This window comes from Acinetobacter sp. YH12251 (assembly GCF_013417465.1).
GTDB lineage: Bacteria > Pseudomonadota > Gammaproteobacteria > Pseudomonadales > Moraxellaceae > Acinetobacter > Acinetobacter amyesii.
In genome coordinates, this window is record NZ_VPDZ01000003.1 from 170,436 (window position 1) to 228,106 (window position 57,671).

General features: G+C 42.4%; 53 protein-coding genes and 6 tRNA genes (2 of these 59 cut by a window edge). 26 read left to right on the forward strand and 33 right to left on the reverse strand.

Annotated elements, in window-relative coordinates; all coding sequences use genetic code 11:
- The 7 genes from murF to FTV27_RS04080 form a co-directional block, all read right to left on the reverse strand.
- Nucleotides 1–193: the beginning of a UDP-N-acetylmuramoyl-tripeptide--D-alanyl-D-alanine ligase gene (gene murF, locus FTV27_RS04050; protein WP_180077117.1), read on the reverse strand. The gene continues 1,217 nt to the left of window position 1, outside the view; 193 of the gene's 1,410 nt are visible here — the first part of the coding sequence; its start codon is at nucleotides 191–193; the stop codon falls past the left edge of the window.
- Between the two features lie 9 nt (nucleotides 194–202).
- Nucleotides 203–1,699, reverse strand: a complete 1,497-nt coding sequence (locus tag FTV27_RS04055) for a UDP-N-acetylmuramoyl-L-alanyl-D-glutamate--2,6-diaminopimelate ligase (RefSeq protein ID WP_180077119.1) — start codon at nucleotides 1,697–1,699, stop codon at nucleotides 203–205.
- Nucleotides 1,700–1,709: 10 nt separating this feature from the next.
- Complete coding sequence (gene ftsI / locus FTV27_RS04060) at nucleotides 1,710–3,536, reverse strand: penicillin-binding protein PBP3 (RefSeq protein ID WP_078189389.1); 1,827 nt, start codon at nucleotides 3,534–3,536, stop codon at nucleotides 1,710–1,712.
- A gap of 12 nt (nucleotides 3,537–3,548) precedes the next feature.
- Nucleotides 3,549–3,881: a cell division protein FtsL gene (gene ftsL / locus FTV27_RS04065; RefSeq protein WP_078189390.1), complete on the reverse strand. Its 333-nt coding sequence runs from the start codon at nucleotides 3,879–3,881 to the stop codon at nucleotides 3,549–3,551.
- A 10-nt stretch (nucleotides 3,882–3,891) separates the two neighbouring features.
- A complete protein-coding gene (gene rsmH, locus FTV27_RS04070; protein ID WP_180008673.1) occupies nucleotides 3,892–4,803 on the reverse strand; it encodes a 16S rRNA (cytosine(1402)-N(4))-methyltransferase RsmH in 912 nt (303 codons plus the stop codon).
- A gap of 185 nt (nucleotides 4,804–4,988) precedes the next feature.
- Complete coding sequence (locus FTV27_RS04075; protein WP_180077121.1) at nucleotides 4,989–6,005, reverse strand: sulfate ABC transporter substrate-binding protein; 1,017 nt, start codon at nucleotides 6,003–6,005, stop codon at nucleotides 4,989–4,991.
- A 248-nt stretch (nucleotides 6,006–6,253) separates the two neighbouring features.
- Nucleotides 6,254–7,261, reverse strand: coding sequence for a sulfate ABC transporter substrate-binding protein (locus FTV27_RS04080; RefSeq protein ID WP_180077123.1), 1,008 nt, complete (start codon nucleotides 7,259–7,261; stop codon nucleotides 6,254–6,256).
- Nucleotides 7,262–7,642: 381 nt separating this feature from the next.
- On the opposite strand from FTV27_RS04080, the gene FTV27_RS04085 reads away from it, so the two are divergent.
- The 4 genes from FTV27_RS04085 to FTV27_RS04100 all read left to right on the forward strand — a co-directional run bounded on the left by FTV27_RS04085 (nucleotide 7,643) and on the right by FTV27_RS04100 (nucleotide 10,276).
- Nucleotides 7,643–7,936, forward strand: a complete 294-nt coding sequence (locus FTV27_RS04085; protein ID WP_180077125.1) for a hypothetical protein — start codon at nucleotides 7,643–7,645, stop codon at nucleotides 7,934–7,936.
- 168 nt (nucleotides 7,937–8,104) lie between these two features.
- Entirely contained in the window at nucleotides 8,105–9,613 is a 1,509-nt protein-coding gene (gene gltX / locus FTV27_RS04090) for a glutamate--tRNA ligase (protein ID WP_180077127.1), read from the forward strand.
- 91 nt (nucleotides 9,614–9,704) lie between these two features.
- Nucleotides 9,705–9,780: transfer RNA gene (locus FTV27_RS04095), tRNA-Glu, on the forward strand.
- A gap of 154 nt (nucleotides 9,781–9,934) precedes the next feature.
- Nucleotides 9,935–10,276: a hypothetical protein gene (locus FTV27_RS04100; protein ID WP_180077129.1), complete on the forward strand. Its 342-nt coding sequence runs from the start codon at nucleotides 9,935–9,937 to the stop codon at nucleotides 10,274–10,276.
- 25 nt (nucleotides 10,277–10,301) lie between these two features.
- Here the strand turns inward: FTV27_RS04100 and FTV27_RS04105 are convergent, their stop codons facing one another.
- On the reverse strand, nucleotides 10,302–11,273 hold the full coding sequence (locus FTV27_RS04105; protein ID WP_180077131.1) for a cation diffusion facilitator family transporter: 972 nt from the start codon (nucleotides 11,271–11,273) through the stop codon (nucleotides 10,302–10,304).
- Nucleotides 11,274–11,627: 354 nt separating this feature from the next.
- On the opposite strand from FTV27_RS04105, the gene FTV27_RS04110 reads away from it, so the two are divergent.
- Nucleotides 11,628–12,038 carry an SEL1-like repeat protein gene (locus FTV27_RS04110; protein ID WP_180077134.1) on the forward strand — a complete coding sequence of 137 codons (411 nt, stop codon included), beginning with the start codon at nucleotides 11,628–11,630 and terminating at the stop codon, nucleotides 12,036–12,038.
- Nucleotides 12,039–12,101: 63 nt separating this feature from the next.
- Here FTV27_RS04110 and ettA read toward each other — a convergent pair whose 3' ends face one another.
- Nucleotides 12,102–13,763, reverse strand: coding sequence for an energy-dependent translational throttle protein EttA (gene ettA, locus FTV27_RS04115; RefSeq protein WP_180042172.1), 1,662 nt, complete (start codon nucleotides 13,761–13,763; stop codon nucleotides 12,102–12,104).
- A gap of 319 nt (nucleotides 13,764–14,082) precedes the next feature.
- On the opposite strand from ettA, the gene FTV27_RS04120 reads away from it, so the two are divergent.
- The 12 genes from FTV27_RS04120 to FTV27_RS04175 all read left to right on the forward strand — a co-directional run bounded on the left by FTV27_RS04120 (nucleotide 14,083) and on the right by FTV27_RS04175 (nucleotide 28,462).
- Nucleotides 14,083–15,360, forward strand: a complete 1,278-nt coding sequence (locus FTV27_RS04120) for an O-acetylhomoserine aminocarboxypropyltransferase/cysteine synthase family protein (protein ID WP_180062802.1) — start codon at nucleotides 14,083–14,085, stop codon at nucleotides 15,358–15,360.
- 401 nt (nucleotides 15,361–15,761) lie between these two features.
- The gene (locus FTV27_RS04125; RefSeq protein WP_180077136.1) at nucleotides 15,762–16,649 is read left to right on the forward strand and encodes an SDR family NAD(P)-dependent oxidoreductase; all 888 of its coding nucleotides are present in this window, start codon (nucleotides 15,762–15,764) and stop codon (nucleotides 16,647–16,649) included.
- Between the two features lie 103 nt (nucleotides 16,650–16,752).
- A complete protein-coding gene (locus FTV27_RS04130; RefSeq protein ID WP_180077138.1) occupies nucleotides 16,753–18,054 on the forward strand; it encodes an NAD(P)/FAD-dependent oxidoreductase in 1,302 nt (433 codons plus the stop codon).
- A gap of 96 nt (nucleotides 18,055–18,150) precedes the next feature.
- Nucleotides 18,151–18,933 carry a bifunctional phosphoribosyl-AMP cyclohydrolase/phosphoribosyl-ATP diphosphatase HisIE gene (gene hisIE / locus FTV27_RS04135; RefSeq protein ID WP_180026546.1) on the forward strand — a complete coding sequence of 261 codons (783 nt, stop codon included), beginning with the start codon at nucleotides 18,151–18,153 and terminating at the stop codon, nucleotides 18,931–18,933.
- Between the two features lie 9 nt (nucleotides 18,934–18,942).
- Nucleotides 18,943–20,445, forward strand: coding sequence for a UvrD-helicase domain-containing protein (locus tag FTV27_RS04140; protein ID WP_111884125.1), 1,503 nt, complete (start codon nucleotides 18,943–18,945; stop codon nucleotides 20,443–20,445).
- A gap of 46 nt (nucleotides 20,446–20,491) precedes the next feature.
- A complete protein-coding gene (locus tag FTV27_RS04145; protein WP_180077140.1) occupies nucleotides 20,492–21,895 on the forward strand; it encodes an AAA family ATPase in 1,404 nt (467 codons plus the stop codon).
- A gap of 342 nt (nucleotides 21,896–22,237) precedes the next feature.
- Nucleotides 22,238–25,078: a monovalent cation/H+ antiporter subunit A gene (locus FTV27_RS04150; RefSeq protein ID WP_180077227.1), complete on the forward strand. Its 2,841-nt coding sequence runs from the start codon at nucleotides 22,238–22,240 to the stop codon at nucleotides 25,076–25,078.
- A 1-nt stretch (nucleotide 25,079) separates the two neighbouring features.
- Complete coding sequence (locus FTV27_RS04155) at nucleotides 25,080–25,445, forward strand: Na+/H+ antiporter subunit C (protein WP_078189407.1); 366 nt, start codon at nucleotides 25,080–25,082, stop codon at nucleotides 25,443–25,445.
- Entirely contained in the window at nucleotides 25,445–27,253 is a 1,809-nt protein-coding gene (locus FTV27_RS04160) for a monovalent cation/H+ antiporter subunit D (RefSeq protein ID WP_180066124.1), read from the forward strand. The genes FTV27_RS04155 and FTV27_RS04160 overlap by 1 nt, the downstream gene beginning before the upstream one ends.
- Nucleotide 27,254: 1 nt before the next feature.
- Nucleotides 27,255–27,776, forward strand: coding sequence for a Na+/H+ antiporter subunit E (locus FTV27_RS04165; RefSeq protein WP_180077142.1), 522 nt, complete (start codon nucleotides 27,255–27,257; stop codon nucleotides 27,774–27,776).
- A complete protein-coding gene (locus FTV27_RS04170) occupies nucleotides 27,773–28,048 on the forward strand; it encodes a monovalent cation/H+ antiporter subunit F (protein WP_078189410.1) in 276 nt (91 codons plus the stop codon). Before FTV27_RS04165 ends, FTV27_RS04170 begins: the two co-directional genes overlap by 4 nt.
- A 12-nt stretch (nucleotides 28,049–28,060) precedes the next feature.
- Complete coding sequence (locus FTV27_RS04175) at nucleotides 28,061–28,462, forward strand: Na+/H+ antiporter subunit G (protein ID WP_168378199.1); 402 nt, start codon at nucleotides 28,061–28,063, stop codon at nucleotides 28,460–28,462.
- An 18-nt stretch (nucleotides 28,463–28,480) separates the two neighbouring features.
- Here the strand turns inward: FTV27_RS04175 and FTV27_RS04180 are convergent, their stop codons facing one another.
- The 14 genes from FTV27_RS04180 to tpiA form a co-directional block, all read right to left on the reverse strand.
- Complete coding sequence (locus FTV27_RS04180; protein WP_180005485.1) at nucleotides 28,481–28,675, reverse strand: hypothetical protein; 195 nt, start codon at nucleotides 28,673–28,675, stop codon at nucleotides 28,481–28,483.
- Nucleotides 28,676–28,710: 35 nt separating this feature from the next.
- Nucleotides 28,711–29,772: an RNA-guided endonuclease TnpB family protein gene (locus FTV27_RS04185; protein ID WP_180077144.1), complete on the reverse strand. Its 1,062-nt coding sequence runs from the start codon at nucleotides 29,770–29,772 to the stop codon at nucleotides 28,711–28,713.
- A gap of 74 nt (nucleotides 29,773–29,846) precedes the next feature.
- Nucleotides 29,847–30,467 (reverse strand): M48 family metallopeptidase, encoded by a 621-nt coding sequence (locus FTV27_RS04190; RefSeq protein WP_180077146.1) that lies wholly within the window; start codon nucleotides 30,465–30,467, stop codon nucleotides 29,847–29,849.
- 213 nt (nucleotides 30,468–30,680) lie between these two features.
- The gene (locus FTV27_RS04195) at nucleotides 30,681–31,088 is read right to left on the reverse strand and encodes a ribosome-binding factor A (RefSeq protein ID WP_078189413.1); all 408 of its coding nucleotides are present in this window, start codon (nucleotides 31,086–31,088) and stop codon (nucleotides 30,681–30,683) included.
- A complete protein-coding gene (infB, locus tag FTV27_RS04200; protein ID WP_111884116.1) occupies nucleotides 31,088–33,781 on the reverse strand; it encodes a translation initiation factor IF-2 in 2,694 nt (897 codons plus the stop codon). The genes FTV27_RS04195 and infB overlap by 1 nt, the downstream gene beginning before the upstream one ends.
- Nucleotides 33,782–33,791: 10 nt before the next feature.
- Nucleotides 33,792–35,276 carry a transcription termination factor NusA gene (gene nusA, locus FTV27_RS04205; protein ID WP_078192558.1) on the reverse strand — a complete coding sequence of 495 codons (1,485 nt, stop codon included), beginning with the start codon at nucleotides 35,274–35,276 and terminating at the stop codon, nucleotides 33,792–33,794.
- 35 nt (nucleotides 35,277–35,311) lie between these two features.
- Nucleotides 35,312–35,836 (reverse strand): ribosome maturation factor RimP, encoded by a 525-nt coding sequence (gene rimP / locus FTV27_RS04210; protein WP_078189416.1) that lies wholly within the window; start codon nucleotides 35,834–35,836, stop codon nucleotides 35,312–35,314.
- Nucleotides 35,837–36,052: 216 nt separating this feature from the next.
- Nucleotides 36,053–36,129 (reverse strand) — tRNA-Met (locus FTV27_RS04215).
- Between the two features lie 90 nt (nucleotides 36,130–36,219).
- Nucleotides 36,220–36,296, reverse strand: a tRNA-Met gene (locus FTV27_RS04220).
- A gap of 58 nt (nucleotides 36,297–36,354) precedes the next feature.
- Nucleotides 36,355–36,431, reverse strand: a tRNA-Met gene (locus tag FTV27_RS04225).
- A gap of 73 nt (nucleotides 36,432–36,504) precedes the next feature.
- A tRNA-Met gene (locus FTV27_RS04230) sits at nucleotides 36,505–36,581 on the reverse strand.
- A 48-nt stretch (nucleotides 36,582–36,629) separates the two neighbouring features.
- A tRNA-Leu gene (locus FTV27_RS04235) sits at nucleotides 36,630–36,714 on the reverse strand.
- A gap of 52 nt (nucleotides 36,715–36,766) precedes the next feature.
- Nucleotides 36,767–37,096, reverse strand: coding sequence for a preprotein translocase subunit SecG (gene secG, locus FTV27_RS04240; RefSeq protein ID WP_078192560.1), 330 nt, complete (start codon nucleotides 37,094–37,096; stop codon nucleotides 36,767–36,769).
- A 13-nt stretch (nucleotides 37,097–37,109) separates the two neighbouring features.
- A complete protein-coding gene (gene tpiA, locus FTV27_RS04245; protein ID WP_180077148.1) occupies nucleotides 37,110–37,901 on the reverse strand; it encodes a triose-phosphate isomerase in 792 nt (263 codons plus the stop codon).
- A gap of 275 nt (nucleotides 37,902–38,176) precedes the next feature.
- On the opposite strand from tpiA, the gene pilB reads away from it, so the two are divergent.
- From pilB to coaE, 4 genes are read left to right on the forward strand one after another with little or no spacing between them, the layout of a single operon-like run.
- Nucleotides 38,177–39,886: a type IV-A pilus assembly ATPase PilB gene (gene pilB, locus FTV27_RS04250; RefSeq protein ID WP_180077150.1), complete on the forward strand. Its 1,710-nt coding sequence runs from the start codon at nucleotides 38,177–38,179 to the stop codon at nucleotides 39,884–39,886.
- A gap of 32 nt (nucleotides 39,887–39,918) precedes the next feature.
- Nucleotides 39,919–41,145 (forward strand): type II secretion system F family protein, encoded by a 1,227-nt coding sequence (locus FTV27_RS04255; RefSeq protein WP_180077152.1) that lies wholly within the window; start codon nucleotides 39,919–39,921, stop codon nucleotides 41,143–41,145.
- Nucleotides 41,145–42,005 carry an A24 family peptidase gene (locus FTV27_RS04260; RefSeq protein WP_180077154.1) on the forward strand — a complete coding sequence of 287 codons (861 nt, stop codon included), beginning with the start codon at nucleotides 41,145–41,147 and terminating at the stop codon, nucleotides 42,003–42,005. The genes FTV27_RS04255 and FTV27_RS04260 overlap by 1 nt, the downstream gene beginning before the upstream one ends.
- A 9-nt stretch (nucleotides 42,006–42,014) precedes the next feature.
- Nucleotides 42,015–42,617, forward strand: coding sequence for a dephospho-CoA kinase (gene coaE, locus FTV27_RS04265; RefSeq protein WP_180077156.1), 603 nt, complete (start codon nucleotides 42,015–42,017; stop codon nucleotides 42,615–42,617).
- A 14-nt stretch (nucleotides 42,618–42,631) separates the two neighbouring features.
- Here coaE and FTV27_RS04270 read toward each other — a convergent pair whose 3' ends face one another.
- The 3 genes from FTV27_RS04270 to FTV27_RS04280 form a co-directional block, all read right to left on the reverse strand.
- Nucleotides 42,632–43,552, reverse strand: a complete 921-nt coding sequence (locus FTV27_RS04270) for a DMT family transporter (protein WP_372491165.1) — start codon at nucleotides 43,550–43,552, stop codon at nucleotides 42,632–42,634.
- An 8-nt stretch (nucleotides 43,553–43,560) separates the two neighbouring features.
- Nucleotides 43,561–44,319, reverse strand: coding sequence for a 23S rRNA (guanosine(2251)-2'-O)-methyltransferase RlmB (rlmB, locus tag FTV27_RS04275; RefSeq protein WP_180024258.1), 759 nt, complete (start codon nucleotides 44,317–44,319; stop codon nucleotides 43,561–43,563).
- Between the two features lie 176 nt (nucleotides 44,320–44,495).
- Nucleotides 44,496–44,819: a pyrimidine/purine nucleoside phosphorylase gene (locus FTV27_RS04280; protein ID WP_067763086.1), complete on the reverse strand. Its 324-nt coding sequence runs from the start codon at nucleotides 44,817–44,819 to the stop codon at nucleotides 44,496–44,498.
- A 599-nt stretch (nucleotides 44,820–45,418) separates the two neighbouring features.
- Between FTV27_RS04280 and recN the strand changes: the two genes are divergently transcribed.
- Complete coding sequence (gene recN, locus FTV27_RS04285; RefSeq protein ID WP_180077158.1) at nucleotides 45,419–47,080, forward strand: DNA repair protein RecN; 1,662 nt, start codon at nucleotides 45,419–45,421, stop codon at nucleotides 47,078–47,080.
- A gap of 94 nt (nucleotides 47,081–47,174) precedes the next feature.
- Here recN and FTV27_RS04290 read toward each other — a convergent pair whose 3' ends face one another.
- Entirely contained in the window at nucleotides 47,175–47,900 is a 726-nt protein-coding gene (locus FTV27_RS04290) for a hypothetical protein (protein ID WP_180077159.1), read from the reverse strand.
- 307 nt (nucleotides 47,901–48,207) lie between these two features.
- Between FTV27_RS04290 and FTV27_RS04295 the strand changes: the two genes are divergently transcribed.
- Both FTV27_RS04295 and ruvX read left to right on the forward strand, forming a co-directional pair.
- Complete coding sequence (locus tag FTV27_RS04295) at nucleotides 48,208–48,762, forward strand: YqgE/AlgH family protein (RefSeq protein ID WP_180022050.1); 555 nt, start codon at nucleotides 48,208–48,210, stop codon at nucleotides 48,760–48,762.
- Nucleotides 48,755–49,198 carry a Holliday junction resolvase RuvX gene (gene ruvX / locus FTV27_RS04300; RefSeq protein WP_111884874.1) on the forward strand — a complete coding sequence of 148 codons (444 nt, stop codon included), beginning with the start codon at nucleotides 48,755–48,757 and terminating at the stop codon, nucleotides 49,196–49,198. The genes FTV27_RS04295 and ruvX overlap by 8 nt, the downstream gene beginning before the upstream one ends.
- Nucleotides 49,199–49,303: 105 nt before the next feature.
- Here the strand turns inward: ruvX and FTV27_RS04305 are convergent, their stop codons facing one another.
- Genes FTV27_RS04305 through FTV27_RS04315 form a run of 3 tightly spaced genes read right to left on the reverse strand, consistent with a single transcriptional unit; the run spans nucleotide 49,304 to nucleotide 52,640 of the window.
- Nucleotides 49,304–50,308: an HlyD family secretion protein gene (locus tag FTV27_RS04305; protein ID WP_180055458.1), complete on the reverse strand. Its 1,005-nt coding sequence runs from the start codon at nucleotides 50,306–50,308 to the stop codon at nucleotides 49,304–49,306.
- 33 nt (nucleotides 50,309–50,341) lie between these two features.
- Nucleotides 50,342–50,548 (reverse strand): DUF1656 domain-containing protein, encoded by a 207-nt coding sequence (locus FTV27_RS04310; RefSeq protein WP_180077160.1) that lies wholly within the window; start codon nucleotides 50,546–50,548, stop codon nucleotides 50,342–50,344.
- Nucleotides 50,541–52,640 carry an FUSC family protein gene (locus tag FTV27_RS04315; RefSeq protein ID WP_180077161.1) on the reverse strand — a complete coding sequence of 700 codons (2,100 nt, stop codon included), beginning with the start codon at nucleotides 52,638–52,640 and terminating at the stop codon, nucleotides 50,541–50,543. Before FTV27_RS04315 ends, FTV27_RS04310 begins: the two co-directional genes overlap by 8 nt.
- A gap of 464 nt (nucleotides 52,641–53,104) precedes the next feature.
- Between FTV27_RS04315 and FTV27_RS04320 the strand changes: the two genes are divergently transcribed.
- Nucleotides 53,105–53,881, forward strand: coding sequence for an IclR family transcriptional regulator (locus FTV27_RS04320; RefSeq protein ID WP_180077162.1), 777 nt, complete (start codon nucleotides 53,105–53,107; stop codon nucleotides 53,879–53,881).
- Between the two features lie 230 nt (nucleotides 53,882–54,111).
- Here the strand turns inward: FTV27_RS04320 and FTV27_RS04325 are convergent, their stop codons facing one another.
- Nucleotides 54,112–54,738 carry an alpha-ketoglutarate-dependent dioxygenase AlkB gene (locus FTV27_RS04325; RefSeq protein WP_180077163.1) on the reverse strand — a complete coding sequence of 209 codons (627 nt, stop codon included), beginning with the start codon at nucleotides 54,736–54,738 and terminating at the stop codon, nucleotides 54,112–54,114.
- Between the two features lie 172 nt (nucleotides 54,739–54,910).
- On the opposite strand from FTV27_RS04325, the gene FTV27_RS04330 reads away from it, so the two are divergent.
- A complete protein-coding gene (locus tag FTV27_RS04330; RefSeq protein ID WP_180077164.1) occupies nucleotides 54,911–56,707 on the forward strand; it encodes an ABC transporter ATP-binding protein in 1,797 nt (598 codons plus the stop codon).
- A gap of 58 nt (nucleotides 56,708–56,765) precedes the next feature.
- On the opposite strand, the gene phoU is transcribed toward FTV27_RS04330, so the two are convergent.
- Together phoU and FTV27_RS04340 are read right to left on the reverse strand one after the other, a co-directional pair.
- The gene (gene phoU / locus FTV27_RS04335) at nucleotides 56,766–57,482 is read right to left on the reverse strand and encodes a phosphate signaling complex protein PhoU (RefSeq protein ID WP_078189433.1); all 717 of its coding nucleotides are present in this window, start codon (nucleotides 57,480–57,482) and stop codon (nucleotides 56,766–56,768) included.
- An 83-nt stretch (nucleotides 57,483–57,565) separates the two neighbouring features.
- Nucleotides 57,566–57,671, reverse strand: the end of a protein-coding gene (locus tag FTV27_RS04340) for a TolC family outer membrane protein (protein WP_078189434.1). The gene runs 1,250 nt beyond the window's last position; 106 of the gene's 1,356 nt are visible here — the last part of the coding sequence; its start codon lies off the right edge, out of view — the gene reads right to left on this strand; it ends in the stop codon at nucleotides 57,566–57,568.

The following is a 57,671-nucleotide window of genomic DNA, read 5'->3' on the forward strand; positions in this document are numbered from 1 at the left end:
CATGCGCATCAAAGCGTTCACCTTTCAGGGCAAGAAAAGCATCTCCTTGCTCTGCATGACGTGAATCGGTCAAAATTCGTTTCACAGGACCTGTCGGCGCTTGATTATTATGCCAGTGCCCTTGTGTCGCTTGAACCAACTGTTCGGCAGTCCAAGGTTCTAACGGAACCGTACTGGTCGTTGAAGTATGCATATCTGTTTCCTATTGCGCTGGATAAGCCGAGTCAGTGTTGTGATGCTGTGAATCAATCGCTGATTTCACTTCCACCACATCATCAAACCAATGTCGAACACCATCAATTTCTTGATAGTTTTCATGGCCTTTACCAGCAATCACCACAATATCACCCGCTTGCGCATGGTTGACTGCGAATTTAATCGCTTCACGGCGGTCATGGATTTCATGGACAGTTTTTCCAGTGAAATCAATACCAGCCTTCATATCTGCAAAAATTTGTTCTGGGTTTTCAGTACGTGGATTATCTGAGGTAATCAACGCAACATCTGCATGGTTTAATGCCGCTTGAGTCATCAATGGACGTTTACCACGGTCACGATCACCACCACAGCCAAACACTGCCCATAACTGTTGCGATACATGACGTTTTAAGGTCTGTAACACTTGAATCAAGGCATCTGGTGTATGTGCATAATCCACTACAAACAAGCGTTCATCATCACGGATCACTTGCATACGGCCCGGTGCACCTTTTAATTCGGGCGCAGTTGCGATCAAGGCAGATAAATCAAAACCTGCTTGCTCCGCTGAAATTAAGCTGGCCACAATATTTTCAATATTGAAGTGCCCCAATAATGGACTTTGCACCACAAATTCAGCTTGAGCAGTACGCAATTTAAATTGTGCGCCCGTTAAGCTGTATTGAATATCGGTCACTTGATAATCCGCAGCCTGACGCGTTGAATAAGTCAAAATTTTAGGCTGAGCCGGATTTTGACGTGCAGCATTCATCATCACTTCGGCATGTTCATCATCGAGATTGATGACTGCAACTTTGAGCGATGGAAACTGAAATAAACGTGATTTCGCTTCAGCATAGGCTTGAAGGGTTTTATGATAATCCAAATGGTCACGACTTAAATTGCTATAAGCGGCAATTTCAATTGCACAGCCATTTAATCGACCTTGTTCTAATCCATGCGAACTTGCCTCAATGGCAGCAAACTCTGCTTCTTCAAGTGCATAGGTATGCAACGCATTTTGCATATGCAACGCATCTAAAGTGGTGTGAGAAGAGGCTTCTAAATTCGGTAAAATTCCGTTTCCGGTAGTTCCCATCACTGCACATTTTTTGCCTTGCAGCATGATTAATTCAGCGATTAAGCGTGAGATCGTGGTTTTACCATTGGTACCCGTCACTGCCAAAATTCGTGCAGCTTGAACCGGTTGAGTCGCCTGTAAATATTGCTTTTGCCACTGCCCCATCAATTGACGCACATCAGCGATCACGACACTTTGATCCAAGCCCAAATCAGTTTCGGAAATAACTGCCAACGCACCATTTTCTAACGCTGTACGTGCAAATTGTGCTGTTTTTTCAGGTTGCGAAAACGAAGTCAGGGCAATAAATATTTGCCCTGCTGTAACTTTGCGACTATCCAGATTGAAGCCCTGAAAGGATTGCGACATCCATTCAGCGGGCTGTTCAACGGTGTATAGATCTTGAAACGTAATTTTCATTCATCACCTATTACTGGATCTTAGGAGTGTCTAAAGGTTTATCTAAAGGTACGTTCATTAAACGTAAAGATTCTTGCATTACACGAGCAAAAACGGGTGCCGCCACCAGACCACCGTAATACTGACCTGTTGGGTTTTCCACCACAACAATCATGGCCAAACGTGGATCACTCACTGGTGCGACACCAGCAAAGAGTGCACGATATTCTGAAGTCGAATAACCTTTACGGTCTGCACGTAATTTATGTGCTGTACCAGTTTTACCCGCCACGCGATAACCCGGAATATTGGCTTGACGTGCCGTACCACCCGGCAAGGTCACCGCTTCCATCATTAAAAGCACTTGATCAGCAATTTTAGGGTCAACCATCTGCTCACCCTTCGGCTTTTCCTCAAGCTTGTACAAGCTCAGTGGCATTTTGACGCCTTTGTTGGCAATCATGGCATAAGCATCAGCCAGTTGGAGCACTGTAGCGTTCAAACCATAACCATACGCCATGGTTGCTACTTCAGACACATTCCATTTGCTCTTCGGCAAAATCAGACCAGCACTTTCACCGGGGAATTTCACTGCTGAACGTTGACCAAAGCCAAGACGTTGATAGAACGTTGGTAAAGTTTCATAAGGGAGAGATAAAGCGATTTTTGCCACACCAACGTTAGACGATTTTTGAATAATGCCACCCAAAGTCAGAGGGCCATAGTTATGCGTATCTCGAATAGTATGATTCCCAACGCGCATTGAACCCGGTGTGGTATTTACAACTGTATTTGCCGTGTATTTGCCGCTTTCCAACGCCATTGCCACGGTCATTGGCTTCATGGTTGAACCTGGCTCAAAAGAGTCAATCGCACCACGGTTACGCATGGCATCTTTATTTAAAACGCCTTTTTTATCGTTCGGGTTGTACGACGGCCAAGAGGTCATCGCCAAAATTTCACCTGTTTTGACATCCACGGCAATCGCGGTTGCAGAACGTGCATTATTGGCCACCCCTGCAGCGGTCAACTCACGGTACATGATGTATTGCAAACGTGAATCGATACTGAGCGTGATATTTTCGCCCGACTCTACTTCTTTCACAATCTCAGGGTCTTTAACGCGGTTGCCCTTTTTATCACGGACAATTTGCTGCGCACCATCGACACCTGAAAGACGTTCATTCAGCTGCATTTCCAAGCCTTCAATACCCATACCCTCACTATTGGTTAAGCCAATAATTTGTGAGTTTGGCTGAGGCTGTGGATAGTAGCGCTTATAGTTTTTTTCAGTATATACGCCCTGAAAGTCACGTTTCATGATCAATTCAGCTTGTTGCGGCGGTACTTCTTTCTTTAAAACCAAATAACGTGAACGTGGACGCTCATTCATTTTGCGTTTCAGTTCAGCACGATCCATCCCTACAGCATCGGCAAGTTCATCTAAGCTTAGATTTTTATCGGGTAATTGACGTTTTAACTTACGGTTGTTTGGATCTTTAGCCAATTCAGCCGTAGTTTCTTCAAAGAGTTTTTTATTGTCAAAATAATCACGTGGATCGATCACGATTTTCATGATCGGGGTACTAATCGCTAAAGGCACACCGTGACGGTCATAGATGACACCGCGCATGGCTTTTAAGGTTTCAGTTCTTAAAATTTTGGCATTGGCTTTATTTTGTAAAAAGTCTTTATTGATGATTTGTACATAAAAAGCCCGCCCGACCAATGCAATAAAGCACAGTAAAACCACCGCCCACATCAAGTGATAGCGCCACATCTCCACCGAAATTGCTGTACGACCAGTAACAGACTGCTGTTTTTTACGCGGAGTTTGTTTGTTTCTCTTTTCAACCATGTGACCGGCAGCCTATTTTTTCTGTTCTGGAGTTTGTGGCAATGAAATAACAACGGTTTGTGCAATAGGAGGCGAATACATCCGTAATTGGGTAACTGCACGTGTCCCAATTTGGGCTGTTGCACCAAAAGTTTGTTGTTCGATCAGCAAACGTCCCCATTCTGCGTTGAGGTCATCCCTTTCACGCATATAGGTACTCAATTGACGATAATCTTGTCGATATTCAAAGACTTGAAACACCACCATAATCGCACTCACAAAAACCAAGAGCAATAAAATGCCGTATGTAATGATTTTCTTTGACTGCGATTGATCAGAGTTTTTTTCGATTGCTTCGGTTTTCATTCTTTGCCTTTTAAGCTAAACGCTCTGCCACACGAAGCCAAGCACTACGAGATCGTGGATTGGCTTTAACTTCTTCTTCACTTGCTTTAATTCGTGACACTTTTTTTAAGCGGCGGGTATCTTCGCGTTTTTGTGGTAAACCCCAGCCTGTGTCTTCTGCAAGTGTAGATTCTTTTTGAATAAATTGTTTAATTAAACGATCCTCTAAAGAGTGGAAACTGATCACTGCAAGAGTGCCTTCAGGTTTCAGCATATCCACCGCTTGAGGTAAGAAGATATCAATATCGTCGAGTTCTTTGTTAATAGCAATACGAATTGCTTGGAAAGTTCGTGTCGCTGCATGTTTATTTTTTTCCCATTTCGGGTGGGCAACTTTCACGATTTCTGCCAATTGAGCTGTAGTTTCAATATACCCTGCCGCTTTAATCGCTTTGGCAATACGGCGGCTATAACGCTCTTCACCATATTTAAAAATAATATTGGCCAAATCTTCTTCTTCAATATCAACCAACCACTCTGCGGCTGTTGGACCTTGTGAATTGTCCATACGCATATCAAGTGGGCCATCTTTCATAAAACTAAAGCCACGCTCTGCTTGGTCTAACTGTGGAGATGATACCCCTAAATCCGCCATAATACCGTCGACCAAATCGATACCTCGACTACGCAGTTCTTCTTTTAAGTCTGCAAAACTGGCGTGAATAATTTTAAAACGCGCATCTTCTTGTTCTAATTCTGCTGCAACAGCCAACGCTTGCGGGTCTTTATCAAAGGCATAAACACGTGCGTTTTCATCTAATTTAGACAGTAATAAACGCGTATGACCACCACGCCCAAATGTGCCATCTACGAAAATTCCTGTATTGCGATCTGCCAGTAAAGCATCAACAGTTTCATGAAGTAATACAGAAATATGCGACATAAGGGTTCGTTCAACACAGCTAAAAATGTAACTGCACATTATTACCTTGTTTTAGCAAAGCTCCAAACGTCTTTTTGTACAGAAATATTACTTTCCATAGAGAAAACCGTTTTTATTTTTTGCCATCCATTAAAAAACCTCCCGAAGGAGGTCTTTGTACATCTCAAATCATAGATTTCGATGTATTAGCGCTTGTTATTGTAGATCTGATCGAAGATCGCACCATTCACAAAATGTGTTTGTTGTGCTTTTGCCCAGCCACCAAAGACTTCATCAATAGTAAAAGTTTTTAAAGGTGGGAACTGAGTTTTATATTTTGCTAAAACTGCTGCATTACGTGGACGATAGAAATGACGAGCAGCCATCTCTTGACCTAATGGAGAATAAAGATAATTGATATAGCCTTGAGCTAACCATTTATTACCATTTTTTTCGACAGTTTTATCCACGATCGCCACTGAAGGCTCAGTCAAAATCGACATCGATGGATATACGATATCAAATTTATTTTTACCCAAAGTTTTTTGAGTAACTAAAGCTTCGTTTTCCCAAGTCAATAACACATCACCAATACCACGTTCTGCAAATGTAGTCATCGATGCACGTGCCGCAGAGTCCATCACTTTTACGTTATGGTACATTTTACCCACGAAATCTTTGGCTTTCGCTTCATTACCACCTGGCTGTTTCAAAGCATAACCCCAAGCTGACAAGTAAACCCAACGTGGTAGACCGCCAGTTTTCGGGTTCGGGGTAATAATTTGTACGCCCGGTTTGGTTAAATCAGACCAATCTTTAATATGTTTCGGGTTGCCCTTACGCACCATGAAGACAATCGTTGAAGTATATGGCGCTGAGTTATGTGGAAACTCTTTTTGCCAACCCGGCTGAATCTGACCAGACTTCACAATTTCCTCGATGTCATTGGCCAATGCCAAAGTCACGACATCACCTTTTAAACCGTCAACCACAGAACGGGCTTGTTTACCTGAGCCACCGTGTGATTGTTTAAATGCGACCGTTTTACCCGTACGCTCTTTCCAATATGCACCAAATGACTTATTAAATTCGTCATAAAATTCACGCGTTGCATCATAAGATACATTTAAAAACTCACGATCAGCGGCCTGAGCAGACGCTGAGAAAGCAACACCAGTGGCAAGCAACGCAGCACTGAGCCACGCCTTAAATTGAGTTTTCATAACAGCCTGCATAAAGTTATATTCAATACTGCTAAATATATGAAATAAAGTCATAAATCGCAATTGCAGCGTGTTTAGACGCTTTGTTGAATACAGCTAAGGCTACGAATTTAATTGTTTGTTTTTCATATTAAAATACACAAAAACAATCTACTTATTCCCTATATATAGATTTTTATGCATTACATATGCAAAAAACGGATAATCTAGATTATCCGTTTTTACAGCGCACATTATAGTGGGTCGTTTTACTCTTTATTCTTTTCACTATAGATTTGATCAAAAATCGCACCATTCACAAAATGTGTTTTTTGCGCTTTAGCCCAACTGCCAAACACTTTATCAATGGTAAAGGTTTGAACTTTCGGGAATTGAACAGCGTATTTTGCTGTGGCTTTTGCATCGCGAGGGCGGAAGAAATATTTACCTGCCAGCTCTTGGCCCTTAGGTGAATATAGATAGTTCAAATAACCCTTCGCCAAATTTCGATTACCATTTTTGTCGACGGTTTTATCTACTACAGCCACCGAAGGTTCAGCTAAAATCGAAATAGACGGATAAACAATGTCATATTTATCTTTGCCTAAGCCCTGAGTCGCCAACAATGCCTCATTTTCCCAAGACAGCAACACATCTCCAATGCCACGCTCAGCAAAGGTCGTGAGTGAACCACGTGCACCAGAATCCAATACTTTGACATTGCTATAGAGTTTTTTCACCAATTCTTTGGCTTTGGCATCATTTCCACCCGGTTGTTTTAAAGCATATCCCCAAGCTGATAAATAGATCCAACGCGGTGCCCCACCTGTTTTTGGATTTGGCGTAATAATTTCAACACCCAGTTTGGTCAGGTCATTCCAATCTTTAATTTTTTTCGGGTTGCCCTTACGCACCAAAAATACGATAGTTGAGGTATACGGTGCAGAATTATGTGGAAATTGTTTTTGCCAATTTTTATTGATTTGTCCAGTCGCCACAATTTCATCAATATCATTGGCCAATGCCAAAGTGACAACGTCTGCTTGTAAACCTGTTGCCACTGCACGAGCTTGTTTGCCAGAACCACCATGTGATTGTTTAAAATTAATCTCTTGTCCTGTACGTTTTTTCCAATATTGTCCAAATTCTTGGTTATATTCCTGATAAAACTCACGTGTTGGGTCATAAGAAACATTTAAGAAATCTTTTGCGGCATACACCTGTACCGCCACCCCACCCAATAAAGCGAAAATACCCGATGCTATTATTTTTTTCATCTGCTCAAACTCAAATTGATCTTGAGAGCACTATATAAATCAAAAATAACTTTAACAATCAGATATCTATAATATAAATTCAAATCTATTTCTGTTTTAAAGATATCTAAAAATAACGTATTTAAAGCTTTAATTCTGCTAATACAGCAACAATCAGAAGCGATCTCCATGCTATCTTCATAGTTGTTTGCTAAAACATCCGAAAATTTGGAGAAAACAGTCTATTTAGGTAATCCTAGTACAGACTTTTTTAGTTTTTTTGTAAAAATTGTGACGTAGTTCTACTTTTTAATTACGATAGATGGTTAAATCGTAGTCTAAATATTAAAACTATTTTGCAAATAAAAAGTTCCATCACCAAAACTAGGGGGAGATTTGGACATGAAATTTTCATACGCACTATGCCTAGGCTTAAGTTTAAGCGTGACTGCACAGACTGCTTTTTGTGCTGCAACCAGCACCGCATCGAATAACAAACTTACGATGCCTGCTGAACGTACCTCATTGATCGAAAAAGCGATTAATCAGCAAAAATCTGAAGGCAAAGGCCGTACAGACGATAATTTAAAAGTACTTACGTCTATTAAAGCTGCACCGACTCAAAGTTTCTTTGCATCACAAAACCAAAGTTTTTCTCGTTTTGTTCAAGCCATTTTCTCTGGTAGTAGCTCATAACGACATCAGCATACTCATGTCATCCAAGCTATTGTTTTAGACGAGTTCCCCTACTGTCGTCTAAAAAACACTAAAAACGCCTGATCATTCAATGTTGAATTAAGCATTAAGTGATCAGGCTTTTTCGTTATAATAGATCCCAATTTACATTCTGATTAAAAGCTGATTATGACTGTTCGTACTCGTATCGCACCTTCTCCTACTGGTTTCCCGCACGTTGGGACTGCTTATATTGCATTGTTTAACTTATGTTTTGCGAAGCAACATGGCGGTGAATTTATTCTTCGTATTGAAGATACAGACCAACTACGCTCTACCCCAGAATCTGAGAAAATGATTTTAGATTCATTGCGTTGGTTAGGTTTGAACTGGTCAGAAGGTCCAGATGTGGGTGGCCCTCATGCGCCATACCGTCAATCTGAACGTATGGACATTTATAAACAATATGCTTTGGAACTGGTTGAAAAAGGTCATGCGTTCTACTGCTTCGCAACAGCAGAAGAACTCGATCAAATGCGTGCGGAACAACAAGCGCGTGGTGAATCACCGCGTTATGACGGACGTGGCTTAAAACACACTGCAGAAGAAGTTGCACAGCGTTTGGCTGCTGGTGAACCGCATGTCATTCGTATGAAAGTGCCTGAAGAAGGGATTTGTAAATTTAACGACTTACTACGTGGTGAAGTCGAAATTCCTTGGGCGCAAGTCGACATGCAGATTCTACTGAAAACCGATGGTTTACCGACGTATCACTTGGCAAACGTGGTTGATGACCATTTAATGGAAATCACTCACGTGATTCGTGGTGAAGAATGGATTCCATCTGCGCCTAAACACCAATTATTGTACAAATATTTTGGTTGGGACATGCCTGTGCTTTGCCACATGCCACTGTTACGTAACCCAGATAAATCAAAACTGTCTAAACGTAAAAACCCAACCTCAATTAACTACTACAAAGACATCGGCGTTTTACCTGAAGCATTATTGAACTACTTAGGCCGTATGGGCTGGTCAATGCCGGATGAAAGTGAAAAATTCACTTTGGCTGAAATGATTGAACACTTTGACATTCAACGTGTATCACTAGGCGGTCCGATCTTTGATGTTGAAAAGCTGAACTGGTTAAATGGTCAATGGATTAAAGGTTTAACACCAGGTCAATTGCTCGACACCCTGCTGGCTTGGAAATCAGATCGTAATACCTTGGAAGAAATTGCTGCTGCGATTCAACCGCGTATTAATTTATTATCTGAAGCAGTGAATTGGGCAGGTTTTTATTTCAACCAATTTCCAACACTCAGCAAAGAACAGTTTGAAAGCAAAAAGTTGACTGAAGAACAAGTGCGTCAAAGCCTTCAATTTGCCATCTGGCGTCTAGAAAGCATGTTCACTTGGAACAATGACACCGTCAGCCAAACGCTTATGGATTTGGCGAACCAAATGAACATTAAACTTCGTGACTTCATGCCAACCTTCTTTATTGCTATTGCAGGTTCAACATCTTCGACACCGGTTATGCAATCAATGGTAACCATTGGTCCTGATTTAACCTTTGCTCGCTTACGTCATGCACTTGAAATTGTGGGCAGCCCGAGTAAAAAAGAAACAAAAGCATGGGAAAAACTCAATGAAAGCTTAAAACTGCCGAAAAATGATGCAGTTGATGAAGCTTAATTGATTTTTTAGTTGACGGATGGGCGTTATCCCCCTAATATAGCGCCCATACCGAGAGATGGTGTCAACCAACTCTAAGTTGCCTCAAATTGTCCCTATCGTCTAGAGGCCTAGGACATCGCCCTTTCACGGCGGTAACCGGGGTTCGAATCCCCGTAGGGACGCCATATTCAAGGTGATGCAAATCATCTTATAAAAAACCCAAGCATTATGACTTGGGTTTTTTATTGCCTAAATTTTATCTGATTTAAATTTACGGTATTTTTGCTTTCTGCGTCATTCTGATTAAAATAAACCATAGATTAAAATTATGGAGTTGCAATGCAATACCGTTGCCCTAAATGTCAAAGCCCTAAAATTATGCCTCTTGCGCAAGCAGGCCAGCCTGTTGCTCGTCCTGTCGTGCCTAAAAGCCTGATTATCCTCATCCCTGCGGTATTTATTCTTTTACTGTTGGTGATTATCAGCATCGCAATGTGGATTTTTGGCGACGGTGCAGGCACTACATTACAAACTGCGACTGTTGTTATATTTATTGCTTGCTTGATTGCAGGCTTCATGTTCTACCGCGACCTGCCAGATTTTAAAATCTCAATGCAAAGTTTTATGCAATCACAGAAAAAATGGAAATGCCGCGAATGTAATCATGAGTGGGAAATCTAAACAGGCCATTTAAATCACATCAGCATTAGTGCTGATGTGGTTCATCATGAGAATGCGCGTGATCATCTTGAAGGTGCTCATGTGCATGATCAGACTTTTGGGTGTGTTGGTGTACCACACATTCATCTTCTTCGATTTGTAATGTCATCTCTGTGATTCCATGTTCATGTTGCAACATTTCAATCGCCTCAAAATACAAGGCATTACGATCGGCTTCAGGTGCAAAGAGATGAACTGTCAAATGCACATTCTTTGATGTTATTGCCCAGACCTTTAACTGGTGAATACTCTCTACCCCATTGAGTGCCAATAAATCATTGCGTAACTTTTCTATGTCGATTTCTTCCGGCACACCTTCCAATAAAATATTGATACTTTGTTTGAGTAAAATCCAAGTCCTTGGTAAGACCCAAAAGCCAATGAGCACCGCAATAAGCGTATCGACCCACATCCAGCCGGTAAAATAAATAATCGCTGCGCCAATAATCACACCGACCGAACCTAAGGCATCACTTAACACCTCTAGATACGCCCCTTTCACATTCAAGCTTTCTTGTGAACTGGAAAATAAAATACGCATCGAGATTAAGTTAATGATTAGACCGATGACGGCCACAATCATCATGCCCATACTTTGAATTTCCGGCGGCGTTGAAAAGCGCTGATAGGCCTCATACAAAATATAAATCGCAACCACAAATAGCATCAAGGCATTAAACAAGGCAGCCAAAATTTCAAAACGCTGATAGCCAAAGGTACGTTTGTTATCAGCAGGAAGCTTGCCAATTTTGATCGCGACCAATGCTATGGCAAGGGCTGCAGCATCGGTGAACATATGTGCCGCATCTGACAATAGCGCCAAACTTTGCGTCATAAATCCAGCAATGACTTCAATAATCAAAAACGTCGTGGTCAGTGCTAAGGCAAAACTTAATTTTTTGACATTCCCTTCTGTGACAACGGCATGGCTGTGGTCATGCCCATGATGCTCACTCATTATTTTCTGACCTTTATAAATTATATATTCTTCAGTCTTGAGCTTAACAGGTGCAGTAAACGTAATAAAATTACATTATTCAACCTTCAGTACTACGTTTTACCTTCAAACTTTAAAACTGCTTTTTTCAGCATCTACTTTCAATTTATTAAAAATAATTTTTCGCGATCTAGATGACTGAAATCACTTATAAATATTTTTCAATACCTATTCACATATCATGACAAGCATGCTAATTTTCATCTTAAGTGTGATCTGTTTAAAACAATTAAATCATTCATCGCAGCGCACGAATGACTGCAATTAATATTTTTATTAATCAAGTGGTTATATTTAGCAACAAGGAGTTTAACAATGATGATACAAGCTCTGAAAAAAATCTATGCACTGTTGTCACAACAGATGAATCCAAAGTTGCAAGGAATGCACCTTTCGATTACAGAAGCCGAGGGTGATTACGCCCAAGGGACTTATTTTGAAATTCTTGCGGCTCAACACCATCAAGACTTTCTCAGTCACCATACTATGGATTCAGCAGACCAATCCCCTACTGACTATCGCAATGCCATGTGGAATTTCTTAAGTGCCGCATTAAAAGGTCATAAAGATGCCCAATATCGCTTAGGTCTCGGTTATTTACGTGGAGAACTCGGCTTAGACCGCAATTATGAACTTGCAGAGCTTTGGCTCAGTAAAGCGGCTGCACAAGGCCATGAACAAGCAGACTACGTCTTACATCATGCCTATGAAGACATTGTTGTATAGTCATTGCTTCTCACGCAATAAAAAACCAGCCCGCAGGCTGGTTTTTTATTTTAAAACTGGAACTTAGTTACCAATTTTGCGGTATTTTTGACGCTTTGCAACAAGGTCATCACCATCACGTTTACGACGGTATTCTTCAAATTCATGGTAGTTACCCGTGAAGAATTCAGGGGTTTCACCTTCAAATGACAAGATGTGCGTAGCAATACGGTCGAGGAACCAACGGTCATGCGAGATCACCATTACAGTACCTGGGAATACCAGAATGGCATCTTCAAGCGCACGTAAAGTTTCAATATCCAAGTCGTTTGATGGTTCATCGAGTAAGATGACGTTTGCGCCCATTTGCAGGATTTTCGCAAGTTGTAAACGGTTACGCTCACCACCTGACAATTGACCTACACGTTTTTGCTGATCTTGACCTTTGAAGTTAAAGCGACCGATATACGCACGAGATGCGATTTCGTATTCACCAATTTTCAAGATGTCTAAACCGCCAGAAACTTCTTCCCAAACAGTTTTGTTGTCATCTAAGGTGTCACGAATCTGACCAACATAAGCCACTTTAACAGACTCACCCAGTGTAACTGTACCTGTATCTGGTTGTTGTTCGCCTGTCATCATACGGAATAATGTGGTTTTACCCGCACCGTTTTCGCCCACGATACCTACAATTGCAGCAGGTGGTACAACGAATGATAAATCTTTATAAAGCGTGCGATCACCAAACGACTTGCTGATACCTTCAACTTCTACAACTTTGTTACCTAGACGTGGACCAGGTGGAATATAGATTTCAGACGTTTCGTTACGCTGTTGGAATTCGCGTGAGTTAAGCTCTTCAAAACGCTCCATACGCGCTTTGTTTTTCTTTTGCTGACCTTTAGCATTTGAACGAACCCATTCAAGTTCTTTTTTCAATGCTTTAGCAAAAGATTCTTCTTGCTTCTGTTCTTGCTCTAAACGGGCATTTTTCTGCTCTAACCAAGAAGAGTAGTTGCCTTGGTATGGAATACCCATGCCGCGGTCAAGCTCAAGAATCCACTCTGCCACGTTATCCAAGAAGTAACGGTCATGGGTAATCGCAACGATCGTACCTGGGAAGTCTTTCAAGAAACGTTCCAACCATGATACTGATGAAGCATCCAAATGGTTCGTTGGCTCATCTAGAAGCAACATGTCTGGTTTAGACAATAACAAACGGCAAAGTGCAACACGACGGCGCTCACCACCAGACAACTTAGATACATCTGCATCCCAAGCTGGAAGGTTCAACGCTGCAGCAGCCTGATCCATTTGGTTCACAATATTATGTGCATCCCATGAATGGATAATGGCTTCTAACTTCTCTTGTTCTTTTGCAAGTGCATCAAAGTCAGCATCTTCTGCTGCATATTCTGCAAACACTTCATCAAGACGCGCCAAAGCATCTAACGGCTCACGTAAACCGTCTTCAACGTTACCACGAACGTCTTTGCTTTCATCCAATGGCGGCTCTTGTTCAAGGTAACCAATTTTGATACCCGGTTGAGCACGTGCTTCACCTGAGAAATCTTTATCTACGCCCGCCATAATACGAAGCAAGGTAGATTTACCTGCACCGTTTAGACCAAGCACACCAATTTTTGCGCCTGGGAAAAATGATAAAGAGATGTCTTTCAGGATTTCGCGCTTAGGCGGAACCATCTTCGACACACGGTTCATCGTGTAAATATATTGGGCCACTTAGGACTCCTCAATAGTCAAAACATATACGGAACAACACAAAGTTGCCCCTGCTCAATTGAGCGAAAAAATAATCGGCTATTATACGCATAAAGTCGTGAAAAAATAAGGTTTCGCACACGGCTTCAATGCATTGTTACAAGTTTAATGGCGAACAAAATTTAAACATGCGGTTTTAGGCATGATTTCGCTCATATTTAGCTGAAATTTTTTCAACAATATGAATAATTATGATATTAATTTTAGAAATAAAGCACTTTTATTCATATGTATAAATGATAGACTGTTTAAAAAACTAGCTCACTTAGATGAAGTAATCATGACCTATAAAGACGAAACTTTAGCAATTCACGCGGGGTATACACCGGAGCCAACCACCAAAGCGGTTGCCGTTCCAATTTATCAAACCACCTCATATTCCTTTGATAACACGCAGCATGGTGCTGATTTATTTGACTTAAAAGTTCAGGGGAATATTTATACCCGCATTATGAATCCAACCACGGCAGTCCTTGAACAGCGTGTTGCAGCGCTCGAAGGCGGTATCGGTGCATTGGCTTTAGCCTCTGGTATGGCCGCCATTACATATGCGATTCAAACCATTGCTGAAGCAGGCGACAATATCGCTTCAGTTTCGACCCTGTACGGCGGCACATATAACCTGTTTGCCCACACCCTGCCGAAACAAGGCATTGAAGTTCGCTTCTTTGATTATCAAAACCCTGAAGCGCTGCGCAGTCTCATTGATGACAAAACCAAGTTGGTCTTTGTCGAATCTATTGGTAACCCATTGGGCAATATTATTGACCTCGAAGCAATTTCGAAAATTGCGCACGAGTTTGGCATACCTGTGGTGGTCGACAATACTGTGGCTACTCCTGTCCTGCAAAAATCATTTGAATTTGGTGCCGACATCGTGGTGCACTCACTCACCAAATATATTGGCGGTCATGGTAATTCGATCGGCGGCATCATCGTCGATAGCGGCAAGTTCCCTTGGGGCAAATACCCTGAACGCTTTAAATCACTCAACACCCCTGATCCAAGCTACCACGGGGTGAATTATGTCGAAGCTTTAGGTGAAGCCGCCTACATTGCCCGTGCGCGTGTAGTGCCATTACGTAATACTGGCGCTGCGATCAGCCCGCACAATGTGTTTTTGATCTTACAAGGTTTGGAAACCCTGAGCCTGCGCATGGAACGCCATACCGAAAATGCGCAAAAAGTGGCTGAATATTTACAAGCGCATCCAAAAGTAAAATGGGTTAACTACGCTGGCCTAAAAGACCACCCACAACATGCTTTGGCGCAAAAATATGTCAAAGGCAAACCATCTGCAATTCTTTCATTCGGCGTTCAAGATGGCCTTGCAGGTGGCACACGTTTCATCGATGCCTTACAGTTGTTTACTCGCCTTGTGAATATTGGTGATGCCAAAAGTTTAGCCTGCCATCCTGCGACCACGACACATCGTCAGCTCAATGAAGATGAACTCAAAGCAGCGGGGGTCAGCATTGATATGGTTCGTTTATCGATTGGGATCGAACATGCGGATGACTTGATTGCAGACTTAGAGCAAGCCTTAGCTGCTGTTTAAACCATAATTGCACAATCCACAGGTCTTATTTTTAAGGCCTGTTTTTATTTCCATTTCATTTAAATAACCACTCCCACATAATCCGCCTTCCAACTTTGGGCATCTATGGCCCTGCTTCTATATTTATTTACAATTTTATTTATCTTGAAAATCGACTTTTTTAGGTTGCAACGATGTTGATAAAAGCACTTCTCTTTCACATATTTATGTGTTAAAAATTGAGTAAATAGGGATTTTAATTTAGAGTAAAAACTCTAAATATTATTTTATTATCAATTACTTATCATATGGCTTTTTTTGAATAAAACGCTATCATACCGCTGACTTAAAACAGCCCTGCACATAGCGTTGTCGGGCCGATAAATGAATACAATAAAACTGATTTAACAGGGAACCTCATCGTGAATTCAAGACTTGAGAAACGTTTCGTTGACCGTGTCAACGGTAAGACTATTTTAATCACCGGTGCATCAAGTGGTATCGGTTTAACCACAGCGCATCGCCTTGCCAACGCAGGCGCACATGTTCTACTGGTTGCACGTACCAAAGAAACTCTTGATGCCGTAAAAGCTGAAATTGAAGCCACTGGCGGTAAAGCCGATGTTTTCCCATGTGACCTCAATGATATGGACTCCATTGATGCTGTGGCACAACAAATCCTCGCTTCCGTCGATCATATCGATATCTTAATTAATAACGCTGGCCGTTCTATTCGCCGTGCCGTGTATGAATCAACTGATCGTTTCCATGATTTTGAACGTACTATGCAGTTGAACTATTTTGGCGCGGTACGTTTGGTGATGAATTTACTGCCGAAAATGATGATTCGCCGTGAAGGTCATATCATCAACATCAGTTCGATTGGTGTATTGGCCAATGCAACGCGCTTCTCTGCGTATGTTGCATCTAAAGCCGCATTAGATGCTTTCAGCCGTTGCCTAAGTGCTGAAGTTCACTCGCATAATATTGCCATCACGTCGGTCTACATGCCATTGGTGCGCACGCCAATGATCGCCCCAACCAAAATTTATAAATATGTTCCAACGCTTTCTCCAGAACAAGCAACTGACCTGATTGCCTATGCCATCGTGAAACGTCCGAAGAAAGTGGCGACCAATTTGGGCCGTTTGGCTTCGATCACCTACTCCATTGCTCCTGACATTAATAACAAACTCATGTCGATTGGTTATAACCTATTCCCAAGCTCTTCAGCGTCTATTGGTAAGCAAGAAAAACTCAATTGGGTACAAAAAGCATATGCTCGCCTATTCCCTGGTGAACACTGGTAAGACCTGACTCACCCTTTAAAAAGCCCTTTTGAGGGCTTTTTTTATTGGGTTTTATGCGGCAACTTTGCTACATTGGGCTGAGATAAAATCAACTTTTATAACAATGAAAACTCAAAATATTGCCATCATCGGTGCAGGTACTGCAGGATTGGCTGCTGCAGCAATGCTTGCTGCTCAAGGCCATCAGATCTGCTTATATGAAAAAGTCTCACAACTTGACCCTGTGGGTGCAGGACTATTATTACAACCTGCCGGACTGGCAGTTTTCGAACATTTAGGCATTTTGGAACATGCCTTAAGCCTAGGTGCTGTGGTAACCGGTCTGGAAGGTCAACTGGCTGGCGGCGACTTACTGATAAACAGTCATTATCGACAAGCCGATGAACGTTCATATGGACTCGGCATTCACCGTGCCACGCTCTGTCATGTCCTTGCATCCAAAGTCGGTGAATATCCTCAACACGTTGAGTGGTGCATGGCGCATGAGGTGCATGCACTTCAAGAATCCAGTGACGGTATTAACGTGATTGGGCAGTCCGCAGATCAATCCTTTCAACGTCAGTTTGATCTCGTGCTGATCGCCAATGGCGCACGCAGCCATTTACGCCCTAAAGCATGGGAAAAGCTCAACCAAGCCTATCCTTGGGGGGCAAAGTGGATCATCGTGCCTGAATGCGAAGTGCTGAATCCACAGATCTTGCATCAGTTCTATGACCGCTCCAACATCATGATGGGTGTGATGCCTACGGGAGCAATTCCAACACAGCCTGAACAGCGCCTTTCGAGTATTTTCTGGAGTCTACCTACAGCAGATTTAGAAGGATTCTTAAAAACCAAGAACGCACAGCAGCAATGGTTGCTTGAAGTTTCGAAACGCTGGCCGAGTGTTGCAGAATGGTTAGCGCATGTGATTCCACATCCAGATGATCCGCAGCAGTGGCTGTCTGCCAACTATCGTGATGTGGTGCTGAGCAAGCTCGGTGAAGGCCGTATCGGCATCTTAGGGGATGCAGCTCATGCCATGAGTCCACAGCTTGGACAAGGCGCCAATATGGCGCTACTCGACGCATGGGCCATCAGTCAGGCCCTACTTCAACATCAACAGGATTCCTCACTGCAAAACCTCTGGCAGCAGTATCATCAACTGCGGTTGCCGTCCGTGCGGTTTTACCAATTTTTTAGCCGCCTGCTGACTCCGTTTTATCAATCTCATCATCGCTGGACAGCGCCGCTGCGTGATATTTCATTTCGTGCCATGTATCAGCTGCCATTTTTCCGCAAAGAAATGGCCATCACGATTTCCGGCTTAAAAACCGGTGCATTTGGGCAAATGAATTATGCCGACATTGCCCGCAAGCCTGCAGATGATTCTGCGGCTGAACTGCGCAATTTAAAATTTGATTAAGAATTAACTCCCCATCATTCTCTTGATGGCTTACACTATGATGCTGCTCAAATGCTGCGGCATTTATTTTTTGATTTTTGAATTGGTGAAATCCTCATGAACAACCTGCAATGGCTCGATGAAGTAAAATTTAACGAACAAGGCTTAGTGCCTGCTATTGCACAGCATCATCAAAGCGGACGCGTTTTGATGGTGGCATGGATGAACCGTGAAGCCTTGGCGCAAACTGCAGAAAAAAATCAAGCGGTATACTTTTCACGTTCACGCAATAAGTTATGGCATAAAGGTGAAGAATCTGGCCATTTCCAAACCGTGCATGAAATCCGTTTGGACTGTGATGCTGACGTGATTGTGCTACAAATTGAACAGCATGGCGGGATTGCCTGCCATACCGGCCGTGAGTCATGCTTCTACCGCAAGCTTACTGCCAATGGCTGGGAAATTGTCGATGCGCAATTGAAAGATCCTGCTGCAATTTATGGTGTAAAATCAGCAAATCCGCATACCCTTGCGATGAATGCATCCAATGCGCAATCTGAGCAAGTCGAAGTACTCGACTACTTAGGTAAAATGATGGCTGAACGCAAACAAGCTGATCCTGAGTCCTCTTATGTGGCAAAGCTTTACCATAAAGGCCTCAACAAAATTTTAGAAAAAATCGGTGAAGAAAGTGTTGAAACCATCATTGCCGCTAAAGATTTTAAAATCGAAGCCAATGAAGACAACAAAAACGATCTGATTTACGAAGTAGCAGACCTTTGGTTCCATACCATTGTGATGTTGGGTTATTTCGATATTGATCCTCAATTGGTACTTAACGAACTCGCTCGTCGTCAAGGCCTTTCCGGTTTGGTTGAAAAAGCCAACCGTCAGCACTAAGACGCAACCGTGCCAGATCTTAAAAAACCGACCGCGACCTATGAGCAGGCCACTGCCATAGATAACGCACGTCTTGGTAAATCATTTAAAGTGATTGCCTATGCTGGCACAGGTAAAACAACCACACTGCAAATGATCAGTGATGCCATGCCTCAGCGGCGTGGCATGTACTTGGCCTTTAACAAAGCCATTGCCACCGAAGCACAGAATCGTTTTCATCAAAATGTCGACTGTCGAACCTTCCACTCATTGGCTTATCGTAGTGTTCCACGTGGAGTGACTGACAAACTGCGTCTACCACGTTTAAGTCCGAGCTTTATTGCCAAAGAATATCGACTAGAACCGATCACCCTACGTCGTATGATGGGCGGTCGTTATGAAAAATATGTGCTCATGCCTTCGCGCTTGGCGAGTCTGGTGGCAAACGCTGTCAGTTATTTCTGTTCGACCAGTTCACAGTATCCTGCTCCAAGACATCTACAAGCACCGAGTTGGTTGCATCCTGACGATATCGAAAGCTTACAAAAGCATTTGTATCCTGCCATTGAACGTCGTTGGTTAGAGTCGATTGATCCGAACCATGCAGCAGGGATTGGGCACGATATTTATTTAAAACTTTGGGCTTTGTCTGAACCAAATATTCCTGCGGATTATGTGCTGTTCGATGAAGCTCAAGATGCTGACCCGCTAATGCTAGGGATTTTACTGAAACAGCGGAATACCCAAGTCATCTATGTTGGCGATGCGCATCAACAAATTTATGCATGGCGTGGCGCAGTCAATGCCATGCAGCAACTCCCATTACCTGAATCACGTTTAACCACGTCGTTCCGTTTTGGTGAAGAAATTGCCTTGAACGCCAATGCTCTGCTGGGCGCATTGAATGAAACCGTACCGTTATTGGGTAATCCACAACTCAACTCTAAAGTGGTTAATAAGCCTCATACCAAGATGCGGGATGCCATTTTATGTCGTACCAATGCACGCGCGATGGAACTATTATTGGCGGGTTTGGTCAAAGGTGAAAAAGTTAGCCTGCAAGCAGATCATGCGCGACTCAATCGTTTTGTCGATGCTGCAGCCATGCTCAAACAAGGCAAACGCGTGGTCGATGTCCCAGAGCTTGCATGGTTTAACTCATGGCATGATGTACATGAATATTGTGAAACCAATGACGGCAGCGATATTAAACCGCTGGTGAAGTTGGTCGATGATCACGGCACTGACCCGCTGAAAAAGGCGCTGGCGAAAATCACCCCGATTGATCAAGCCGACTACATCATCTCGACAGCCCATAAAGCCAAAGGTTTAGAATGGGATCGGGTACATATAGAAGATGACTACCAATTTAAACTCAACGATAAAGATTATAAAATTAGTGACGAAGAGTTACGGTTACTTTACGTGGCTTGCACACGTGCTAAAGTAAGTTTAAATATCCATCATATTTATGACTTGATGCAGCACTTAAAACGTCAAATGCCCAAATCTTTGGCACAAGCGGTCAGCTAGTATGATGAAAAAGGTGAATAAACAATAAATCAGTAAAAGGTGCACCATGAAAATACAATCGATTCAACTCAAGCACACCCTTCATTTTACTGATATCACCCTCAATTTTAATTATCACGATCTGCCGATTACCTTAATTTTGGGTGATCAAAGCTCCGGAAAAACCTCCCTACTGCGCTTTAGTTACCAGGCCCTCACTTGGTTTGCTGCACGCTATAAAGATTTGCGTACCGCAGGTGTGGTGATGCTCGATCAAGACATCATGTTAAATCGCTTACAATCGAAACTTGATATTCAGGTCAGTTTTCCCGAAGACATTGGCGCATTTCAGCTTTCAAGTGATCAGCAAGACCAAGACCCACAATGTTGTTCATGGCAACTGTATAAAACCTTAAACAGTCAAGGCGTCGGCCTCAGTAAGGCCGAAACACAGCAATTGGAATCGATGGTTGCGCTGTATCAAAAAGCCCTCAAAGCTGATCCGTTACAAGGGCTGCCGCTCATTGCCTATTACCCTGCTGAACGCTTCGTCAACGACGTAAATATTCTCAATAAAAATAATCCTGCTATTTTTCAGCCTTCACATGCCTATGAAATCTCGGCCATTCCCTTTACCACGTTTATTCGTTTTTTTGAGTGGTTTCGAGAAATATCCGATATAGAAAATGCACAAAGTGCCGAATTAATTCAAAATTTATTACATCCAAAAAACCCAACTGACTCATCCAACACATCTGACACGCCACTTTTTGGACAAAAACTGGCGCAAGCTCAGGCCGATCTACACGCGCCGTCACTCAGATCATTAAAACAAGCCTTAGAGACCGTGTTGCCCGATGTGACCAATATTTATCTGCAATATCACCCTAGATTACAGTTAATGGTCTGCTATCAAGGCAAAGACATGTTGTTTCAACAGTTGTCGAATAGTGTCCGCAACCTTGTGGCCTTAATTGGTGATATTGTGCGTCGCCTGTGCCTACTCAATCCTCATAGCTTATATCCGTGCCAAGAAGGTGACGGTATTTTATTGATCGACGCCATAGACCACCAACTCGATCAAAACATGACTCAAGTGATTTTGACCCGTTTAAATCAAGCGTTTCCACGACTCCAAATCATTGCCAGCGGCAACCGTCCTGAACTGCTGGAACAGGCTTCTCGTTTTCAGTGCTTACAACTACAGAATAAAAAGCTCAGTGAGATTCAGCCTGAAAAACTACAAGAAACTTATGATCAGATTTATCAGCAGTTGCAACTCGGATCAAAGGTATCGCTTCCAGCCAAAACTGAAGAGATTGAATTAAATGAGCCACTGAACAGCCCAGATACGATCCAGCACATGTTGCAATTAATCCAGACGCAACTGACCGAGCAACAGCAACAAGAATTGGTTAGGGCTTTATCACAGCGGGGTGATCAGGACGTTACGATCCAACCGCTAAGTTAAAAAAACTGAGGCTGATTAAGTGAGCGTAATCCATAGCCTCGATGTTTAAATATTCAGCAACAAGGCCGCAATAGATGTCTAGACAGTTTCGTCAGGCGTATAATGTGTAAGTGGTTCATAAAAAAGATTGATGTTGTTTTACGCATGTAATATGATCGGTTTTATTTGCAATTTTCATAGTAACATCGGAAATTGCTATCGCTTTACGAGTTGCGCAACACAGCTTGTTTTTAATTTTTTTGACACACATGGCTTTCAAGATTGAATTTTTGGACTGCTCTTTGCTGTCCTGTAATCCTTGAAAGATGAAATACACCTAGGTTTCACCGCCTAATCATGACAATGGATACGAGTGTGCTACCGATTATTATATTGTTACCGTTAATACTAGGCACAACACTTGTCTCGTGGTTGAAGCAATTCTCTCGCGGGGTAACAGCTTTAGGGGCGATTGGCGTCAGCCTCAGCAGTTTAGTTTTATTATTGAGTCAGGCCCCAGATGTCTTTAATGGCAAAACCATCATTCAAACTTGGCCGTGGCTCACTCAAGTTGGCATTGATTTCAGTTTCCGTCTCGATGCACTGGGCTTGTTGTTTTCCCTGCTCATTACGGGAATAGGCACCTTAATTTATATCTATGCCTACTATTATTTAAGTCCAAAGAATTCGCTCAGTAAACTGTATGTTTTATTGATGCTGTTCATGGCTGCCATGCTCGGCATTTCATTGTCTAATAATTTAATTTTATTACTCATTTTCTGGGAACTCACCAGTATTTCATCTTTCCTATTGGTCGGTTATTGGAGCAATTACGACGCTGCTCAGCGTGGCTCTCGTATGGCTTTGACCATTACAGGCATGGGTGGTCTATGTATGTTGGGTGGTTTTGTTCTGTTGGCGCAAATCACGGGCACCTATCAGATTGATCAAATCTTGACGATGAGTAGCCAAATTCAGCAGCATCCGCTTTTTGTACCTGCACTGCTATTGATTTTAATGGGGGCATTTACCAAAAGTGCGCAGTTCCCTTTCCATTTTTGGTTGCCAAATGCCATGGCAGCACCGACCCCCGTCTCAGCTTATCTACACTCTGCTACGATGGTGAAAGCCGGAATTTTCCTGCTTGCACGCTTATTGCCAATCTTTGCAGGCGCGGCGTTGTATCACAACTTGGTCACCTTTATTGGTTTGTTTACCTTATGTATGGCGGCCTTCTTTGCCATTTTCAAAGAAGATTTAAAAGGGCTGTTGGCCTATTCCACCATCAGCCATTTAGGTCTGATCGTTTGTTTACTCGGGATCGGTTCTCCCCTCGCAGTTGCCGCTGCTATTTTCCATATCATTAACCATGCAACCTTCAAAGCAGCCCTATTTATGATCGCGGGGATTATTGACCACGAATCAGGTACACGTGATTTACGAAAACTCTCTGGTTTATGGCAATTACTTCCGTTTACAGCAACGCTGACCATGATCACTGCGGCCTCTATGGCAGGTGTACCATTAACCAATGGTTTCCTTTCTAAAGAGATGTTCTTTACTGAACTTTTGGCCAACCTGACTGGGCCAGTGATGATCGTGTCAGCCATCATTGCCACCTTTGCCGGTATCTTTGCTGTCGCGTATTCGGTACGTTTGGTTCATGGGGTATTTTTTGATGGTCCACTAGGGAAAGATGTTCCCAATAAAGAAGCGCATGAACCACCGTTTGGCATGCGCGCACCAGCAACCTTACTGGCTGCTTTATGTATTTTAGTTGGACTCTTCCCTGCGTTATTGGTTGAGCATATTGTCAATAGTACCGCGCGTGCGAGTATTCAAAATACTGCGTTTGAAGGTACACATTTAGCGATTTGGCATGGTTTAAATGCACCCCTTTTGATGAGTGTGATTGCACTTTTAGGTGGTTTAGTTTTCTATTTCGCATTGGCAAAGGGCGGCAAATTACGCCGTATCGATTTGGATCCTCTTTTGGGCCGTTTGCAAGGTAAAGTGCTGTTCGACTTATTTTTAAAGCATCTTTTACTCAGCTCAAGAAAGTTCCGTCGCTTTACTGAAAATGGCAAATTACAAAGCTATTTATTGTGGATTTTAATCTTTAGTGTAGCCATCGTCATTGTTCCATTTTGGCTGCAAGGTATCGGCACAGGCAGCCGTGAACTGATACATGCACCAATCATCGCAATCGTTCTGTGGCTATTATTATTCTCTGCATGTTGGATGATGCTTTGGTTCCACCATGAACGGATTAAAGCCGTCCTCATCAGTGGTGCAGTCGGTCTGGTTGTGACTATGGTGTTTATCTGTTTCTCCGCTCCAGATTTGGCGCTCACGCAGATTACTGTTGACGTGGTGACCACCGTGCTCTTACTCATGAGCTTATCATTATTACCACAGCTCACACCTTATGAGTCGAGTGTGTCTCGTCGTTGGCGAGATGCAATAATTGCGATTATTGCAGGTTTAGGGATCGCATGGATTTCATGGCTGATCATGACCCGCGATCATAATTCCATCTCATGGTTCTTTATGCAGCAATCCATCCCACTTGGTGGTGGTACCAATGTGGTCAACGTGATCTTGGTCGACTTCCGTGGCTTCGATACCTTTGGTGAAATTACCGTACTGGGAATTGCCGCAATTGGTACGCTGTGCATGATGGATGGTATGCGTGCTCATGGTACCACCATTACGCAAGGTCTGACCTATCGTTTTAATCCGTCACCACTGATGTTCCGTATTACATCATCATGGATTTTGCCTTTAGCACTCGTCATCAGCTTATATATTTTCCTACGGGGTCATAATTTACCAGGCGGTGGCTTTATTGCAGGCTTAATTACCTCTTTAGCCTTAGTGATTCAATATATTGCGCTCGGCCAAGACCGTGCTGAACAACTGATTGGTGCAAAATCAGGTCGCTTATATGAAGTTTGGATTGGTATTGGTTTAACCATTGCAGGGCTGACAGGTATCGCGGCTTGGCTATGGGGGCGTCCATTCCTGACCAGTGCTCATATCTATGTATCGCCACCCATTTTAGGTGAAATGCACCTTGCCTCCGCTGCCCTCTTCGACACAGGTGTCTACATCACCGTTGTGGGCGCGACGATGTTAATGATTTCCGTCTTAGGCGACTCGCGTCACTCGAGTATGTCTGGTCCAGTTCCAAGAGGCGAATAAGATGATTAGTTTAGAATTTTTACTCGCTTCAGCCATTGGCTTACTGACTGCAACAGGGGTCTACCTGATTTTGCGGGCACGTACCTTTCCTGTCGTACTGGGTTTAGCCATGATTGGCTATGCCGTGAACTTATTTTTATTTGTCATGGGGCGTATTCATGTCAACGCACCTGCCGTGTTAACTGAAACCACCAAAGCGACCGATCCTTTACCACAAGCCTTGGTCCTGACCGCCATTGTGATTGGCTTTGCGACCACTGCCTTTATCGTACAATTGGCTCTGCGTAGCCGCTATGAAACTGGAACAGATCATGTGGACTCCAAAGAAGAAATACCGCAAATTGACCCGCGGGAGGATGAGCCATAATGCATGACTTCATCCAATTTTGGACTACGCATAGCCCGATTTTCAGTATTTTAATTCCTGCAATTACTGCATTTATTTTAGTCCTGCTGGGCAACCCCGGTTCTGGCTCGTTGGCGCATGACTGGCGACAACCTTGGCGTCGCGGAATCAGTTATGTCTCTGGTATCCTCGGACTGATCACATCCATCAGTTATTTGATGATTGCCAGCTCTGGTCAAGTTTTGGTTTATAACTTGAGTGAATGGGCCGCACCATTCGGCATCGTTTTAGTCTTAGATCGACTCTCTGCTTTCATGTTGGTGCTAACCTATGGACTTGCTGTGCCAGTGATGTGGTTTGCTAGCAAAGAATGGGACGAACGTGGTCGTTATTTCCATGCCATGTGCCATTTCTTACTGATGGGTTTGTGTGGTGCGTTCCTGACAGGCGATTTATTTAACCTGTTTGTGTTCTTTGAAATCCTGTTGATGGCATCATATGTTTTGCTCTTACATGGTCAAGGCAAAGCACGTTTTCAGCTTGGTATTCATTACGTCACCATTAACCTATTTGCCTCTGCCCTCTTCCTGATTGGACTCGGGATGATTTACGGCAGTGTAGGTAGCTTAAATATGGCTGATGTTGCACGACTTATGCCTTTGCTTGAAGCGGATCAACATCGTATTGCTGTGGCTGGTGCATTGTTACTGTTCACTGTCTTTGGCATCAAAGCTGCAATGCTGCCTGTAGGGTTCTGGTTACCAAAGACCTATGCTGTGGCAACCACGCCTGTCGCAGCCTTATTCACTATAATGACCAAGGTCGGCATCTATGCCATTCTCCGTGTCAATGGTACTGTGTTTGACGATGGGATTAGCCGTGAAATCTTACAACAGTGGTTGTTACCGATTGGCTTAGTAACCTCGCTCTATGGTGCCTATAGTGCTATCGGAACGGATCGCTTACGTCGTTTTGTCGGTTTTATGATTTTGTCTTCTATCGGGACAATATTGGTTGCGATTTCACTCTTTAATACTGATGCATGGGCTGCGGGGCTTTATTACCTGATTCACAGTACCATCATTGGTGCAGCTTTTTATATTCTCTCGGGTTGGATTACCTCACAACGTGGCGAATTTAAAGATCATTTTAAAATTGCGCCCCGTATGAAACAGCATAATACCGTTGCTGTTTGCTATTTCATCATTGCGTTGATGATGGCTGGTCTACCGCCATTTAGTGGATTTTTGGGTAAAGTATTTCTCTTGCAAGCAACGGCCAATTCACCTTACCAAATCATGATTATTTTGATCGTATTGTTGGTGAGTTTACTCAGTATTATCGCATTCACCCGAGTTGGTTTTGTGCTTTTCTGGCGTTCATCTCGCCCAGAAGATGATATTGATACTGAAGAATATCAGCGTTATCAGGCTTTGCCGAATAAGGCACCGCTTCGTAATGACAAAACCATTTATCTGCTGTTAACAGCGCTTGTGGGATATATGGTTTTTGCTGCGCCGATCTATGACTATACCTACAAAACTGCACAGCAAATTCAAGACAATCCATTATATGAATCATTGCTGCTAAAAAAGGATGAAAAAGGTCAAATCATCAGTGTTCAACCTTATGATCCTGAAAATTTACCTGAAACTAAATATGGTGGTGAATCAGCCGATCCAAATGCACACCTCATTCCTGCATTGATTGCACCTGAAACTCTACATGGCGAGCATATTTCTGAGTATAAGCAACGCCAAATTCAAGGACAGCAACAAGAAGAAAAACTACCTGAAGAGACCCAACTAAAACCGATGGAGGCACCTTAACATGGCGAAAACATCTGTATTAAATCGCTGGTTTCCGCATCCATTGGTATCAGTCATGGTTGGTCTGAGCTGGCTGATGTTAGCGCACAGTCTAGATGCGGCCACACTCTGCATGGCCTTGGTTTTAGCCATTGTTATTCCACGATTGGTTCGCCCTTTTATTGACCGAACGCCGAATATCAACTGGCTGGCAGCATGTAAATTATTCTTTGTGGTGCTGTGGGATATTATTGTCAGTAATATCCATGTTGCAAAATTAGTCCTTGGGCCAACACATAAACTGCACCCGAAATGGTTCCGTGTTCCTCTCGATACACAGCATGAGGAAGTCAATTCTTTACTTGCGATGATCATCACCACCACACCCGGTACAGTGTCTGCTGGGATTGACCAAGACCGTGGTGATATTTTGGTCCATGCGCTGAGCACGGATGACCCTGAAGCGGAAATTCAAACCATTAAAGAGCGCTATGAACGCCCTCTCATCCTCATTTTTGGCGCTGATACAGGAGAATCCACATGACAATTTTACCGTATGCGCTTGGCATCTGTTTAGTTGCGGTGACGATCTCGATGTTACTGTGCCTCATCCGCTTAGTGATGGGACCCTCAATCGTAGACCGACTACTTGCTTTAGATACCTTATTTTTAAATGCCACCTGTTTAATTGTCATTTTAGGTATTTATTGGGCAAGTACATCGATGTTTGAGGGGGCATTATTGGTTGCCATGCTTGGGTTTGTGTCTACAGCCGCTTTAGCACGATATTTCACCACTGGCCACGTCATCGACTAGGAGTACATTAATATGCAATTAGTCATGGAAATTTTGGTCTCGATTTTTTTGGTTATTGGCGCTTTTTTCATGTTGGTCGGCGGTATTGGCATGGTTCGCCTACCCGACTTATTTATGCGTCTGCACGCACCGACCAAATCGAGCACCTTAGGCTTAGGAAGTTTTCTAATAGCTGCAATTATTTATGCGGCATTTCAAGGCCGTTTTGGTTTTGCAGAGATCTTGATCACGCTCTTTGCCTTTATTACAGCACCGGTTTCTGCAAACCTTATGGCGCAAGCGGCATTACATTTACGACTGCGCTCGATGAGTGGTGATGCACCAGAAGCGCTCAATCGCCCTCTTCCTTGGCAACGAACTCGGCGCCGTGCCTTTCACTCTAAAGTCCATTCAAAACCGGAAGATCTGGATTAATTCCAGATCCAGTTTTGTTTATGTCTTCGAGCTAAAAAATTCTTTGATTCGCATCCACATTTTTTCAAATACGCTACTTTGAGCCATATATTGCAAACGCTTTTGGTTATATGGCGTCGTTTTTAAACCATATTTTTCAGCTAAATCAATCAGCATATTTGTTTCATAACTACTTTGAAAATGATCAGACCATTTAGGCTGATATTGACTCATCTCAAGATTCGCCAATTCTTGACATCCTCACCCCCTTAAAAGAGGGTGATTCCTACAGCTAGACGCTTATGCCCAAGCGCAAGAATGTTTAGAGCTGAGTTTATATCTCGATCATGAGCTGTACCACAGCTCATGCACTCCCATTCTCTTATTCCAAGATCTGTCCTACCTTTTGGACTACTTGAGGTGATCTCACCGCAGCACGAACAGATTTGGGTGGTATAGGCTTCTTGGACTTCTTCAAACAATACGCCTGCGTTATCGCATTTATACTTGAGCATTGTTTTTAGTGCAGAAAATCCTGTATCCAAAACAGATTTTGCCATTTTGGTTTTTACTAATTTTTTAGCACTCAAGTCACCTACAATAATCAATGCATTTTCATTCACAAGCTTGGTGCTTGCTTTATGCAAATGATCTTTTCGACTATTTGCAATCTTGGCGTGTAATGCACGAACACGCTTCTTATTCCTGGCTCTCTGAGCAATACCTAATTTCTGCTCATATTTTCGATAGAATTTTGGATTTGAAATTACTGTGCCATCAGAACAGGTGGCAATATCTTTTAAGCCTAGATCAATACCAATCGCTTTGGTTGCTGTCGATTTATCTTGCTTAGGCGATTCAACAACAAGACATACATACCAACGCCCACGGCTATCCTCTACAAATGAACCTGTTTTTAACGTGTATTTGCTTAAACCGTAGCTATCCCAAAGCTTAAATTGGTGTTTTCCATACTGGACATATCCATTGGCATATTTGACAGCCACCTTTTTAAAGGGAACCCATCCCAAAGAGCGCCTTGCTGATTTTTTATTGCTGACACGCCATTTCAGCTTTGCCTTTTTAAATTGCTTTCTTCGGGTGACTAATTCTTCAGTTACAGCCTGAATGGTTTGACTATGTAAATTACATTCTTTGGATGTGCCTTTCGTATATTTGGCAATATCAAAAGCAGAGAGAAATTCACCTTTCCGCTTCAAATGCCTAAACCCTAAATCATTGACATAATTCCAGACGAAGTTCACTTCTGATGCTAGTTGGTCTAACACCTTGCGATGTTTGTCTTTTATACGTAATTTAAGGGTTTTCATGTACTTATATTAACAATCAAAACTCAAGGAAAATAGTCCTTAGTTAAATCAAACGACACTTCATGTCGTGTCGCTTATATCTCTGACCTGAAGGACTGAGTTTTACGCTCCATTTGATAAAACAGCTGTGCCATCACGGCATTCTGTCTTGAAACAAAATTTTTCCGCTCATTAATCTGTAAACTGGCCTGCTCTCGTATAGCATCATATTCTGCTGTTGTGAGTTTTCGCTGATTCTTCCAGTGCGCATCAGGTACATAACCTGTTCCATAATGTACATTCAACAATGGAAATTCATGAAAATATTTTGCCGTCGCACGTTTTTCTTTGGCTGTTAAAATATTCAGATGAATCCATTCACTGCCAAGATGAATCGATGGATCACGCTTCATACCTTCAGCAATCCATTTTTTGGCTAGTGAAATATTGCCGATCAACTCATAAGCTGTGCCTAAATTCACTGCCGTCTTCGGTAAACCTGGATGCTCATTTTCAATTGCACGTAAAACCTTAATGGCTAAATCGTAACGGCCTGCGTAGATCTGATGTACGGCATAATCATTTTCTGCCTGATAGTCTATTGGGCTAGGATGCCTTGAGACAAAGTTCTTCAATTTTTCGTCATGATGTTCTTCGTGTTGATTTTCTTTTTCTGAATCAGATAGCCAAAATCTTCTACATAGGTATTTAAACATGCCCAACTTGGCATAGTGATAAGTAATATGCTGCTCAATAACATGATTTTTTTCATTATATTGTTTGTACAGACTGGACTATCCAATGTCATTTTCAACCTGAGCTTTATCATCTAGTTATAATTCTGTGTGTTATTGGGTATTTTTAACATGATCACCATTCAAACATAAAAAAGCCACCCGAAGGTGGCTTTTTTCATTCAGCGAACTGAATTATTCATCATCTTTTTTTGCTTCGTCAGTAGGAGGTAAGTCCTTGACCGCTTCCGCAATTAGACCAAACATATAGTTGCCATAAGCATTTGTTTTGTCGTAATGGAAACGCAAACGTGGCGTAATACGTGTTTTGATACGACGACTCAGTTCATGACGCAAGAAGCCAGATGCTTTATTCAAAACATCTAAAGTCTCTTTATTTGCGGCTTCACTTTGCTCATCGCCTAGCTCACGACCCATTACAGTCACATAAACTTCGGCATATCCTAAGTCTGGGCTCACCTTCACGGCAGAGATGGTCACGAGACCACCTAAGCGTGGATCTTTCAGCTCCTGACGGATCAGTTCTGACAACTCACGTTGTACTGTATCCGCCATACGCTTCAGACGTTGACTACCCGCCATTAAAGACTCCGTTTAATTAATTGAACATCATACACTTCAATCTTATCTTGTGCTTTGATGTCTTTATAGCCTTTCACCGCAAGACCACATTCCATACCGGCACGAACTTCTTCAACCACATCTTTGTAGCGACGAAGAGATTCAAGCTCACCTTGGAATACCACCACGTCATCACGTAATACGCGAATCGGTTTATTACGGTGTAATGTACCTTCAAGTACCATACAACCTGCAGCAGCACCGAATTTACTTGAGTGGAACACTTCACGTACTTCAGCCACACCCAGAATTGTTTCACGGTGTTCAGGCGCCAATTTACCGCTCATCGCATCTTTCACATCATCAATTAATTGATAGATGATCGAGTAGTAACGAATGTCGATACCATCAGCATCAGCTTTTTGACGTGCAGTATTATCAGCACGTACGTTAAAGCCGAGAAGAACCGCTTCTGATGATTCAGCAAGTGTTACGTCAGACTCAGTGATCGCACCAACACCGGAACCAATAATACGTACTTTCACTTCATCAGTTGCAAGTTCAGCAAGTGCAACGTGTAATGCTTCCAAAGTACCACGTACGTCTGTTTTCAATACCACGTTGACAATAGGCACATCTTTCTTGCCCATAGACGCCATGATATTTTCAAGACGCATCGCAGATTGGCGCTCAAGACGTTTTTGACGTTCACGATCCATACGCGCATCAGCAACTTCACGTGCTTTTTTCTCGTCATTTACAACAAGAACTTCATCACCTGCCATTGGCGCTTCTGGTAGACCCAAGATTTCCACAGGAATCGAAGGACCAGCAGATTTAATACGTTGACCATTTTCATCTGTCATTGCACGTACACGACCGTATGACGAACCTGCAAGAACAAGGTCACCCACTTTCAATGTACCGTTTTGAACAAGAATCGATGTTACCGCACCACGCCCTTTGTCTACACGTGCTTCAATTACAACACCTTGTGCCGCACCCTCTTCAGATGCTTTCAGCTCTAGAAGTTCGGCTTGAATTGAGATCAAGTCAAGAAGTTCGTCGATACCTGCACCGCTGTGCGCAGAAACCATTGCCACTGGAACGTCACCGCCCCATTGCTCAGGTACGATTTCTTTCGTCGTCAACTCATTCAATACTCGATCTGGATCAGCAGACTCTTTATCCATTTTGTTGATAGCAACAATAATTGGCGTACCTGCTGCACGTGCATGGTCAATCGCTTCCGCAGTTTGTGGCATAACACCATCATCTGCTGCAACAACCAACACTACGATATCTGTAGATTTCGCACCACGTGAACGCATTGCAGTAAATGCTGCGTGTCCCGGTGTATCTAAGAAAGTAATAATACCTTTTTCAGTTTTCACATGGTAAGCACCAATATGCTGTGTGATACCACCTGCTTCACCTGCAGCCACTTTAGAGCGACGAATACGGTCAAGAAGTGATGTTTTACCATGGTCAACGTGACCCATAATTGTCACAACTGGCGGACGAGTGGTTTGGACACCACGCGCTTCTTCAGCTGCTTCAAGTAAGTTGTCTTCTGCTTGTGTATCCGAAACAAGTACTGGATTGTGACCCATTTCTTCAACAACAAGTGCTGCAATTTCTTGATCAATCGCTTGGTTTTGAGTAACCAATTCGCCCATTTTCATGAGTGATTTGATAACTTCGCGAACTTTAACCGCCATTTTCGCAGCCAAGTCAGCAACAACAATTGTTTCACCAATTTCAACATCATAAACTTGTTTTTTAACTGGTTTTTCAAAGCCATGCTTGTTCGCTTGACTTGTTTTTAAACCACGTTTATGTGAGTTATCACGGAAAGATTGCTCTTCGCCACGACGACCACCTTTTTTAGGTGAACGTGAATTGTTGGTATTGGTACCACGTTTAATTTCACGGTCTTCTTTCGCAAATGAATCTTCATATGCCTGACCTACAAGGCCGGCAGCAAGCGGAGAATCATCTACAACACGAATGGTCGCAGTAGTGTCTTCGTTAGAATACTTAGACGCCATTTGACGCATTTGCTCAAGCGTACGTTGTTGCGCTTCTTCAGCGGCTTTACGACGCGCCGCTTCTTCTACAGCTTTCAATTGTGCTGCTTGAGCTTCACGTGCTTTTTTCTGTTCTAGAGTTTCAACAGGTTTTGTAATTGGCTTGTTGTTTGACTTACGTTTTACAACAACCGCAGCTTTCGGTGTTTCTTGCTTCGCATGTTCTTGCTTCGCAGCAGCACGCATTGCTTCTAAAGCTTGTTTCGCTTTAGATACTGGTTGTTGCTTCGGTTCTTCAGCTTTCGCTTCAACCTTAGGTTCCTGTTTACGTGCTTGTTGGTCAGCTTGTGCTTTCGCTAATGCTTCAGCTTTAATTTGCTCAGGATCCGGTTTAACAAATGTATGTTTCTTACGAACTTCTACATTAATCGTTTTTGCCTTGCCCGATGTACTCGCCACTTTAGCAGTACTGGTAGTTTTACGTTTCAACGTGATTTGTCCTGCATTGCCCGCATCCTGACCATGAACTTTTTTCAAATGGTTAACGAGGGCATTTTGTTGTTCAGTGGAGATAATATCGTCAGGTTTAGTTTGTGGTAAACCCGCATCACGAACCTGTTCCAGCAGCTTCTCAACTGGACGACCCACGCTGAGAGCTAACTCCTTAATCGACTTGTCCGTCATATATTACCTCCTAGTTAAACCATGATTCGCGCGCTTTCATAATAAGTTGACCTGCTTTTTCAGCACCTAAACCTTCGATATCAGAGATATCGTCAGTGGCTTGATCTGCAAGATCATCTACAGTTACCACACCGCGAGCGGCAAGCGCATATGCGATTTCTTTAGTCACGCCTTCCATTGCAGCAAGCTCTTCGCTTGGCTCTTGGATGTTTTCTTGTTGCTTCAATGCATCAGCCAATGCAATTTCTTTTGCACGACCTTGTAGCATTTCAACAGTTTCAGCATCAAGTTCGATCTCATCGAATGTTTCCGCAGGAACATACGCGATTTCTTCTAATGATGTGAAACCCATTTCAACTAACGCCATCGCTAAGTCTTCATCAATATCTAGACGTGTAACAAACATATCTAAATATTGTTGCGCTTCGTTTTGTTGGCGTGCGTGATATTCTTCTTCAAGCATCATATTGAGCTTGTAACCAGTCAATTCAGATGCTAAGCGTACGTTTTGACCTTGAGAGCCAATTGCACGTGCTAACTGATCACTCGTTGCAAAAATAATATCTGCAGTACGTTCTTCTTCATCAATCACGATACCTGATACATCAGCAGGCTCTAGAGCACTTGCAATGTACTGTGCCGCATCATCAGACCAAACGACTACATCAATACGCTCACCATTTAACTCTGATTGAACTGCTTGGATACGTGTACCACGCATACCAATACATGCACCTACAGGATCAATACGGTGATCGTTTGTTTTCACAGCGATTTTAGCACGAACGCCAGGTTGGCGTGCAGCAGCCTTAATCTCAATGATTTCTTCAGCAATTTCAGGAATTTCTTTCTTCATCAATGCAATAAGCATTTCTGGTTTAGAACGAGAAAGTAATAACTGAGCACCACGACCTTCACGGTTTACGTTAAACAAAATCGCGTTTACACGTTGTTTAGGACGTAGAATTTCTTTAGCGATCATTTCTTCACGCGCAAGATATGCTTCTGCATTGTCACCTAAATCAATGATAAAGCCATCTTTGGTTTGTTTTTTCACTTCACCGTAGATGAGTTCACCAACTTTAGATTCGTAAGCATCTGCAATTAGCGCACGCTCTGCTTCACGAATTTTTTGAACAATCACTTGTTTCGCAATTTGTGCCGCAATACGACCGAAATCAATCGATTCAACTTCAAGTTCACGGATATCCCCAATTGCCCATTTTGCAGGATCTACATCAGAGATCGCATCTTGGCATGCTGGCATTTCGTGATCTTCGTCGGCAACCACTTCCCATTGACGGAAAGTACGGTAATCACCAGTACGACGGTCGATTTCTACACGTAGACGAGCTTCTTCCGAGTGAGTTCCCTCGTAGAATTTCTTCTTAGTCGCTGCAACTAAAGCTTGTTCAAGCGCTTCAAAAATTGCATCACGACTTACACCTTTTTCGTTACTAACCGTTTCTACTACGGTAAGAATTTCACGAGCCATAAGTCACCTATTCGTTCAGATTCTTATTTATTAAATTAATCTTGGAAAACCAGATTTGCTTTATCAATATTGTGGCTGTCAATATCCAACACTTGTTGCTTTTCAACTTCAACCTGAATCATTTCGCTTTCAAGGTCTACGCTTACAAGTTTGGCTTGGAATTTACGACGATTATCCACAGCACTGATCAAACGCAAAGCGACTTGCTGACCAATGTATGCCGTCATTTGTTCCAATTTAAAGAACTGACGATCCCAACCTGGAGATGACACTTCCAATGCATATTCGCCTGAAATTGGATCATGTACATCCAACATCGCACCCACTTGCTGAGTAACACGAACACAGTCCTGCACGCCGATACCACGGCCTTGCTCAACTTCGCCATCTTCATTGATGACAGGTTCTGCATTTTCATCAACTTCACGGTCGATATAAATACGTAACAGTGAACGCTTACCTTGAGGTTGGAAATCAATCCCCCAAAGTTCTACATCACATGCTTGCACCGCTGGGGCAATTAAGTCCTGAAGTGCTTGAGTTTTATTTGATAGCTTCATTTACTCTCGTCAAATTTGTGCGATTCGATGGTCAAAATGACCACTACAGACCAATGCAAAACTATAGTAGTAGTGAAACATGACGGTTTGACCAAAATACTGTCGACACTACACGATAGCCAATAAAAAAGGGCGTAAATCGCCCCATTATTACACAGAAAACCATAGTCCACTGTGCAAAAAGGCCCACCTAGTTGTGAGCCTCTTTTAGAAACTTGGTAGCGGGAGCTGGATTTGAACCAACGACCTTCGGGTTATGAGCCCGACGAGCTACCAGACTGCTCCATCCCGCATCAACATGCAAAAATTATATACAATTTCTTGGTCATTTTCAATCTAAAACAACCTGAAGAATTGCCCTACTGAGTTGCATCTCAGAGGATTGGTAGCGGGAGCTGGATTTGAACCAACGACCTTCGGGTTATGAGCCCGACGAGCTACCAGACTGCTCCATCCCGCATCAACATCACAATGACTTTCAGATAAACTGCTTATATAGCTTGTGCACTATATAAGATTGGTAGCGGGGGCTGGATTTGAACCAACGACCTTCGGGTTATGAGCCCGACGAGCTACCAGACTGCTCCACCCCGCATCAATATGCAAATAGTTCTCTCAGCTTTAAAAGCTGTCCATTTAAAAGTTTGCATCTTAAAAATAGAATTGATTGGTAGCGGGAGCTGGATTTGAACCAACGACCTTCGGGTTATGAGCCCGACGAGCTACCAGACTGCTCCATCCCGCATCAACAGAGTTTTGCTGCATACACCAACTTATGTTCTGGATTATAAGTTGGTGCGGAAGGGGGGACTTGAACCCCCACGCCCGAAAGCACTACCACCTCAAGGTAGCGTGTCTACCAATTCCACCACCACCGCAGCTGTGACGCATTCTAGTCGCAACACGTCAAAAAAGAAAGCGCTAAATAAATTATTCAGCGCTTTTTGGTGCAGTTGGCGAAGTTTCAGCCGATTTTGCAGGCGCAGTCGGTACTGAAGAAATCGCATTCAGACTATAAGCATCTGTCGTTTGTTTCTTTGCAAACACAGCAAGTGTCAAGCTCGTAACGAAGAACAAAGCCGTTAAAATCGCAGTCAAACGGGTCATAAAGTTACCCGAACCCGATGCACCAAATACAGTTGCAGCACCGCCGCCACCAAAAGATGCACCCGCATCTGCGCCTTTACCATGCTGAACTAAAATCAGCACGATCATTAAAATCGCTAAGATAATATGTACCACCAGCACAAACGTATGCATGCTGAACTCCTAATTATTTTGTATTTGCAAATGCTTGAGCAATTTTATAAAACGACTCTGCATTTAATGATGCACCACCGACCAGCGCACCATTGATATCCGGACAGGCTGCCAACTCTACTGCATTTTCAGGTTTTACACTACCACCATAAAGAATCGCCGTATGAAGTCCCATTGGGGTGATTTGGCTTAAACCTTCACGAATTTTAGCGTGCATCGCTTGCGCATCTTCAGGTGACGCCGTTTTACCTGTGCCAATAGCCCAAATTGGCTCATAAGCCACCACAATTTGTTTCCACTGCTCTGCTTGTACGACAGCAGCAATATCACATATTTGTTGTAACACAATCTGTTCTGCTTGGCCGCTTTCACGTTGTTCCAAGCTTTCACCCACACAATAAATCACAGTCAAACCTGCGTTTAATGCATTATTTACTTTTTCATTAATGATATGCGGTTGATCAGCAAAAATTTCACGGCGTTCTGAATGACCAATCAGTACAAACTCAACACCATAATCTTTTAATAGCTCTGCACTGAGCTCACCCGTATATGCGCCTGTACCTGCGAAGCGAGAAACGTCTTGTGCAACGGTCATAATATTACGGCTTGCTTGTGCTAATTCATTTTGCACCGTGGTCAGAGCAATAGCTGTTGGTGCAACCCCAATATGACATGCCGCTTCAGCAATATTTTGTTCATCTAATAATTGCTTAAAATTCTTAAGAAGTGCGCCAGCATCGGCTTGCAATGGGTTCATTTTCCAGTTACCCACTACCCAAGGCGTAATCGTCGAACCCGACATATTTATCCCACATGACAAAGATGAAATCGGGCACATTCTACACGTAATTCATAATTTTGAAGATAAATTTCAACACATTTGCATCTTCGAAGCACACCAGTCATTCCAAGATCTTCACTTTTCTGTAAAAAAATTAAGCAGATTTAAGGACTGGTTCATGCTTTTTACCAATTCTTAGCTAGTGACAACACTTTAAGATATGGTATTTTTGTGCAACAAAAGTATAATTTTGCTATACCAATTATAAACAGACTGAAGCATAGGCAAGTAAAAGCATGACAGCAGTTCAAGGTTCTTCAAGATTTACGGGGTTTATTCGTCGCTTAGTTGACGAAGGGCATCTGTCTGCCGAAAAAATGCAAGCAGCGCTGCAAAATTCAAAAAAGGCTCATCAAGATATCGTGCCGCATTTGATTCAGGAATATCACCTTTCAGCACGCCTGATCGCAGAAACCATCTCGATAGAGTTCGGTGAACCGGTTTTTGATATTTCAACTTATGATACGTCTTTAATTATACGTGATGAATTTGAAGATAAACTCATTACCAAGCATCGTATTTTGCCTATTTTTAAACATGGCAATTTATTATTCGTTGCGATCAGTAATCCCACCAATATTGAAGCAGTGGATGCCATTCGATTTGGTAGTAAGCTAAATACCGAAACAATTATTGTTGAACATGACAAACTTGAAAAGTTAATTGAGCAGAACTTCGCTGAAGAAAGTACTTTTGACTTTGATGATAACTTTGATCTTGATTTAGATAATGAAACACCCGATCCATCTCAAGAAGATGAGGATGAGGCAACGGGTGATGAAGCTCCGATTGTTAAATATATCAATAAGCTGCTAGTCGACGCAATTCGTATGGGTGCATCTGACTTACATTTCGAACCCTATGAAAAGTCTTATCGCGTCCGCTACCGTGTCGATGGCGTGTTAAGAACAATTACAAATCCGCCCTTGCAGCTCGCTACACGACTCGCTTCACGTTTAAAAGTCATGTCACAAATGGACATCTCGGAAAAACGTATTCCACAAGATGGTCGTATCAAGTTAAAGCTGTCAAAGAACAAAGCCATCGACTTCCGTGTGAACTCTTTACCGACCTTGTTTGGTGAAAAACTTGTTCTACGTATCCTTGACCCATCTAGTGCGATGCTAGGGATTGATGCGTTGGGTTATGAACCGGATCAAAAAGAACTGTTCATGCAGGCTTTAGAAAAACCACAAGGCATGCTGCTCATTACCGGTCCAACGGGTTCTGGTAAAACCGTATCTTTATATACAGGTTTAAACATTCTCAACCGTGAAGATACCAACATTTCAACGGCCGAGGATCCTGTGGAAATTAACTTAGAAGGGATCAATCAGGTCAACGTAAATAATAAAGTCGGCCTCACCTTCTCTGCAGCCTTAAAATCATTCTTACGTCAAGACCCTGATATTGTGATGGTCGGTGAGATTCGAGATTTAGAAACGGCTGAAATTGCCATTAAAGCAGCTCAAACGGGTCACATGGTGATGTCTACACTGCATACCAATAGTGCACCTGAAACACTGACACGCTTACGCAATATGGGCGTGCCTTCATTTAACATCGCGACATCCGTGAACCTTGTCATTGCGCAGCGACTTGCACGTCGCCTATGTTCACAATGTAAAGAAATAGTAGACGTACCAAAACAAAGCCTATTGGAGCTTGGTTTTACCGAAGATGATTTAAATACACCAGAATTCCAAATATACCAGCCTGTGGGTTGTGCCGAATGCCGTGAAGGCTATAAAGGTCGTGTGGGTATTTACGAAGTCATGAAAGTGACACCTGAAATTTCAAGAATTATTATGGAAGACGGCAATGCCTTACAAATTGCCGAAGCTTCAAATCAAGCAGGTTTCAACAATTTACGCCGTTCAGGCTTAATTAAGGTCATGCAGGGGGTGACTTCACTTCAAGAAGTCAATCGTGTGACCAGTGAGTAAGTGAATTAGTATTTAAAAATAAGGATAAATTCATGGCTGTAAAAAAAGCGCAGATGATGCCAACCTTCAGTTATGAAGGCGTGGATCGCAAAGGGGCGAAAATCAAAGGGGAAATGCCTTCGCGTAATATGGCTTTAGCCAAAGTTACTTTACGTAAGCAAGGCATCACCATTAAAACCATTCGAGAAAAACGTAAAAATATTCTCGAAGGCTTGATGAAAAAGAAAGTATCCACTTTGGATATCACTGTATTCACGCGCCAACTTGCAACCATGATGAAAGCCGGTGTACCGCTCGTTCAGGGGTTCGAAATCGTGGCGGAAGGCCTAGAAAACCCAGCCATGCGTGAAGTGGTCCTGGGGATCAAAGGTGAAGTTGAAGGCGGTAATACCTTTGCCGGTGCACTCCGTAAATATCCGCAGTATTTCGATAACCTATTTTGCTCATTAGTTGAATCAGGTGAACAATCGGGTGCACTTGAAACCATGTTAGACCGTGTTGCAATTTACAAAGAAAAAAGTGAATTGCTTAAGCAAAAAATCAAAAAAGCCATGAAATACCCAGCTGCGGTAATTGTTGTCGCTGTTATTGTGACGATCATTTTGATGGTGAAAGTAGTTCCCGTATTCCAAGACTTGTTTTCATCGTTTGGTGCAGACCTACCTGCCTTTACCAAAATGGTAGTTAACATGTCGGAATGGATGCAAAAATATTGGTTCTTCCTCATCATTGGAATTGGCGCTTTGATTGCCGGTTTCATGGAAGCAAAAAAACGTAGCAAAGCTTTCAGAGACTTCTTAGACAAAGCTGCACTCAAAGCACCGATTTTTGGTGATTTGGTTTATAAAGCAATTATTGCCCGCTATAGCCGTACCTTGGCAACCACATTCGCCGCGGGCGTACCCTTAATCGATGCGCTCGAATCAACTGCAGGTGCAACCAACAACGTGGTCTATGAAACAGCGGTCATGAAAATTCGTGAAGATGTGGCGACTGGTCAACAACTGCAATTTGCTATGCGTGTCACCGATAAATTCCCATCTATGGCGATTCAAATGGTGGCTATTGGTGAAGAATCCGGTGCCTTGGATGCTATGCTAGATAAAGTGGCAACGCATTATGAAAATGAAGTGGATAATGCCGTAGATGGCTTAACCTCGATGATGGAACCCTTAATTATGGCGGTACTAGGTGTCCTCGTTGGTGGTCTTGTGATTGCAATGTATCTTCCAATCTTCCAAATGGGTTCTGTGGTTTAATGCAAGAATTAATAACATATTTAATTAATACCCCAATTGCGATGTATATCGCAGTTGGGATTTTTAGTCTTTGCATCGGTAGTTTTTTGAATGTGGTAATTTACCGCACACCAAAGATGATGGAACAAGAATGGCGTACGGATTGCCAACTGTTTTTACATCCGGATCAACCGATTATTGACGAAACAAAGATCACACTGAGCACACCTGCTTCAACCTGCCCAAAATGCAAAACGTCCATTCGTTGGTATCAAAACATTCCGGTTATCAGTTGGATCGTTTTACGCGGAAGATGTGGAAGTTGCCAAAATCCAATCAGTAGCCGTTATCCACTGATCGAATTACTCACCATGATCTGTGCGCTGATTGTTGTTGCAGTTTTTGGTCCAACTATCCAAATGCTGTTTGGTCTAGTGCTGACTTATGTATTGATTGCCTTAACATTTATTGACTTTGACACCCAACTTTTACCTGACCGTTATACCCTTCCTTTGGCTGCACTCGGGCTTGGCGTGAATAGCTATGCCATTTATACCTCTGCAACCTCAGCCATTTGGGGATATATCATCGGGTTCTTATGCCTATGGATTGTTTACTATTTATTTAAAATCATCACTGGCAAAGAAGGCATGGGCTATGGTGACTTTAAACTTTTAGCTGCGTTGGGTGCATGGATGGGCCCTTTCCTGCTCCCACTGATTGTATTACTCTCTTCACTGGTAGGTGCAATCATTGGCATTATTTTGCTCAAAGTTCGTAAAGAAAACCAACCTTTTGCATTTGGTCCCTATATTGCCATCGCTGGATGGATCGCCTTTTTATGGGGTGATCAAATTATGAAAATTTATTTGGGTCAGTAAGGTCGTTTTATGACATTTGTCTTGGGTTTAACAGGTGGTATCGGTAGCGGAAAATCTGCTGCAAGCAATTGGTTTGAACTCCAAGGCATTCAAGTCGTCGATGCTGATATCGTTGCTCGCGAGGTTGTCGAACCGGGGCAACCCGCACTGAATCAAATTCAGCAACAATTTGGTGATTGGGTTTTACTTGCAAATGGTGAGTTAAATCGACGCGCTTTACGTGAACATATCTTTAAAGATCCTACAGCACGTCAAGCACTTGAAGCCATTACCCATCCTGCAATACGTCAGTCCATTATCCAACAGTTAAATGAAGCCACCAGCCCCTATGTCATCTTGGTTTCGCCGCTGTTATTTGAAACCAATCAACATGAATTAACCAATCACACCTTGCTTATTGATGCCACGGAACAATTGCAAATTCAGCGTGCATCACAGCGCGATGGTCAAAATATCGAGCAAATCCAAAAAATCATTCAAGTGCAAATGTCGCGTCAGGAAAAGCAAAAAATCGCCGATGATATCGTGCTGAATGATGGTCATTTAGATCATCTTTATGCACAGCTTCGGCCGTTGCATCTCAAGTACTTAGCGTACGCTGAAAAAAGCTAAATAAAAAAGCAGTCTTACTCAGACTGCTTTTTTTGTTGTTCGAGTTGCTGCTCTAGACTGTCCTTTCGTCCCAACCATTTCCACGGTTGAATCGCTCCAATCCCCATCCCGACCAATCCACACACAATTGCAAAACTTAAGGGTTCATTCAGCAGCGGTACCGCTAAAATTGCAGCAATAAAAGGTGCCAAAGTTACGATACTTCCGGCTTTAAATGCACCCAAGCGCTTGATCGCCTCTACATACGTTAAAGTCGCAATAATCACCACAAAAATACCGTGAAAGATAACTTGTCCAATGAGTTGCAATGGCTCTGGGTCAGACCAATGTTTAGGGAAAAATAGTAGATAAATAGGCACGAATACCACGGCAGACCAAACCGCAACCCCCGCCATGGCATGCCAAGCAGAGAGCCTCCATTGCTTAAGCAATACCGTAAATATCCCCCACCAAATGGCACTGATAAAAAATAGCAAATCACCTAAACCAAATGCCACACCAGTCTCGACGTACATTAAATAGCTCATTAAGCTAATGGCAGAGACCATAATCACCACACTGATCCACGTATGCTTATCGATCGGCTGTTTGAAGATCAGAAACGCGGCTATGGCTGTACATAAGGGAATACAACCATTGAGAAAAATTGCAGCATGGGCCGCAGGAGCATAATGAAACGCACTATAGGCCGTTAAGCAATAGGTCACCCCGCCGAGCATGGCAAGGATAAAAGGCTCTTTCTTCCATAAAAAAGCCGTATCTTTTTTATAAATCAAAATTGGCATTAATATACAAAATGCCAAAGCAAACCGAAGTGCGGTAATGTCCCAAGCACTGATTCCCCAATTGGCGCTTAAACGTGCTGTTAAGGTGAATCCGCCCCAAATACACATGGTAATGAAGACATATAAATAACCTTGCTTTTGGGGAGACATCATCACTTCTATTTCAATTCATTATTACGTTGACGACATGCTTCATACAATGCCATACCGGTTGCGACACTGACATTTAAGCTTTGCAAGTTACCAGCCATTGGAATGAAAACAGTTTGATCACATTGCGCCTGCGTAATAGGACGCAAACCTGTATCTTCAGCGCCCATCACCACACATACACCCGTACCAGTGAAGTCAAATTTTTGAATCGGCAACGCTTTTTCATCTAGCATGGTGCCGACCACACGCACGTTAAAATCTTCTTTGATTTGAGCCAATGTACGTGCCAAGTTGGTCACCTGAATAAACTTCACTTTTTCAGCACCACCAGCAGCAACTTTACGGGCTGTTGGGGTAAGTGTCGCTGAACGATCACGCGGTGCAATCACGGCTTCAACGCCCATAGCTGCCGCTGTACGGATACATGCACCAAGGTTATGTGGGTCTGTAATATGATCTAAAGCCAATAGCAACGCATTGGGATTGGCTTGTAATAAAGCCTCTAAATCTTTTTCGTTTAAGACTGGATGGGGGCGTACAGCCGCGACCACACCTTGATGGAACGGTTGTCCCGCAAGTTTTTCCAAACTATCACGGCTAGCTTTTTGAATGCTGACACCAAACGGTTCTGCCAACTCAAAAATACGTTTTAAACGCTGATCATCACGTCCTTTTAACGCAAATAAAGTTAATACGCGTTCTGGCTCAAGTTCCAGTAATGACTCCACTGAATGAACGCCATAATAATATTCCGGTTTCGCCATGAACGACCTCTAATTTGCAAACTTCGATAAACTTTTAAACAGGGTATGATCACCCAGCGCACAGCTTAGGTTATCAAAAAGAAAAATCCTGCAAAGCAAGCTTTACAGGATTTATGCTATGACACATAGTTTAACCGATTTGAGATTAAAAAACTGTGCCTAAATTTATTGAATCATTAGCCTTCTAAGTGGCACACATAATCCAAGACTTCATCTGTTTCAATTTTAAAACGGCTATTACCTGGCACGTAGAATGATTGACCCGCACGGAATAGTTCGCTTTCTTCGCTATCAGCAATTTGAACACGACATTCACCTGAAATAATTTCCATACGTTCAGGTACATGGGTTTCAAAAGTCAGTGCTTGTTCAGTTGGAAGCAACACACCCAGTGTTTTCTTGGTTCCATCTTCAAATTGCACAGTGTGGCTGATACATAGACCGCCAAAATAAACATTTGATTTTTTGATGACTGATACATGATCAAACTGTGCTGACATGCGTTTTCTCCAGATAAAGCATATTTATAATATTTTGATTGAAGTAGTTTAATTGTGCTGCAAAAACTAATCAATCAGTGTTGAAAACTTTGAGATAGATAATTACAAAAATCTGAGAAGTGGATGTGTCCCAATACCATCCCACTATCTTGACATTGAGAATCTAAAACAAACTGTACTTTTGTACAAAATACTTTTTTTATTTCATCCACTAAAGTCCTAGTTAGGGTCTATTGAAACGCTGCAAAATCATTTCACAGATATACATGGATAATGAATTATATGGACGGATTTAAGAGACCAAATCATGACGTTTTAAGGCAATAACACTTTAGATTAGATACAAGAATACATACACAAACGTGTTTTGTGAGAACTTAGCAAAATGTTGGATGATTTAAGCTCACGTTATGCAAGATCATTTACTCTTTGCATCACTACACTGCGTGCTTACGGCAGATACGAAACTAATTTCTTATTAAACTGAAATTTAGGATAGAATTATGAGGTTTTTCGTCATCTTAAAATAAAACTTATCTTGTGACCAAAACAAAACTTAATTATCTTTAACTAGAACTTTTCGCAGCTCGGATGCGTTTATGCTGACACATTTAACTCTGATCAATTTTGCATTAGCCGACCATTTAGCCATCGACATTGAACAAGGCTTTAACGTCCTGACGGGTGAAACAGGTGCTGGTAAATCTTTGCTGCTAGACGCACTATCAGCTTGCTTAGGTGAACGTACAGACACCAACTATGTGCGCTATGGATCAGACAAAGCCGATGTGACAGCGACCTTTAGCTACCAAGAGCACAGTCCTGAAGCACTGTGGCTCAAAGAACATGAGCTGGATGATGAGTCTGGAGAAATCCATTTACGTCGCGTGATTTTTGCAACAGGTCGTAGCAAAGCATGGATTAATGGACGTCCGAGCAGCTTATCTGAGTTAAAAGAAATTGGCCGCTTATTGGTACAACTCTATAGCCAACACAGCCAACAACAACTCTTAGAACCGCCCTATCCAAAACATTGGCTAGATCGCTATTACAATTTTTATCAGCCTGCTCAAGCCGTGCGTGATGCCTATAGCAAGTGGCAAAAGGACATTCGACAGCACCAAGCAGCACTCGACGCCCAAGCCACACGTAAGCAACGGATAGAAACACTTGAACTTCAATTAGAAGAACTTGAAGACCTTGTGCAAACGGACTACAAGGAAATCGAGCAAGAATTTGACCGTCTCAGTCATCATGAACATATCATGCAGGATTGTAGCTATGGTCTAAATGCCCTCGATGATGCCGAGCAAAATATCAATCAAGAAATGGGCGCGATCATTCGTCGAATTGAATCGCATGCAGGACGTAGTGAACAACTTTCTGAAATTTATACGTCGCTACTGAACGCTCAAAGTGAAATTGAAGATGCCACCGCAAATTTACGTCAGTTTATTGATCGTCAAAGTTTTGATCCTGAACGTATGGACGAATTAAATACCAAACTGGAAGTTTTTCATCGCTTAGCGCGTAAATATCGTACTCAGCCTGAAGATTTAAAACAAGAATACGAAGCGTGGCAACTTGAGTTAGAGCAACTGCATCAGCTGGAAGATCCTGAAACGTTGGCAGAACAAGTGGAAGTGTCTCATCAAGACTTTTTAACCAAAGCACAGCATTTGGATGATATTCGTCGTGAAGCATCTACCCCATTGGCGAAGCAGTTGACTGAACAAGTGAAGCAGCTCGCGCTCCCAGAGGCTCATTTTGAATTTAAATTTGAGCCTCTAGAACAAGCTTCAAGTGAAGGTTTAAGCTTTATTCAGCTGTTATTCACAGCCAACAAAGGGATTCCTGCTCAGCCTCTAGCACGCGTGGCATCGGGGGGTGAATTGTCACGTATTGCCTTAGTCATGCAAGTGATGAATGCTGAAAAAACTGAATCGGAAGTCTTGGTCTTTGATGAAATTGATGTTGGGATCAGTGGGGGTACAGCGGAAATTGTGGGGCGTTTATTGGCAGACCTTGCGCAACATGTGCAAATTCTATGTATCACGCATCAAGCGCAAGTTGCAGCACAATCCGATCAGCACTTGTTGGTAAAAAAACGTCAAACCGACCCTGCTAGCAGCACGATTATCGAGCTCGAAGAAGATGATCGAATTCAAGAGCTTGCTCGCATGACGGGTGGTGTTGAAATTAGCGATACCACATTACAACATGCCAAACATTTACGCCAATTAAAGTTTCAGCACAGCTAAATCACCGTAAATGTCTTAAATAAAAAAGCCTTAGTTCACTTTGACTAAGGCTTTTTTTATCACTTGTGATACAACCTCTATTTAATTACGACTTCTATTTAATAATTCCTTGATAGACAAAGCCTTTTGAGCCCAAGCTATAACGTAAGTACTTCTGTTGTGGCTGATAGTTTTCATTTAATAACATCACATCCACATGTTTAGGACCAACTTTTAAATAGTTTTGACTGGAGCTTCTGTCTTTATCGTAGTGGCAATCATAATCGACTGAAATTTCATGCAGGTTTTTTTGCTTAGTTTGAAATACATAAGATTTAAGTAACTGTTTTGGTCCAACTTCAACAGCTCTTAGATGATGTAGTCCACTGCAATTATCACCTTTATAATAACTCTTCACCAAATATACGGTTTTATTTTGGATGTTGACCGGCAAAATTTGATTGATATAGCCTGAGTCAAATTGATCTAAATGTTGCGTTTTTCCCGTTGCATATTGCACATAGCTGCTCCACTCCCCCATGGTGCCTCCGCCAGACACATCAAAACTATAAAATTTTAGTTTTTTATCCGGAGAATATTGCACATGAACAAAACCTTGCTTTTCGAGTTGCGTAAATCCGTAGTGAAAACTGCTCGGATCTGCCGCGATGACATCCACAATTTCACGTTCTATCGCTTCATTGACCTCATAAAAATTTAAGTTTTTATATTTTTTAATTACTTGCGATTCATGTTTTTGTAAGTCAGCACTTCCTGCAAAGCCCGAAATAGGCAGGCTTGCACAGAGTGCCACCCCTATTATTTTTGAAAAATGTGTCATTGTTTTACCCTCAGTTTATCCTACTATTTTAAGCAATCTCGGTCATCCATCACGTATAGCTTCTCCTCACTTTTGTACTGCTGTTGTTCAAATCACCAATCATCGCTTCACAATTCACCACATTGCAGACCCGCCTGTACGATGAAGATTTTTAGCATGTCCCTCACTGGTCGAGCATGACAAATATTGAATTTGCAGAAAAACTCATTGTTGAAAACTTGTGAGTCTAGTATGTTGATAAATACAACGTTATTCGAATGCAATTCCCCCAAGAATGAAACTTACCCCAATAAGGAGAAGCCATTAGGTGACTAAACAATACCTCACACACCGCTGCCTGATTGCTCCACCCGAAATGAACGATGAATTCTTTGCCAATACGGTGATTTATTTAGCGCGACATGATGAAGATGGCGCTCAAGGCATCATTATTAATCGTCCTTCGGGCTTGCAGATCAAAGAACTATTGAATGATTTAGAAATTGAGGCAGATAATGTGCATCCTCATGAAGTGTTGCAAGGTGGTCCTTTGCGCCCAGAGGCAGGTTTTGTTCTTCATACCGGTCAACCGACATGGCATTCGTCTATTGCTGTAGGTGAAAATGTCTGCATTACCACGTCTAAAGATATTTTAGATGCGATTGCACACAATGAAGGTGTGGGTCGTTATCAGGTGGCTCTAGGCTATGCCAGTTGGGGTAAAAGCCAATTAGAAGAAGAAATTGCTCGGGGTGATTGGCTCATTTGTGACTCAGACATGGATTTAATATTTAACTTACCTTATGACGACCGCTGGGACGCTGCCTATAAAAAAATGGGCGTAGACCGCACGTGGTTATCATCTGAGATTGGACATGCCTGATTTACCACAATATCAAATGATTATGGCCTTTGACTTTGGCACACAAAAAACAGGAATAGCTGTGGGACAAGCCTTGATTGAAAGTGCAAATCCCCTGCCACTCTTTCCCATGAAAGATGGCATTCCCAATTGGGATAATCTACTCAAGATTGTGAAACAGTATCAGCCGGATTTGTTCATCGTGGGTCTACCGCTCAATATGGATGATAGCGAATCTGAACTCTCCACACGTGCGCGTAAATTTGCACGACGCCTTCGCCACCAAACCAATATTGAAACTTTGATGGTCGATGAACGATTAACGACACGTGAAGCGCGTGATGAATTAGATCATTATCAAGCCCAAGGCCGTGCGAAGAATCTTTCTGCCGACAGCCTTGCTGCAGCATTGTTTATTGAAAGTTGGTATCGAAATCCAGTTGGACTGAAACCTTAAGCGCTTTCAACAAACAGGCAAATAAAAAAGCATCCAAAAGAGGATGCTTTTTTATGCGCAAGATTGATCACTCAATGCTGCGCAAATGAAATGATTGGGGATAACTTAGTTTTTATCCACAATATGAATCGTGGTGGTTCGACCCGCGACAAAAGCCAACTGATCATGCGGCACTTCATCCAGTACAATTTTCACTGGTACACGCTGTGCCAAACGGACCCAACTAAAGGTTGGATTGACATTGGCAAGTAAGCCATCAGTCGATGTACGTTCACGGTCTTCAATCCCCGTAGCAACGCCTTGTACATGGCCTTTATAAACTTCAGAACTTCCCATCAGTTGGATTGTTGCAGGTGCGCCAACATAGATTTTATCCAGTTTGGTTTCTTCAAAATATCCCACAACATACAATTGTTGACGGTCAATTAAGGCCGCTACGGCTTGGCCGACTTTGACGTAATTCCCTGCTTTGAGCTCAAAGTTAGACAAAGTTCCATCAGTCGGTGCAACTACTTCCGAACGTTTTAAATTCAACTCAGCCAAATGCAAACTGCTATTCGCTGCTTCAATCAGGGCTTTTTGCTGCACCACACTGGCTTTGGCTTGTTCAATCGCTGCCTGAGTTTGCTCATGCTCTGCATGTGATTGATCACGCACTGCAAACATTTGATCTTGTTCTTGCTTTGAAATCGCACCGTCCATCAAACTTGCATAACGATTTGCATTTTTATCTGCAAGATTAATATTGGCTTGCGACTTCACTAGATTGGCTTTGGCTTCAGCAAGCTGCGCTTCAGCCCCTGCGAGTCCTGCTTTGGCTTTCGCCAAGTCAGATTTGGCTTGCTCAACATCCAAGGCTTGACGTGCCACATCTATACGAAACAGCACTTGGCCTTTTTTCACTTGTTGGTTGTCTTGAACCAAAACGTCTGTGACCAAACCTGAAACATCCGATGACACTTGAATCACGTCACCACGTACCCGTCCATCACGCGTCCATGGTTCCGAATTGTAATAGTCCCAAATATGTTTCAGCGCAATTAATGCGCCGCATAGCACGATTATCAACAATACAGGCCGAACATATTTTCGGACATTCAAATTGGTCATACGATTACCTCAATCATTTCATTTTTTAGGGGCTTAGAACTGGCAGAAAATAAAGATTTCATGCACCAGCCAAAGCAACATCACAAATACACCCAAATAAAAAATATTGGGCATCGGCACCCAATCTTGCGCCATCCATCGGTCAAGCAAACACATGATGACCCGCAATAACAGATAGGCCAATACCGCTTGAATCAATAGAATGGGCACATAGACGCCATACACATTTAGCTCACCCATGTTGTGCCTCGATCTGTAAATGATTTAGAATCTGCTGTGTTAGGACATGACACAAACTGCTTTGAATATTGTTCAGTGAATACTGAATTCGATGCATAACATCGTCGTTTTCCACACCCTGAACGGCCTGATTCAATCGTTGAATTCGCTCTACAATTTGCTGTTTCAAGCTCATAGACACATTCTTTTGCCCTTGTTCCATGGCACGAAAATAGTCATCTAAATCTTGTTGTAACTCTTCGAGTTCGCTGAGCAGTGCATCATTCGGATCGAGTTTATTCATCAGTTCTTGCAAGCGGGTCAAATCAATCACCGCACTGGCTTCCACCAAAGCCCACTCGATCTGTTGTTTTAAATTCCCTGATTGCACCATTTTGCTGTTTAGGATGCCGATTCGGTCCAACATACTGCGTAAATGCACCCGAAACGGTAAGCCATACGGCAGATATAATGCCTGACGCAGTGCTTTGTAATGCTGTGAAAGTATGCGTTGGGCCGTCATATCTGGTGACATCGCACGCACTAAATGAATAATAAACACCGAAATAATGGGTCCCAAAACCGTCCCAATCGATGCATCGAAGAAAAACACCTGATCAAGGCTAAAGCGGTTTTGAAAATTCAGCCCCATGATGGTGCCCATCAAAAGCGGCAAGCTGATCCCGACCAAAGGCGGATGTAAAAATAGCATCAGACAGAACATCACAAACGGTGCTAACACCACGATCAACTGCCAAAAAGCGGTCACATGCGGGAAAATGCCATTGGCGTAGATGAACACCATGAAAGCCGCATACATATTGGCGCGAATAAACATTTTCAATGCAGGAACAGGGTTATCCATTGCAGTTAAAATACAAGCACTGATTGCAGCCATTTCGGCCATCATAAATCCAGCTTTCCAACCACTAACGATCCAAAAACCCGTAGAAATTAAAATAATCAAACATGCGGACACCCCGCCACGTATGGCAACACCTGCATCTCGATGCAAAGTCGGATAATGACTATTGCACAAGGCGGTCAGTGTGGCAGGTAAAGTGGAGTCGCCTTGCTGTACCCGCTGCCAAAGCAAGCGAATCGCACGAATATTCTGAATAAAATGCCGAATATCCATTTTTAGACTACCTAAAATCACCTGTTGTGATGGCAATGCCTGTGCCTGAATGTGTTGAAAATCTTGCTCAAACTGTTCAGGCAATTGATTGAGTTCACTTTCCTCAATCTGATGTTGATCTAATAAAAACGCGGCAATATGTTCATGGGCTTGCTTGAGTGCCGTCCGATAATTTGCATCCAGACCGTCTAATTGTTTCATCCGTTCAGACATGGCCACCAAGTTACTGACCAACAAACTCAACTGATGCAAGATTTCCTGCAATGGACGTGTCATGCCTTTTAAGGTAGATTTTTCATATGACAAATGCACCGCCATGACATGTATATCCGCGATATCTCGTGCAATATTGCCAAGATTTTTAGAATAATTTTCTAGTTCGGCAGGCTCTAATAAAATCTGATCAAATATTTCTTTGGTATCGGCAAAGGTTTTGCTCACGCGTGTTTCGACTGCAGGGCCAATATGCATTGGAAATAATGTTGTGGTCACGATGGCACTACATACCACACCCACCGTAATTTCGAGAAAACGCCCCAAGGCCATATCGAAGATCGAAGCGGTATCAATAAAATACACGACGTTAAAACAGATAATGACCGTGGTATAACCCGCCAACATGGAAACATAACTACGAGGCGTACGGTCTAGCAGTGACAAATACAGGCAAAACCCAACCCAAACCGCTAAAAACACCGTAAACAGTACAGGCATGTGAATGAGATGTGGCAGTGCCACCACCGACACGGCCGCCCCTAAGAACGTCCCTAATACACGATACAAACTTTTTGAAGACGTCATCCCTGAATATGGATTCGCGATCACGAAAACGGTGCCAATCGCCCAAATCGGATAAGCCAAATTCAGTACAAAGGCCACATACAATGCCAACATGCCCGCGATGAACGTTTTGGTCGCAAAAATCCAGTCCATTTTATTGGGCCGAAAAGCGAGTATTTGTTTCGTCAGCAGCATGATGGATCTCGGTGGTTTGCTTCTTTTTAGTGAAAACGACCTCGTATCGAATGCTTAAACATTCGACAGCACAACCTGTATCACGGCACAGGAATGACTAGAAATTTCAATAAGTAAAGAAGCGATTCAAATCGTATTTCAAACCATTTGAATACAAAAAGTAATGTGCAACATTGCCTGCGCATCGAAAGAATAGGCAATATTTATTCAATATAGGATATTTTCACAACAATTTTGCTAAAAAAACAAATTAAAGTCAATATTAATATCTTATTTTGATAATTGACCTATATTTTAAATGCGTATTTCAATTTTTTATTATGCTTTTATCAGAATAACCCAAGAAACCCTGTGATATTTCAGATTTGTTTCATTTCCAGTGTAGAAAATCGCAACATCAGGCCGAGCAATTTGTTATAAAGTAACTTAACGATTCATTTTTTATTGTGACCAAGCAGGTTCTTATGGCGCTTTCCAGTTTTGGTAAAATTCTCACCGTACTCGACTTATTTTCAGTTGCTCGTCCCATCATCAATGTCGACATTATTAGTGAAGAATTAGGCTTATCTAAACCAACGAGCTATCGCTATTTAAAAGAACTGGTTTCTGCTGAATTATTGCAGCGCCTCAGTGGGACTTCTGGCGACTACACACTGGGTTCAAAAATTGCTGTGCTTGATTTTATTTCTCGCACCACCGATCCATTGGTGCAAATTAGCATTCCCTTCATGAAAGAAATTGTGGAACGCACAGAGTCTTGTTGCTTATTGACGCATCTGAATATCGACTCATGTATTGATGTACATCATGAACTGTATAAGGACTATACTGCCTTGGCATATGGTCGAGGTAGCCCACGTCCAATGTACAAAGGCTCATCGTCTAAAGTGATTTTGTCGCAGTTACCTAAGCAACGGATTTTAGATTATTACCACCGTTTTGCGGACGAGTTATCACAAGTTGGTTTTGCGCATAATGAAGAAGAATTTATGCAGCAAATGAAAAAGATTAAAAAGCAGGGTTATTATTTTTCCAATGGTGAAGTTGACCCGAATATGTCGAGCCTATCGATTCCGATTAAATTTTCCAGTAAAGAACCCCCACTTGCTTTGACCCTATTGGCGTCTAAAAATCGTTTTGATTTTATGAATTTTCAGAAAGTTGTAGAAATGCTGCAAGACTGTACAGCGCGTATTGAGAAAAAATACAGCAGTATGATGGAAGAATCGGACGCCATTTAAGCCTGATCTGTTTGCGCATAACTGATGCAATATTGTAAAGATGCTATTTAATTAATCTGATAAATTTATATTATCAATTGAATTTATTAATTATAAATTTCAGAAAGATTATCATAATATGATTATTGTTCTTTAGCAGTCATCTCAACCATGTGTTCCATGATTTCAGTTGATTGTCGCTATACTCTTCCTCAGAGAAAGAAAAAAGCTCATCTAGATATGGGCTTTTTTTACGGCTGTTGATCATAGAAATAACGAAAGGTTAAATTCACCCTCGGCTCGGTCACTTTCATCGACTTCATTAGGGCATGTTTCCAATACCGTTGGGTTTTCCCACGCATCACAATCAACTGTCCACTTTGCAGTAAAAGCTGTACTTTCTCTTGAGTGCTTTTATGTTTAAAGCAAAACTTTCGGCTTGCGCCAAAACTCAAAGATGCGATCACCACCTGCTGTGTGGGTGAAAGCAAAGATGGCTCATCATCACTATGCCACCCCACCGCTTGCGTACCATTTTCGTATAAATTGGCCAAACAGGAATTAAACGTCTGACCCACCCGTTGCTCAATATGTTGCTTTAAGCGCAGTAAAGCTGGATTCCAGATCAATGCCTGCTTTTGCATGCCTGAATAGTGATACTCATAATGAGCATCTCCATACCAAACCACTTTTCGTTCCGTTTGAAAATATTGTCCATGCAAAATGACTTCATCATGCTGCCAAGCCAACTGCGTGAGGAAATAGCGTAAATATTTTTCACTGTCTTCAGCATTGAAGATCAGTCCATAATCTTCAACTTCACCATCATAGGGCAGCAGGTTTGCATGCGGTTCAGGCGCAAATAATTCAAAATTCATCGGTTCAACTCAACACTGTTTGGCACAGCAGCGTGATGCTGAGGTCGTGAGCACATTTAAAAAATATCTTAGCTGAAAAACGCTCGTCACAAATCAAAACATTGTCATTACTTGTCGCATAGAATTTTCAGTCTTAGACTAAAGCTCATATTCACAATAAAAATAATTGCTTATGAACCTGTGGCAGCTTTTCCAAAAATTACGTCCATTTGTACAGCCATACCGCTGGCTGGTGGTCGTGACGCTGATCTTGACCTTAATTGGCTCACTCACGGCACAGGTGAATGCCCTGACACTCAAATATGCTGTAGACAGCATCAATCAGCTTTTACAACAAGGCCTCGGTCTAGCCAATGGTTGGCATATATTAATCACCATCACCGTAGCCTTACTGGGAAAAGAAGTCATCAATGCCATCGTGCAATTTGGACAAAAATCGTTTGGTGAAAAATTACGTATTTTAATTTCTCAGGATTTGTCCCAAGGCATTATTGAAAAATTTATCACCTATCGATTGGCATTCTTCGATCAACAAGACAACCAAGCAGGTAAGCTCCAAACTCGAATTGATCGGGGTGTCAGCTCGCTCACACGACTAGTTCAAATCTTTTTTATTGATATTTTACCGCTTTTTACCAGTGCGATTATTGCACTGGGCTTAATGTATTATGCCAATGTTTGGGTTGGCGTGGTGGCCACAATTATCGTGCCGATTTATTTTTGGCTGACCTTTAAACAGTCACAAAAACTGGCAGGCAAACGCCGTGCCCTACGCGATAATTTTGAAAAGAAAAATCAGGGTATTCTGAGTATTATCAATTCGATAACGGTCATTAAATCTTTTAACAAAGAAGCCGTCGAATCGAAAAAGCAATTAAATCTGCAAAAGTCGCTGACTGAAAACCAGATGCAGACACGGCAAACCAGTTATATCTTTGACGGACTCAAAACCTTTATTGAACAGGTCGGTGTAGTGCTGATTATCATTCTGACGGCCTATTTTGTTTTGGATGGGCAAATGAGTATCGGGATGATTATGTATCACGTGTTGTTATTTAATAACGTCTCTGCCCCGATTCGCTCGCTGCATCGTATCTATGATGAAATTAACTCTGCGATGATTTATTCGGAAAGCTTCTTTAACATCTTAGAAGCGGATCATGAAATTGAAACCAGTGGCACTGCTCAACCTCCGATTCAAGGTCAGTTTGAATTAAGCAATGTCGACTTTAGCTATCCCAATGGCTTTCAGGCATTGCACCGCATCAACATGACCATCCAACCGAACAAAATCACCGCCTTGGTTGGTTTATCTGGCGCTGGTAAATCGACATTAATTAGCTTACTGGATAAGTTTTATCATCCTCAAGCGGGCAATATCAAACTCGATGGCATCGACCTAGAACAGATTGATACACAGTATTTACGTGAAAATATTGGTTTGGTATTGCAAAAAAATCATATTTTTCCAGGTTCAATTTTTGAAAATATTCGCTATGGCAAAAGTACAGCCACAGAGCAAGAAGTCTTCGATGCAGCACGGAAAGCCTCGATCCATGATCAGATTTTAAAACTACCACATGCCTATGAAGCAGATGCCTTACTGCTCTCAGGTGGACAACAACAGCGCATTGCCTTGGCACGTATGTTCCTAAAAAATCCGCCGATTATTTTCTTGGATGAACCGACTGCAAGTTTAGATGCGATCGCTGCTGAACAAATTAAAAATAGTCTGGATCAAATTAAGCAAGGGCGTACCGTTATCATGATTTCGCATAGTTTGTCGCAAATTATCGATGCTGATTACACCTATGTGATGAAAGACGGACAAATCGTAGAACACGGGGAGCATCATGATTTGTACCATCAAGAAGGTGCTTATAAGCAAATCTTCGATGCGATGGCGAAAAGTTTAAATATTGACAAAATTGCCCGGACTTTTGAGGAAGACGAAGAAACACATAGTTAATTTTAGACCGAAAAAAGCCCATCGTTTGATGGGCTTCGTTCATATTTGTTTTATTCAATTAACGCTGAACTTTTTGCTCAATTTCTTCAACACTGGTGTGACGGACATCTAGACCTTTCACCATATAAATCACTTGTTCAGAGATATTTCGAGCATGGTCACCAATACGTTCAAGTGAACGCAGCACCCAAAGCACATTCATCACCCGAGTAATGTGGCGTGGATCTTCTATCATATACGTCATGAGGGTACGGGTTGCCGATTGGTACTCACGGTCAATATCGGCATCGGCCAAAAGGACACGTAAAGCCTGATCTACATCCAAACGTGCAAAGGCATCGAGCGCATCATGAATCATCACGCGGACTTGGTTGCCAATATGACGTGTTTCCATATAACCACGCGGTGAACCACCCTCTTCACACAAGCTTTGTGCAATACGGGCAATTTTTGCCGCTTCATCACCAATCCGTTCTAAATCGGTGTTGGCTTTCGACATCGCAATCACCATGCGTAGATCAATCGCAGCAGGATGACGGCGCGCCAAAATCAGGGTAAGCGCTTCATCAATTTCAGTTTCCATACGGTTCACCGTATTGTCTTGAAATTGAACATCGATCGCCATCGTTGCATCCGTATCCAATAAGGCATGAATGGCATTTGCAACCTGCTGCTCCACCAAACCACCCATGGTCATAAATTTGGTATGCACATCCTGCAACTCTTCATTGAATTGCGAAGAAATGTGATGGTTTAAAACAGGATTATTAGGCAAAGCGAGTCTCCACTACAACGTGAATCGGCAGATTTTAGTGCCATATTAAAGCATATTGATTGTGAAACTTTTATGACCATGGATTATTTCTTTAGTAGGATCGATGGCTGATTTTTCTGATCGACCAACCACGCATTCATTTCCACTAAATCAGCTTCCGTTAATTTCCCAACGGAGGCTTTAAGTTGC

Coding starts and splice junctions, on each gene's coding strand:
- FTV27_RS04055 (WP_180077119.1), bottom strand. CDS start 1,699: ATGAAAATTACGTTTCAAGATCTATACACCGTTGAACAGCCCGCTGAA.
- FTV27_RS04305 (WP_180055458.1), bottom strand. CDS start 50,308: ATGACCAATTTGAATGTCCGAAAATATGTTCGGCCTGTATTGTTGATA.
- gltX (WP_180077127.1), top strand. CDS start 8,105: ATGACTGTTCGTACTCGTATCGCACCTTCTCCTACTGGTTTCCCGCAC.
- FTV27_RS04270 (WP_372491165.1), bottom strand. CDS start 43,552: ATGTCTCCCCAAAAGCAAGGTTATTTATATGTCTTCATTACCATGTGT.
- pilB (WP_180077150.1), top strand. CDS start 38,177: ATGACAGCAGTTCAAGGTTCTTCAAGATTTACGGGGTTTATTCGTCGC.
- FTV27_RS04255 (WP_180077152.1), top strand. CDS start 39,919: ATGGCTGTAAAAAAAGCGCAGATGATGCCAACCTTCAGTTATGAAGGC.
- recN (WP_180077158.1), top strand. CDS start 45,419: ATGCTGACACATTTAACTCTGATCAATTTTGCATTAGCCGACCATTTA.
- FTV27_RS04175 (WP_168378199.1), top strand. CDS start 28,061: ATGCAATTAGTCATGGAAATTTTGGTCTCGATTTTTTTGGTTATTGGC.
- FTV27_RS04120 (WP_180062802.1), top strand. CDS start 14,083: ATGACCTATAAAGACGAAACTTTAGCAATTCACGCGGGGTATACACCG.
- rlmB (WP_180024258.1), bottom strand. CDS start 44,319: ATGGCGAAACCGGAATATTATTATGGCGTTCATTCAGTGGAGTCATTA.
- FTV27_RS04280 (WP_067763086.1), bottom strand. CDS start 44,819: ATGTCAGCACAGTTTGATCATGTATCAGTCATCAAAAAATCAAATGTT.
- FTV27_RS04110 (WP_180077134.1), top strand. CDS start 11,628: ATGATGATACAAGCTCTGAAAAAAATCTATGCACTGTTGTCACAACAG.
- FTV27_RS04100 (WP_180077129.1), top strand. CDS start 9,935: ATGCAATACCGTTGCCCTAAATGTCAAAGCCCTAAAATTATGCCTCTT.
- nusA (WP_078192558.1), bottom strand. CDS start 35,276: ATGGCTCGTGAAATTCTTACCGTAGTAGAAACGGTTAGTAACGAAAAA.
- FTV27_RS04310 (WP_180077160.1), bottom strand. CDS start 50,548: ATGGGTGAGCTAAATGTGTATGGCGTCTATGTGCCCATTCTATTGATT.
- FTV27_RS04080 (WP_180077123.1), bottom strand. CDS start 7,261: ATGAAAAAAATAATAGCATCGGGTATTTTCGCTTTATTGGGTGGGGTG.
- infB (WP_111884116.1), bottom strand. CDS start 33,781: ATGACGGACAAGTCGATTAAGGAGTTAGCTCTCAGCGTGGGTCGTCCA.
- secG (WP_078192560.1), bottom strand. CDS start 37,096: ATGCATACGTTTGTGCTGGTGGTACATATTATCTTAGCGATTTTAATG.
- FTV27_RS04170 (WP_078189410.1), top strand. CDS start 27,773: ATGACAATTTTACCGTATGCGCTTGGCATCTGTTTAGTTGCGGTGACG.
- FTV27_RS04260 (WP_180077154.1), top strand. CDS start 41,145: ATGCAAGAATTAATAACATATTTAATTAATACCCCAATTGCGATGTAT.
- FTV27_RS04315 (WP_180077161.1), bottom strand. CDS start 52,640: ATGCTGCTGACGAAACAAATACTCGCTTTTCGGCCCAATAAAATGGAC.
- FTV27_RS04165 (WP_180077142.1), top strand. CDS start 27,255: ATGGCGAAAACATCTGTATTAAATCGCTGGTTTCCGCATCCATTGGTA.
- ftsL (WP_078189390.1), bottom strand. CDS start 3,881: ATGAAAACCGAAGCAATCGAAAAAAACTCTGATCAATCGCAGTCAAAG.
- FTV27_RS04150 (WP_180077227.1), top strand. CDS start 22,238: ATGGATACGAGTGTGCTACCGATTATTATATTGTTACCGTTAATACTA.
- FTV27_RS04075 (WP_180077121.1), bottom strand. CDS start 6,005: ATGAAAACTCAATTTAAGGCGTGGCTCAGTGCTGCGTTGCTTGCCACT.
- FTV27_RS04195 (WP_078189413.1), bottom strand. CDS start 31,088: ATGGCGGGTAGTCAACGTCTGAAGCGTATGGCGGATACAGTACAACGT.
- FTV27_RS04105 (WP_180077131.1), bottom strand. CDS start 11,273: ATGAGTGAGCATCATGGGCATGACCACAGCCATGCCGTTGTCACAGAA.
- FTV27_RS04185 (WP_180077144.1), bottom strand. CDS start 29,772: ATGAAAACCCTTAAATTACGTATAAAAGACAAACATCGCAAGGTGTTA.
- FTV27_RS04290 (WP_180077159.1), bottom strand. CDS start 47,900: ATGACACATTTTTCAAAAATAATAGGGGTGGCACTCTGTGCAAGCCTG.
- hisIE (WP_180026546.1), top strand. CDS start 18,151: ATGAACAACCTGCAATGGCTCGATGAAGTAAAATTTAACGAACAAGGC.
- FTV27_RS04085 (WP_180077125.1), top strand. CDS start 7,643: ATGAAATTTTCATACGCACTATGCCTAGGCTTAAGTTTAAGCGTGACT.
- FTV27_RS04320 (WP_180077162.1), top strand. CDS start 53,105: ATGGCGCTTTCCAGTTTTGGTAAAATTCTCACCGTACTCGACTTATTT.
- coaE (WP_180077156.1), top strand. CDS start 42,015: ATGACATTTGTCTTGGGTTTAACAGGTGGTATCGGTAGCGGAAAATCT.
- ruvX (WP_111884874.1), top strand. CDS start 48,755: ATGCCTGATTTACCACAATATCAAATGATTATGGCCTTTGACTTTGGC.
- ftsI (WP_078189389.1), bottom strand. CDS start 3,536: ATGGTTGAAAAGAGAAACAAACAAACTCCGCGTAAAAAACAGCAGTCT.
- FTV27_RS04155 (WP_078189407.1), top strand. CDS start 25,080: ATGATTAGTTTAGAATTTTTACTCGCTTCAGCCATTGGCTTACTGACT.
- FTV27_RS04325 (WP_180077163.1), bottom strand. CDS start 54,738: ATGAATTTTGAATTATTTGCGCCTGAACCGCATGCAAACCTGCTGCCC.
- tpiA (WP_180077148.1), bottom strand. CDS start 37,901: ATGTCGGGTTCGACGATTACGCCTTGGGTAGTGGGTAACTGGAAAATG.
- FTV27_RS04130 (WP_180077138.1), top strand. CDS start 16,753: ATGAAAACTCAAAATATTGCCATCATCGGTGCAGGTACTGCAGGATTG.
- rsmH (WP_180008673.1), bottom strand. CDS start 4,803: ATGTCGCATATTTCTGTATTACTTCATGAAACTGTTGATGCTTTACTG.
- FTV27_RS04330 (WP_180077164.1), top strand. CDS start 54,911: ATGAACCTGTGGCAGCTTTTCCAAAAATTACGTCCATTTGTACAGCCA.
- FTV27_RS04145 (WP_180077140.1), top strand. CDS start 20,492: ATGAAAATACAATCGATTCAACTCAAGCACACCCTTCATTTTACTGAT.
- FTV27_RS04190 (WP_180077146.1), bottom strand. CDS start 30,467: ATGTTTAAATACCTATGTAGAAGATTTTGGCTATCTGATTCAGAAAAA.
- rimP (WP_078189416.1), bottom strand. CDS start 35,836: ATGAAGCTATCAAATAAAACTCAAGCACTTCAGGACTTAATTGCCCCA.
- FTV27_RS04180 (WP_180005485.1), bottom strand. CDS start 28,675: ATGAGTCAATATCAGCCTAAATGGTCTGATCATTTTCAAAGTAGTTAT.
- FTV27_RS04160 (WP_180066124.1), top strand. CDS start 25,445: ATGCATGACTTCATCCAATTTTGGACTACGCATAGCCCGATTTTCAGT.